Source organism: Ligilactobacillus salitolerans (genome assembly GCF_003864415.1).
Classification (GTDB): Bacteria; Bacillota; Bacilli; order Lactobacillales; family Lactobacillaceae; genus Ligilactobacillus; species Ligilactobacillus salitolerans.
Genome location: NZ_BFFP01000007.1, coordinates 1 through 57671, shown reverse-complemented (window position 1 = coordinate 57671; position 57671 = coordinate 1). Strand labels below are relative to the sequence as shown.

43 protein-coding genes and 2 pseudogenes are annotated in these 57671 nt (G+C 43.3%); 11 read left to right on the top strand and 34 right to left on the bottom strand.

Features of this window, described 5'->3' with window-relative positions; genetic code table 11:
* Positions 1-256: 256 nt before the first annotated feature.
* From LFYK43_RS03315 to LFYK43_RS03305, 3 genes are all read right to left on the bottom strand, one after another.
* On the bottom strand, positions 257-940 hold the full coding sequence (locus LFYK43_RS03315) for a metal-dependent hydrolase (protein ID WP_124975410.1): 684 nt from the start codon (positions 938-940) through the stop codon (positions 257-259).
* A 216-nt stretch (positions 941-1156) separates the two neighbouring features.
* Positions 1157-2368, bottom strand: a complete 1212-nt coding sequence (locus LFYK43_RS03310) for an NAD(P)/FAD-dependent oxidoreductase (protein WP_124975408.1) — start codon at positions 2366-2368, stop codon at positions 1157-1159.
* A gap of 12 nt (positions 2369-2380) precedes the next feature.
* Positions 2381-3289 carry a prenyltransferase gene (locus tag LFYK43_RS03305; protein WP_124975406.1) on the bottom strand — a complete coding sequence of 303 codons (909 nt, stop codon included), beginning with the start codon at positions 3287-3289 and terminating at the stop codon, positions 2381-2383.
* Positions 3290-3941: 652 nt separating this feature from the next.
* Between LFYK43_RS03305 and LFYK43_RS03300 the strand changes: the two genes are divergently transcribed.
* Positions 3942-4922: a polyprenyl synthetase family protein gene (locus LFYK43_RS03300; RefSeq protein ID WP_124975404.1), complete on the top strand. Its 981-nt coding sequence runs from the start codon at positions 3942-3944 to the stop codon at positions 4920-4922.
* Between the two features lie 641 nt (positions 4923-5563).
* Here the strand turns inward: LFYK43_RS03300 and cydC are convergent.
* The 15 genes from cydC to LFYK43_RS03225 all read right to left on the bottom strand — a co-directional run bounded on the left by cydC (position 5564) and on the right by LFYK43_RS03225 (position 23337).
* Complete coding sequence (gene cydC, locus LFYK43_RS03295; RefSeq protein WP_124975402.1) at positions 5564-7330, bottom strand: thiol reductant ABC exporter subunit CydC; 1767 nt, start codon at positions 7328-7330, stop codon at positions 5564-5566.
* Complete coding sequence (gene cydD / locus LFYK43_RS03290) at positions 7331-9043, bottom strand: thiol reductant ABC exporter subunit CydD (protein ID WP_124975400.1); 1713 nt, start codon at positions 9041-9043, stop codon at positions 7331-7333.
* Between the two features lie 45 nt (positions 9044-9088).
* Complete coding sequence (cydB, locus tag LFYK43_RS03285) at positions 9089-10114, bottom strand: cytochrome d ubiquinol oxidase subunit II (RefSeq protein WP_124975398.1); 1026 nt, start codon at positions 10112-10114, stop codon at positions 9089-9091.
* Positions 10114-11529: a cytochrome ubiquinol oxidase subunit I gene (locus tag LFYK43_RS03280; protein ID WP_124975396.1), complete on the bottom strand. Its 1416-nt coding sequence runs from the start codon at positions 11527-11529 to the stop codon at positions 10114-10116. Before LFYK43_RS03280 ends, cydB begins: the two co-directional genes overlap by 1 nt.
* 259 nt (positions 11530-11788) lie before the next feature.
* Entirely contained in the window at positions 11789-12769 is a 981-nt protein-coding gene (locus LFYK43_RS03275) for a linear amide C-N hydrolase (RefSeq protein WP_124975394.1), read from the bottom strand.
* Positions 12770-12804: 35 nt separating this feature from the next.
* Positions 12805-14115: an MFS transporter gene (locus LFYK43_RS03270; protein ID WP_124975393.1), complete on the bottom strand. Its 1311-nt coding sequence runs from the start codon at positions 14113-14115 to the stop codon at positions 12805-12807.
* 1041 nt (positions 14116-15156) lie between these two features.
* On the bottom strand, positions 15157-15654 hold the full coding sequence (locus LFYK43_RS03265) for a DUF1440 domain-containing protein (protein ID WP_124975391.1): 498 nt from the start codon (positions 15652-15654) through the stop codon (positions 15157-15159).
* Positions 15655-15755: 101 nt separating this feature from the next.
* A complete protein-coding gene (locus LFYK43_RS03260; RefSeq protein WP_124975389.1) occupies positions 15756-16469 on the bottom strand; it encodes a deoxynucleoside kinase in 714 nt (237 codons plus the stop codon).
* Between the two features lie 127 nt (positions 16470-16596).
* The gene (locus LFYK43_RS03255; RefSeq protein ID WP_229717918.1) at positions 16597-16971 is read right to left on the bottom strand and encodes a DUF4430 domain-containing protein; all 375 of its coding nucleotides are present in this window, start codon (positions 16969-16971) and stop codon (positions 16597-16599) included.
* A gap of 21 nt (positions 16972-16992) precedes the next feature.
* Positions 16993-18153 (bottom strand): tRNA epoxyqueuosine(34) reductase QueG, encoded by a 1161-nt coding sequence (queG, locus tag LFYK43_RS03250; RefSeq protein WP_124975388.1) that lies wholly within the window; start codon positions 18151-18153, stop codon positions 16993-16995.
* Positions 18154-18512: 359 nt separating this feature from the next.
* A complete protein-coding gene (gene apf, locus LFYK43_RS03245) occupies positions 18513-19145 on the bottom strand; it encodes an aggregation-promoting factor (protein ID WP_124975386.1) in 633 nt (210 codons plus the stop codon).
* A 362-nt stretch (positions 19146-19507) separates the two neighbouring features.
* A complete protein-coding gene (locus tag LFYK43_RS03240; RefSeq protein ID WP_229717916.1) occupies positions 19508-20323 on the bottom strand; it encodes an energy-coupling factor transporter transmembrane component T family protein in 816 nt (271 codons plus the stop codon).
* Positions 20307-22031, bottom strand: coding sequence for an ABC transporter ATP-binding protein (locus LFYK43_RS03235; protein ID WP_124975382.1), 1725 nt, complete (start codon positions 22029-22031; stop codon positions 20307-20309). The genes LFYK43_RS03240 and LFYK43_RS03235 overlap by 17 nt, the downstream gene beginning before the upstream one ends.
* 2 nt (positions 22032-22033) lie before the next feature.
* On the bottom strand, positions 22034-22597 hold the full coding sequence (locus LFYK43_RS03230; RefSeq protein ID WP_124975380.1) for an ECF-type riboflavin transporter substrate-binding protein: 564 nt from the start codon (positions 22595-22597) through the stop codon (positions 22034-22036).
* A gap of 104 nt (positions 22598-22701) precedes the next feature.
* A complete protein-coding gene (locus LFYK43_RS03225) occupies positions 22702-23337 on the bottom strand; it encodes an HAD family hydrolase (protein ID WP_124975378.1) in 636 nt (211 codons plus the stop codon).
* A 163-nt stretch (positions 23338-23500) separates the two neighbouring features.
* Here LFYK43_RS03225 and LFYK43_RS03220 point away from each other — a divergent pair, with 163 nt between their 5' ends.
* From LFYK43_RS03220 to LFYK43_RS03210, 3 genes and pseudogenes are all read left to right on the top strand, one after another.
* A complete protein-coding gene (locus LFYK43_RS03220; RefSeq protein WP_124975376.1) occupies positions 23501-24685 on the top strand; it encodes an iron-containing alcohol dehydrogenase in 1185 nt (394 codons plus the stop codon).
* Positions 24686-25060: 375 nt separating this feature from the next.
* Positions 25061-25426 carry a DUF3021 family protein gene (locus LFYK43_RS03215; protein ID WP_124975374.1) on the top strand — a complete coding sequence of 122 codons (366 nt, stop codon included), beginning with the start codon at positions 25061-25063 and terminating at the stop codon, positions 25424-25426.
* Between the two features lie 317 nt (positions 25427-25743).
* Positions 25744-27086: pseudogene (locus LFYK43_RS03210) on the top strand (MATE family efflux transporter).
* 106 nt (positions 27087-27192) lie between these two features.
* Here LFYK43_RS03210 and LFYK43_RS03205 read toward each other — a convergent pair.
* The 9 genes and pseudogenes from LFYK43_RS03205 to LFYK43_RS03165 all read right to left on the bottom strand — a co-directional run bounded on the left by LFYK43_RS03205 (position 27193) and on the right by LFYK43_RS03165 (position 35683).
* Positions 27193-27498: pseudogene (locus tag LFYK43_RS03205) on the bottom strand (site-specific integrase).
* Between the two features lie 156 nt (positions 27499-27654).
* On the bottom strand, positions 27655-27999 hold the full coding sequence (locus LFYK43_RS03200) for a hypothetical protein (RefSeq protein ID WP_124975372.1): 345 nt from the start codon (positions 27997-27999) through the stop codon (positions 27655-27657).
* A 155-nt stretch (positions 28000-28154) separates the two neighbouring features.
* Entirely contained in the window at positions 28155-29084 is a 930-nt protein-coding gene (locus tag LFYK43_RS03195) for a DUF7916 family protein (protein WP_124975370.1), read from the bottom strand.
* Positions 29085-29111: 27 nt separating this feature from the next.
* Positions 29112-30449 (bottom strand): PTS sugar transporter subunit IIC, encoded by a 1338-nt coding sequence (locus LFYK43_RS03190; RefSeq protein ID WP_124975368.1) that lies wholly within the window; start codon positions 30447-30449, stop codon positions 29112-29114.
* Between the two features lie 251 nt (positions 30450-30700).
* Positions 30701-31111, bottom strand: coding sequence for a hypothetical protein (locus LFYK43_RS03185; protein ID WP_124975366.1), 411 nt, complete (start codon positions 31109-31111; stop codon positions 30701-30703).
* Positions 31112-31232: 121 nt separating this feature from the next.
* Positions 31233-32216: an alpha/beta hydrolase gene (locus tag LFYK43_RS03180; RefSeq protein WP_124975364.1), complete on the bottom strand. Its 984-nt coding sequence runs from the start codon at positions 32214-32216 to the stop codon at positions 31233-31235.
* A 111-nt stretch (positions 32217-32327) separates the two neighbouring features.
* On the bottom strand, positions 32328-33476 hold the full coding sequence (locus tag LFYK43_RS03175; RefSeq protein WP_124975363.1) for an aldose epimerase family protein: 1149 nt from the start codon (positions 33474-33476) through the stop codon (positions 32328-32330).
* A 429-nt stretch (positions 33477-33905) separates the two neighbouring features.
* Positions 33906-34715 carry a deoxyribose-phosphate aldolase gene (gene deoC / locus LFYK43_RS03170; RefSeq protein WP_124975361.1) on the bottom strand — a complete coding sequence of 270 codons (810 nt, stop codon included), beginning with the start codon at positions 34713-34715 and terminating at the stop codon, positions 33906-33908.
* A 110-nt stretch (positions 34716-34825) separates the two neighbouring features.
* Complete coding sequence (locus LFYK43_RS03165; RefSeq protein ID WP_124975359.1) at positions 34826-35683, bottom strand: glycosyltransferase family 8 protein; 858 nt, start codon at positions 35681-35683, stop codon at positions 34826-34828.
* Between the two features lie 197 nt (positions 35684-35880).
* Between LFYK43_RS03165 and LFYK43_RS12475 the strand changes: the two genes are divergently transcribed.
* The 3 genes from LFYK43_RS12475 to LFYK43_RS03155 all read left to right on the top strand — a co-directional run bounded on the left by LFYK43_RS12475 (position 35881) and on the right by LFYK43_RS03155 (position 38647).
* Positions 35881-36042, top strand: coding sequence for a hypothetical protein (locus tag LFYK43_RS12475; RefSeq protein WP_158609177.1), 162 nt, complete (start codon positions 35881-35883; stop codon positions 36040-36042).
* An 87-nt stretch (positions 36043-36129) separates the two neighbouring features.
* Positions 36130-37224, top strand: coding sequence for a glycerol dehydrogenase (locus tag LFYK43_RS03160; RefSeq protein WP_124975357.1), 1095 nt, complete (start codon positions 36130-36132; stop codon positions 37222-37224).
* A 235-nt stretch (positions 37225-37459) separates the two neighbouring features.
* Complete coding sequence (locus tag LFYK43_RS03155) at positions 37460-38647, top strand: iron-containing alcohol dehydrogenase (RefSeq protein WP_124975355.1); 1188 nt, start codon at positions 37460-37462, stop codon at positions 38645-38647.
* Between the two features lie 53 nt (positions 38648-38700).
* On the opposite strand, the gene LFYK43_RS03150 is transcribed toward LFYK43_RS03155, so the two are convergent.
* From LFYK43_RS03150 to LFYK43_RS03120, 7 genes are all read right to left on the bottom strand, one after another.
* Complete coding sequence (locus LFYK43_RS03150) at positions 38701-40932, bottom strand: AAA family ATPase (protein WP_124975353.1); 2232 nt, start codon at positions 40930-40932, stop codon at positions 38701-38703.
* A 21-nt stretch (positions 40933-40953) separates the two neighbouring features.
* A complete protein-coding gene (locus tag LFYK43_RS03145) occupies positions 40954-42018 on the bottom strand; it encodes a MupG family TIM beta-alpha barrel fold protein (RefSeq protein WP_229717914.1) in 1065 nt (354 codons plus the stop codon).
* Positions 42019-42522: 504 nt separating this feature from the next.
* Positions 42523-43812: a DNA cytosine methyltransferase gene (locus LFYK43_RS03140; RefSeq protein ID WP_124975349.1), complete on the bottom strand. Its 1290-nt coding sequence runs from the start codon at positions 43810-43812 to the stop codon at positions 42523-42525.
* 170 nt (positions 43813-43982) lie between these two features.
* Complete coding sequence (gene drmB / locus LFYK43_RS03135; RefSeq protein ID WP_124975347.1) at positions 43983-45869, bottom strand: DUF1998 domain-containing protein; 1887 nt, start codon at positions 45867-45869, stop codon at positions 43983-43985.
* A gap of 22 nt (positions 45870-45891) precedes the next feature.
* Positions 45892-49287: a helicase-related protein gene (locus LFYK43_RS03130; RefSeq protein WP_124975345.1), complete on the bottom strand. Its 3396-nt coding sequence runs from the start codon at positions 49285-49287 to the stop codon at positions 45892-45894.
* Entirely contained in the window at positions 49280-51688 is a 2409-nt protein-coding gene (locus LFYK43_RS03125) for a hypothetical protein (protein WP_124975343.1), read from the bottom strand. Before LFYK43_RS03125 ends, LFYK43_RS03130 begins: the two co-directional genes overlap by 8 nt.
* 548 nt (positions 51689-52236) lie before the next feature.
* Positions 52237-53232, bottom strand: a complete 996-nt coding sequence (locus tag LFYK43_RS03120) for an NAD(P)-dependent oxidoreductase (protein ID WP_369692890.1) — start codon at positions 53230-53232, stop codon at positions 52237-52239.
* A gap of 655 nt (positions 53233-53887) precedes the next feature.
* Between LFYK43_RS03120 and LFYK43_RS03115 the strand changes: the two genes are divergently transcribed.
* The 4 genes from LFYK43_RS03115 (at position 53888) to LFYK43_RS03100 (ending at position 57522) form a co-directional block, all read left to right on the top strand.
* Entirely contained in the window at positions 53888-54334 is a 447-nt protein-coding gene (locus tag LFYK43_RS03115) for a hypothetical protein (protein ID WP_124975341.1), read from the top strand.
* A 90-nt stretch (positions 54335-54424) separates the two neighbouring features.
* Positions 54425-55273, top strand: a complete 849-nt coding sequence (locus LFYK43_RS03110; RefSeq protein ID WP_124975339.1) for a hypothetical protein — start codon at positions 54425-54427, stop codon at positions 55271-55273.
* 609 nt (positions 55274-55882) lie between these two features.
* Positions 55883-56206 (top strand): hypothetical protein, encoded by a 324-nt coding sequence (locus tag LFYK43_RS03105; protein ID WP_124975337.1) that lies wholly within the window; start codon positions 55883-55885, stop codon positions 56204-56206.
* A gap of 590 nt (positions 56207-56796) precedes the next feature.
* Positions 56797-57522: an MBL fold metallo-hydrolase gene (locus tag LFYK43_RS03100; protein ID WP_124975335.1), complete on the top strand. Its 726-nt coding sequence runs from the start codon at positions 56797-56799 to the stop codon at positions 57520-57522.
* Positions 57523-57671 lie beyond the last annotated feature (149 nt).

Genomic DNA, 57671 nt, shown 5'->3' with positions numbered 1-57671 from the left:
TCGACTACAAAAAACAGAGCGGAGTCAAGCGAAAGAAAGCGAGCACGAGCAGACTTTGGCATTATAGTGCGGGGTTTGCACTGTGATGGCGAAGGTAGCTAGGCGCAACTTTCTGCTTGACGCAGCTCGACTACAAAAAACAGAGCGGAGTCAAGCGAAAGAAAGCGAGCACTAGCGGACTTTGGCATTATAGTGCGGGTTTTGCACTGTGATGGCGAAGTTAGCTAGGCGCAACTTTCTGCTTGACGCAGCTCGACTACAAAGTCCAAGCTTGGTCAACTTCGGGCAAATAACCCTTTTGTCCATCCTCTAACAAGTCCAAAAACTCTTGCGGATCCTGCTTGATTGCTGGGAAGGTGTTGTAATGAACAGGGACAACAGTCTTGGCTTGAACTAATTTGGCAGCATAAGCCGCATCGTCAGCACCCATAGTGAAGTGATCTCCAATTGGCAAGAAAGCCAGATCAGCCGGCTGGTGACGAGCTACCAGCTGCATGTCAGAAAACAAGCCAGTATCACCCGCAATATAAATCAGCTTACCCTCACTCTTGATAGCTAATCCTGTCGCAACACCTATCGGCAGCTGGATCCCAGCGACTGGAGCAGCCGCTGTGTGCCATGCCGGAATGACTTTAACTGTACCAAAGTCAAAGTCCTCTGTTCCGCCAATATTGGGACCGGCTGTCTTGAACCCTTTTTGCGCGAAATATTTTGCCAGGTCCGTCATTGCAATGATAGTTGCCCCAGAATTTTGCGCGATCTCTTCGGTGGATCCGACATGATCGGCGTGCGCGTGAGTCAATAAGATATAGTCTGTCTCAGTAAAATCAGCAGCTTTAACTTGGGTAAAAGGATTACCGTCAATAAATGGATCTATTAAAAGCTGTTTGCCTGCAGTTTGGATCTCAATAAACGAATGTCCATGCCATATTACTTTCATTCTAATAGCCTCCAATTTTCAAGGCGTTTCCAGCCCAAAATGACTAGTTACACTTTAAGACACCTTTTTTAATACTTAGAAATACAAATTTCAAGCCACAGTAAATTATATTACACTTTATTCGAATTCTCTGCTATCTTGCTTATTTTATGATATAAGAAAAGCCTCACTCCCTATCAGGAAGCAAGACTTTCAAAGATTTTCTAAACTTTGATCCTAGTGGTAAAGGTCAAACCGGCCTTTAGCCAAGAGTTCTTTTGAACCGCCAGTTTCAAGTAATGACTTGTCCATGATAACTTTCTTCAAAGCAGAAGCAGCATAGCCCTTAACTGGAGTCTTAGTGCCGACAACACCAAAGGCGTGCGTGTTGCCGATCGAAGCAACAGTTCCCAGTGAAGTATATGCAAAGTCACCAGTCTCACGGCCAGACAATTGAGCCAAAATATTCTTAGCGGCTAATTCACCCATCACTAATGAGATCTGAGCAGTAGTTGGATATGGACGGTTGGATTCAGGATCCATCACTGCTGAGCAGTCACCAACAAGGTAAACGTTGCGATAATCTGGATCACGGAGATCGCTATCGACCATCATGCGGCCGCGACGTGCAGAGAAGCCTGATTCGTCAATAACTTTGCTGCCGGAAACACCTGTAGTCCAGATAATGGTGTTAGCTGTCAGTTCAGCTGTTTCGCCGGTCTCAGCATTAGTTTGATAAACAACAGTCTGCGGTTTGATTTCCTTGATCGGTTTGCCAGTTAAGAACTTGATCCCCCAGCTTTCCAGCTTAGCAACGCCATAATCTGCCAAACTTTCTGGGAACATCGGCAATAAGCGGGTCACAGCTTCAACCACGTACAGTTCGATGCGTTCTGGAGCCACACCTGCGATCTCAGCGTATTCGCCGCGAGCATCATTCAAGGCACCAAGCAATTCGACACCAGTGAAGCCAGCACCACAGACAACGATCTTCAAGTCATCTGGATTTTGAGTTTCTTTATAATCTTCTAACTGTTCGATGATATGATCATGAACTGCGATCGAAGTCTTAACATCAACCATTGGCAAAGAGTTTTCTTCAACACCTGGGATGCCAAATGATTCTGAACGGAAGCCTAAGCCGACGATCAAGTAGTCATAAGAAAGGACTTCACCGTTATCCAAGCTGACTTCTTGTTTGTCACGAGCGATTTTTTCAACCGTAGCTTGTACAAATGTTGTAACATCTGGATCGACTACATCTTCGATCGGATAAAGGATCTTTTCGGCAGGCTGTGTTCCTGCAGCAACTTCGTGCAAATCAGTAGCTTCGTAGTGGTAGTCATTGCGATCAACCAAAGTAATATGGAAACCACCCTTGCTCTTTTGCAAGAACTTCAAAGCACGTAAACCAGCGTATCCGCCGCCTAAAATAACGATTTCTTTCATTTGAATCTCTCCTTAAAGTGTAAAAATAATATAGACTAAATAAGATAAAGCTTGTGCAGCTGAACCGATTGCTAAAATTTTGACTGCACAGGAAAAGGTTTCTTTTTTGACCTGCTTTTCCTGAAACTTGCGTACATTTTTATAAATGACCGGTAAAACCAGCAAAGATAACAAAACGGTCCACGGAGCAATTTTGACGACCACAGCTAAGACCAGTGCAAGCACTGCCATAACATTCATTATAACAAATAATCGCACGGAATTCTCTTTTCCAAGGTAATGCGAGAGGGTATACCGCTGATTTTTTTCGTCTTCATCCAAATCGCAGGTATTGTTCGCCAGCATTAGGTTGGAGATCCACAAGGTATCAGGAAGTGAGATCAAGAAAACACCCAACACGGTTGACCAATTCCAAGTAAAATCTTGGTAAGTATTGATGTAGACACAGATCAAAGTGATCATGAAGCCCATGGTTGGACCGGAAAAGAGTTCCCCCAGCGGGAGGCTGGAAAGCGGTCGCGGTCCTGAAGAATAAAAGATCCCAACTAAGTAGCAGAAAACACCCAGTACAAGGACGGGCCAGCCGGCAGCATAACTCAAATAAAGACCGATCAAAGTCGCAAGCAAGATCATAGAGGTCATAAGTCCAAAAACTAATTTTAATGATAAATGTTCTCGACCAATAATGTTAGTATTTTGCTTGTAATTTTTTTCATCGACAGCATGATGGTAGTCATTGTAATTATCAAGGATGTCAACGGACATGTTAAATAAGAACATGGCAATGAAAAAAGCAAGCAGCAATAGCGGATGAAGAGAATGGAAATTGTACCAGCTATAGCAGGCACCTAAGATAAAGGGCAAGACACTGGCAGTTTTGGCTTTAATTTCAACAAGTTCCAAAAATACGGGAATAGGCAAGGTAACACCCCCTTTCAAAGACAGAGCGAAGCGAAACGGTAGAAAGTGAGCATTATCGGACTTTAGGCAATTATTGTGGGCTACGCAATAGTTGTCTGAAGTTAGATAAGTGCAGCTTTCTGTTTCGCGGAGCTCGACTACAATCACAGAGCGGAGCGAGGCGTTCAGAAAATGAGCACTAACGGACTTCAGCCAAGAATGCGTTTTTCAGCATTGTTGGCTGAAGTTGGTTAGGCGCAATCTTCTGCCTCGCGGAGCTCGACTACAAAAACCAGAGCGGAGCGATTCGGGAGATTCTGAGTACTAACGGACTTCAACTGACAATTCATTTTTCAGAATTATTAACTGAGGATAGTTTGACACTGCAATTTGGCTAAACTCCCTTGCTCCACTCTAGTTTTTCTCAATGATAATTTTATTCCAAAAAGCGGAAATTTGCTGAATATTAGGCCTGCGAGTCAACTAATTTAAGCGAACTATGTACCATAATTTATTTTGCACAATCTATTTTACCAGAAATAGCAGTAAACGAGAAGTTTTGCAGCAATTCTTTCCTTTTTCTCTCAATTAAATGTTTTTCACATCTCTCCAAAATATGGTTTAATATAGTGTATGAACTTGTTTCAAAAAGAAACAGGAAGGAAATAAGCACATGTTTACATTATGGAATAAATATCCCCGAATAGGCAAACAATTACACCAAGTTGAACGCTTGATCAATGAACGGCTCCAAACTAATAATCCCAATGTTAAAGAACTGTTGGATTCTATCTCGACTGATCAGGGCAAATTATTGCGCCCTGGAATTTTCTTACTTTTCAGCCAACTGGCAGAAAACCCGACACATCAAGATGAGCAGCTGATCAAAATCGCCGCTTCCCTTGAGATCTTACATAAGGCTACTTTGATCCATGATGATATTATCGATGATTCGCCTTTACGCCGGGGAAATGTTACTGTCCAGGCGCATTATGGCAAAGACGTTGCTGTTTATGCCGGCGATCTGCTGTTCACGGTCTTTTTCAGTCTGCTGGCGGAAGTCATGAACGGCTCTGTTTACATGCAATACAATTCAAAAGCAATGTACGAGCTGCTGCTGGGTGAACTCAGTCAGATGCATCTGCGTTATTCACAAGAGCAGACGATCGATGATTACCTCGCCAACGTTCAAGGAAAAACAGCAGCACTCTTCAAGTTAGCTTGTATGGAAGGTATCCACTTTACGGCTCCTGATGACGAAAATGAACATCTAGCTGGTGAGATCGGTCTAAACATCGGCACGGCTTTTCAAATCTACGATGACATCTTAGATTATTCGGGCACATCCGCTGATTTGAAAAAACCAGTCTTAGAAGATGTCGCCGAAGGAGTTTATACCTCACCGCTCTTATTTGCATATGCCAAAGCCCCAGAAGAGTTCCGCCCGCTATTGGCAAAAAAACAGTCGATCAATACCGAAGGGATCCAGCAAATTGCACAACTCGTGCGCAAACACGAAGGCGTCAATGAAGCACGCAAGCTTGCTCAACACTATACTGACCTGGCTTTAGAACAAATCGACCAGCTTAGCAACAAAAAGGCGGCGCGCCAGATCCGTGCTCTCGCCATCAAGCTCTTAAGTCGCGCATCCTAAAAAACTGCATAAATAAGTGGAAGCGCTGGATAATGACATTTAATTTTAGATAAAATTAGTATAACTTGATCGGGCTGCCTGTTCCTAAATGGGATGGGCAGCTTTTTTGTGAGCTCAGACGTTACTTTGCTAAACTTATGGCCGACCTCACCGGCTCGGGCGTTTCTTTGGCGAACTTATGGCCGACCTCGGCAGCTCGGACGTTACTTTGCTAAACTTGTGGCCGACCTCACTGGCTCGGACATTACTTAGTTAAACTTATGGCCGACCTCACTGGCTCGGACGTTACTTTGCTAAACTTATGGCCGACCTCGGCGGCTCGGACCTTACTTTGCCAAACTTGTGGCCGACCTCACCGGCTCGGACGTTACTTTGCTAAACTTATGGCCGACCTCACTGGCTCGGACGCTACTTTGCTAAACTTATGGCCGACCTCACTGGCTCGGACGTTACTTTGGTGAACTTGTGGCCGACCTCGGCAGCTCGGACGTTACTTTGGCTAACTTATGGCGGAGCTCGAGGTCTCTGGCAAAACTTTGAGAATGTTACATCATAGTCCCCGGTTCTAACCTTACTTTGCCAGTCTAGCCGCGAATTTATCAAACCAAAGTAAAGGGAATGGCAAAAATGCCATTCCCTTTTTAGATAGTTCCGCGATCGATTGCAAGCAACCGGCGGTAGTGTTCGTTTGTTTCGGCCAGTTTAGCTGGAGTGCCGTTGATTTTTAGTTCACCATCCTCAACAAAAATCACGCGATCCATTAAAGATAAGCCCTGCAAATGGTGTGTGACCCAGATCAAGGTTTTGCCGTTTAGTTCATGTACAAAAGTTTCGATCAAGTCCTGTTCAGTCACTGGATCCAAGGCTACAGTCGGTTCGTCCAAGATCACCAGTGGAACATCTTGCAGTAAGATCCGCGCCAAAGCCATCCGGTGTCGTTCACCGCCAGAAAAACGGTGTCCAGCTTCATCGACTTGGGTGTCTAACCGTTCAGGCAAACGCTCGACCATTTTGCTCAGACCGACACGATCCAAAACAGACCAGATCTCATCATCAGTTGCTTCCTCATTCCCAAATTTTAGGTTATTGCGGACGCTCGTTCTAAAGAGATATGGTTCCTGATCGATCACTCCCACCAATTGGCTGATCTGTTCACCGAAATCACTGACCGGGATCCCATTCAAGAGGATCTCACCAGCTGTCGGCTTGAGATTTCCGCGCAAGAGGTGAGTCAGAGTCGTCTTGCCAGAACCGCTGCGTCCTAAGACGGCGAGCTTTTGTCCCGAATTAATATCCAAGTTAAGGTTTTGCAAGACCTCACGCTCTCCATCCGGGTAACGGAAATTGAGGTGTGAAATTTTAAGCTCATATGGACCAGTCACACTCTCCATTAAACGCTGTTCTTTTTCAGTTGAAACAACATTTTCTGGCTCGGAGTCAGCCGATAGATCATTTAACCGCGCCAGCGAATCCTGATAGATATTGGTTTCCTGCGCGGCACCTGGTAAGGCAGTAAAGGCATCACTGAGAGGGAAAACTACTAGAACGAAAGCAGCGATCCAATTGGCAGCTCCCCCATGGTTGCCCGGAAATTGAAAGGCGGACCAGCACAGGATTGCCGCGGTCACGACCGCGATCACTAGTTGAACCAGAAGATTGCGCAAGTTTTCATTGTGCTTGAGCTGGCTGTCAAATGAACGCAGCCGCTCCTCTTCTTGATCATGTTTCTCCACGTATTCTTGACCGCGTTGACTGAAGATCCAGTCTGAAACACCCAAGACATTGTCGGTCAGGCCAGTATAAAGGTTGTTTTTGACTTGCTTTTGCTTTTCCTGGTTGGCACCATTCACAAGAACTGCTGTCAGTGGCATCAAGATCGTTAAGACGCCTAACAAGAGCAGCATGGCCAAGGCGAAAAACACAGAGAAAAAGCCCAAGGCGATTACAATAAAAATGTAAACCAGCCACCCGACGATTGTGGGAAAAACCGTCCGGAGATACAGGTTCTGAATATGGTCGATGTCATCTGACAACACGCCGAGAATGTCGCCGGTCTGGTGTCGTTCTTTGAAGAAAACCGCGTCTTTTTCCAAAATATTGTAGAGTCGCAACCGCAATTCACTAGTTAATTTTAAGACCCAGTTATGGCTGGTCAGTCTTTCCAGATAACGGAATACCGGCCGCCCAATCCCAAAGGCACGTGTCAAAACGATCGGGACATACACGAGTAGGATGTTTTCTGGCAGAGAAGCTGATTTACTGATCAGGTAACCAGAGTTAAACATCAAGGCTCCGGCACAAAAGAAAGTCATGAAGCCTAAAAAGAGCGCCAAGATCATCGTTTTAGCATATTTGCTCAAAAAAGGCTTGATCCAAGTGTCATTTTTTAATAAATGCAAAATTTTCATTTAGATCCTCCCCATCGCTTGTTGCAGTTTAGCTAAAGCCCCCTGCTTGTGCTTTAATTCATCCGGGCTCCCCGCTTCAACCACATGCCCGTGGTCTAAGACCAAGACCTGGTCCATCTGATTTAGCCAGTGCAAACGGTGCGTGGCAAAGATCACCAGGCGCCCTTCCATTAACGGGAGCATTTTTTCCTTCAATTCAACTTCGGTCTCAATATCCAAATGCGCCGTCGGTTCATCAAACAAAATGATCTTGCGCGACTGATCTAGAAACGCACGTGCCAGAGCGATCCGCTGGGCCTGCCCGCCGCTCAATGAACGAGCACCTTCACCGATCACAGTCTCTAGCCCCTCAGGCAGACTAGCAACAAGATCCGTCAACCCTACCACGCTGACTGCCTCATTGACCTGAGCAGTACTTGCGTCACGGGAGTAAAAACAGATATTCTCGCGTAAACTAGCGTGAAAAATATACGGGTCCTGCGGAATATAGATGACCTGTTTTTGCCAGTCAGGCTGCTTAAAAGAGGTCAATTCAACGTCGTCATAGCTGATCTGCGCTTTGTGCGGCTGGATAAATCCACTCAACAAGTTGATCAGAGTCGACTTGCCGGACCCGCTCAGTCCGATCACACCCACCTTTTGAAAGCCGGAAAGTTCAAAGGAAAATTGGTTAGTTTGACTCGAAGTGCTGTAGGAATGTTCCATTTCGTCAACCTTCAGATGACTAGCAGCACTCCAGGCAGGAAGCCTTTTTTCTGCGGGCAAATTTTCATCGAAAGCCAAAATTTCGTTGATCGCGCTAAAAGCCCGCTTACCGTTTAAAGTCGCGTGGTAATCATTGGAAAAATCCCTGATCGGCAGGAAGTATTCCGGGCTGAGCGTCAAGATGATCAAAGAAGGCAGTAAATGCATGCTGCCGGAGATCAGGTGCAAGCCCAAGAAGACCGCGACGACCGCGATCGACAAGGTGGTAAAAAAGTCTAGCGCAAAAGTCGACAGGATCGCAATTTTTAGGGTAGAGATCGTGGCTTTCCTAAAGCGCTCGCTCGTCTTAAAAATGCTGTTGCCGTACTTTTTGCTCAAACCAAAATATTTCAAAGTCGAAATTCCCCGCAAGGAATCAACGAAGTGGTTGGCTAAGACTTGGTAAGAAGCATACTGCTTGTCTGCCTTGTCTTGCGCGGCATAACCCAGGATGATCATAAAAATGACATCAACTGGTAAGATCACCAAGAGAAATGCGGCGGCACGCCAATCGTAGTAAGCGATCGCTGCCAAGATCACAAAGGGGATCAAGGCCATATTGATCATTTTGGAAAGACTCAAGCTCAAATAATCTTCGACTTGGTCGATCCCTTCCAGAGCCATCGTAGTGACGTTCCCCGTCCCCTCTTTTTGCGTAATCTCAGGGCCGACCCGAAAGATCTTGGAGAGGAGTTGGTTGCGCAGTTTTTGTGACTGCGTGCTGGCAAAAACATCCAAACGCTGTTGTTTTATGTATATACACAAATGGCGCAGCCCGTATAGGAGTATAAACCATACGAGCCACGCAATTTGCGCAGACAATGGAGCCCCGTTCCATAAACCGACGATTGCATGCGAGATGGTGATCGTCTGACCAACGATCGCGCCAGCCTGGAGCAGAGTCAACAGCATTAACAAGGACATGATCTTCTTTGCACCGGGGAGTTCCATTATCTTTTTATCTAACATTATTTATTATTTCACCGTCTTTTTAAATTCTATAACTCTTAAAGCTTAATAACCGCTGCCTTCATGCTTGATCTTTTTGCCAGTCACACGTTTTCTGAAGATATAGTAAGTCCAGCCAATATACAGCAGAACTAACGGCAAGAAGGTGCAGACCACGATCGTCATGACCTTCAAAGTATACGGCGATGACGACGAATTAGTGATCAGCAAGTCATTAGCGGCTTTAGTCGATGAGATCATCAAACGCGGGAAGAGCCCTTGGAACAATAAAGCCACCAAACTAACAAGCGTCAAGCCGCTCGCAGCAAAGGCCCAGCCTTCATTGTTCTTGATCACTGAAATGTGGGCACTGACCGACAACAAGACGATCACGACCAAAAGGCTCAACGTTGCGGCAAAATGGCGTTCAAAGAAGTCTGTCTTAAAGTATAAGAGGACCGCAAAAACCACTAAGCCGACGTACAAAACCGGATACAAGATCTCGGCATATTTTTTCACCCGTCCACGCAATGGCCATTCAGTCTTCAGACCAATATAGTTTAAGCCGTGCAGGTAGGCGAGTAAGGTCAAGGCAACACCGCCAACCACAGAAAAGAGGTTGACATAATCGGTGAAGCCGGCCCAGACATTACCATGAGCATCCATTGGGACACCTTGAACCAAGCTGATGAACATGATCCCAAACATGAACGGAACTAAGAAACTGCCGACACCTAAGGTCCAGTTCCAAATATTCTTCTTTTCAGGAGATGTCTTGCCCCGGAATTCAAACGAAACACCCCGGATGATCAAGCCGAACAAAATGATAAACAAAACTAAATAGTAGCCGGAAAATAAAGATGAGTACCAGTATGGGAAAGAAGCAAACATTGCTCCGCCGGCTGTGATCAGCCAAACTTCATTCCCGTCCCACACCGGTCCGATCGTAGCGATCACTTGGTCGCGTTCATCTTCATCTTTAGCCAGGGTCAAAACTGACATTCCGACCCCAAAATCGAAGCCTTCCAAGAAAAAGAAGCCCGCGAATAAAACGCCGATAATAATAAACCAGATCAATTGTAATGTCGACATTATTCAAACGCCTCCTTATTGAAAGGATCTACTTCTTGTTCAGAACTTAAGGTCGACTCTTCATCAGCATCAGGCCCCTTCTTGAGCTCCTTAACGACCAAACTTACCATCACGATCGCCAAGAAGGTGAACAGCAGGAAGTAAATAATGTTAGAGGTCAGCAGTGAACCAACCGAAACGTTTGGCGAGACACTCTGCTTGATCGTAAAGAGCCCATAAACAGTCCACGGATAACGTCCTAATTCAGTGACCAGCCAACCGGTCGTGTTGGTAATAAAAGGTACAAAAGTAAAGAGACCTACGATCCAAAGCATCCATTTTTGCCTAAAAAGCAGTTGGCTCTTTTTGCGGGCAAAGAACAAGCCCAAGACCGCCACACCAAGCATTGCCATACCAAAGAGTGCCATCAAATGGAAACTCAAGAACAGGGTATTGATTGGCGGGTAATAATTGTTTTGATCCCCATACTTAGCTTGCAGCTTTTTATTGACTGAGTCCATGCCTTCGATCGAACCATAAGGTTTATGGAAAGACAGCAGACTGAGCATGTACGGGATCTCGATCGTAAACTTCTCTTCGTGGGTCACTGGGTCGATGACATCGATCAATTTCCACGGAGCCGGGTCTGGGGAGTTTTTAAACTCGCCTTCAGTTGCGGCAAATTTCATCGGCTGGTCTTTGATCAAGGCCGACATCTGGCGGTCGCCAGCGGCAAAGACCGCGATCGAACCGACTAAACCAACAACTAAGCCCAACTTCAAGGAGCGTTTGAAAAAGTCCTTTTCCTTTAATTGCTTGTTAAGTAATTTAAAAGCTGCCATCCCCGCGATCAAGAAACCGCCCATCGCGATCGCACCTGCGATAACGTGAGAGAATTCATACCAGGCCTGGGTATTGGCGATCAGCTTAGGAAAACTGGTCATGACTGCCCGCCCATTTTTGATCGCGTAACCGGTTGGATGCTGCATGAAAGCATTGGCCGTAATGATCCAAAAAGCCGACAGCATCGAAGCAGCAGTCACCAGCCACATAAAGAGGTTATGCAGCCAAGGCTTGACCATCTTCCAAGTAAAGATCCACAACCCCAAGAAAGTCGACTCCATAAAGAAAGCAAGTAAAGCTTCGATGGCCAATGGCGCACCAAAAATATCTCCCATAAAACGTGAATAATCCGACCAGTTCATTCCAAACTGGAACTCTTGAATGATCCCGGTAACAACGCCCACCGCAAAACTAAGCAGGAAAATATTACCCCAGAACTTAGTCATCCGCAGATACAGCCGATCTTTAGTCCGAACCCACATGGTTTCCATAATTGCAACTACTAAACCAGTCCCGATCGAAAACGGAACGAAGAAAAAGTGGAAGATCGTTGTCATTCCAAATTGAAAGCGCGCTAGATCCAGAATGTTCATTCGCAGCCCCTCCTTTGTTAAAAAAATTTTAAAATATCCATATTTACTATACACCGAACAAGGGCAAAAACCAATTGGTTAAGTAATTTAATATTGTGCAAGACGTTTGCCCAACAAAAAAGCCCATTCAACCCGCTATTTTCAAGCAATCTGCTCGAAAAAATTTGTTCAACAGGCACTTTTGCCTGCTAAACAAAATGGTCAAATGGACAGTTAACGGCTTTATGTCACAAACTGGCCCCGCCAAGGAAGGCAGCTGCTAAATAACTCCGGCACGAACGTTTAACCGGTTGTCGCTATCGAAGAACCGCGGCTTCTCCCATTCGAGCATCTCATCGGTCAACTGGTATTTGGTCAGTCCCAAGCGATCGTAGGGTTCAAAGTAACAGGTTCGTGATTCAAGGGCAACAGCAGAGCGATAAACAGAATAGTTCTGCTGAAACTTTCTGAGCTTGGGCACCGTCACACTATTCAATAAATGCCAGCTGCTGATCACGGCTTCTTCTTCATTGAGCGGCTGGTCAGTCCGTTCTTTATAGTAAGCGGCCCGAATAAAACGGCCAGTCGGAGTATAGGCAGAACTAGGGACCTTTTTGCCTGCAAAACTCCCTGTACTGATCTTCGGCTGGATCCCAGCAGCAGATTTATGCACTAATTCCGGTGAAAATTCCAGGTAATCTTTGAGCTGGTTGACTTGGCGCGAAAAATCATAGGCATTGGTGACCACGCCGATCGGATTATCGATCACATTCATCGGCTGGACGGTTGGTTCGATGATCACGATCCGACCGCTGGGATCAGTCGCGGCATAATGCAATTCAGGATAGCCGTAGTGCACTGTGGCGTTTTTACCGCTCATCAGTCTGATCTCGGGCAGATGTTCAATGATCTCCGCTACCGACTTAAAGTTGCCCATCAAATAAAAAGGGATCTCAAACGGCGCCAGCTGTTCTGCTTCAGGCTGCGGGTCGTCATAAAGATTGGTGCCATTGCGGAAGGTCAGTTTCTGCACGCTGAGTCCCCATTCATTGACACCATCGCTCATATCAATACTCTGTTCCTTTTGACGGCCGACACCAATGATCGCGTATTTGTTGACCAGAGTCCGTCCGTCAAAATCTTCTCGCCACGCATAATTACGCGGTGAAAAAACCGGCTCATTTTCCAATTCATGCCAGTCCATCGTGCGCGAAAACAGGTGCGTACCGTCTTGTGCGACCTGTAAAATACTTGTACACATAACCGTGCTCCTTTTCAACCAGTATATGCGAGAGCTTAACTCTGCTGGATCAGGGTCTCATCATACAAACGCAAGACCAGGTACATCACAACGTAGATCACCATTGGGATCCAGACGAAGTTCAAATCGATCATTCGGATCGTAGCGGCATTTTGCGCTTGATTAGCAACATAGCCCGAAGCATTGAACATCATCGCGGTAATCAGACCGCCGAGCCCTAAGCCAAGGTTCACACCCCAATCACTAGTCGAAGCGAGCAGTCCTTCAGCTTGGATCCCCATTGATGTGCCATACGCGATCGTATCGGCGATCATGATCGAAACTAGGCCGATCACGATCCCGTTTCCGATCGAGTTGACCAAGATCCCCGCAAAAGTCAGCGGGAGCAGCTTGGTATAAGCACCCAAACCAATAATCATTTGCCCAACTAATTCGATCTCGATCCCATGAGCCATGGTGGCTTTTTTACTGCGAACTTGCGTGAAACGCAGGATCAACAGCACACCGATCACGGAAGCCAGCGTGAAACTATTCGCGGTCGAAACCAGGTTATCGTTATTGTAAACATATTTGAAATAATAGATGGTAGTCTGGTTTTTGATTGCAGTCGAAAGCCAATATAAGAAGACAACGATCGACAAATAGATCCATGGTTTATTGTGGCGCAGCATGTCCCAGACTTTTTTCAACGGCTGATGGGTCTTGTTTTGATCCGTGTGCCGTTCGCGCACCTGAACGAAAGTATTGACGATCAAAACCAGCGAGATCAAGCCGAAGATGATCACGGTCCCTAGAAAACCTTTTTGCTGGTTGCCTTGACCGATCAATTTGACCAACGGAATAGTAAAGGTCGCAACGATCACTTGCACGAAGCTGCCGAAGAACTGACGGATAACACCCAGGATCGTGATTTCACGGTCGTTTTTAGTCATAGTCGGCAAAATCGAAGTGACGGGCAGATTAACGGCAGTATAGAGAAAACCAAGGCCTAGGTATGTAACGTAAGCCCAGAGCAGTTTGCCCCCGCCGGAAAAATCAGGGGTCACAAAGGTCAAGATGGCAACAAGGACGTAAGGCAAGGCATACCAGAGGAAGAAAGGCCGACTTTTGCCATATTTAGAGTGAGTCCGATCGATCATCAAACCTAAAACGACACTTTCGATGACATCGGCAGCACGAGCGATGGCAAAAAGGATGCCGACATCAACGGCTTTCAAACCATAAACATCAGTATAAAAAAATAACAGGTAAGAACTCATCATTTGGAAGATCAGGTTATCGGCGGCGTCGCTCAAGCCATAACTGATCCGCTCGACCCACCCGGTCTCATATTTAGGATTTTTCATATTAACCTCCAAGAAAAAACAGAGCGAAGCGAAACGGGAGAAAGTGAGCATTATCGGACTTTAGGCAAGTATTGCGGTCTTGGCAATAATTGCCTGAAGTTGGATAAGCGCAGCTTTCTGTTTCGCGGAGCTCGACTACTAAACAGAGCGGAAGCGAGGCGCCCAGAAGACAAGCACTAACGGACTTCAGTCAATGATGCGTTTTCCAGCATTATTGACTGAAGTTGGTTAGGCGCAATCTTCTGCCTCACGAAGCTCGATTACAAAACAGAGCGGAAGCAAGCGGGAGAAAGTGAGCACTAGCAGACTTTGGCACCATAGTGCGAGATTTGTACTATGATGACGAAGTTAGCTAGACGCAGCTTTCTGCTTGCTGGAGCTCGACTACAAAACAGAGCGACGCAGCGCGTTTAAGAGATGAGCACTATCGGACTCCAGACTCATGGTGCGCGCTTTGCACCATGAGCCTGGAGTTGGATAGGCGGAATCTCTTGCGCTGCGGAGCTCAACTACAACACAGAGCGAAGCAAGTGAGCTAAAAAATTAGCTGCTTTTGGATTTTTTAGTGACATTGAGCCTGCTTCTGACTCAAGTTTCCCAAAGTAGCGGCAGAGCCAGCTATCTCGGACATAAGTTTCTCAAAGTAACGGCCGAGCTGGCGAGCTCGGACATAAGTTTCTCAAAGTAACGGCCGAGCTGGCGAGCTCGGACATAAGTTTCTCAAAGTAACGGCCGAGCCGGCGAGCTCGGACATAACTTTCTCAAAGTAACGGCCGACCTGGCGAGCTCGGACATAAGTTTCCCAAAGTAACGGCCGAGCTGGCGAGCTCGGACATAAGTTTCTCAAAGTAACGGCCGAGCTGGCGAGCTCGGACATAACTTTCTTGAAGTAACGGCAGAGCCGTTCACCTCTTTCATACTCTGCCATGCGCAGCTCGACTACAAAACATAGGTTGCCTTTGTCCCGTCCATTTTTTACCCAAAAGATCCGGGAACCAGCTAAAATTCCCGGACCTTACTTTACTGTGGCAAGAACTTTGCCTAATCTTTTTTATTTGTTAATTCAGCATAAATTTTTTTGCCGACCAAATCATTGGTCCACATCCAGACCATATGCCCCAATAATTCTGAAACATGCTCGTCTTTAGGCTGATCTTTGGCAGAAGGCACAACATTCAGCGCAGGCATGACACCTAAGTGGAAAGCTGCCCAGACCCCGATCCCGTACAAGGTCCCGTGATCCTTGGCGATCGCCGGATATTTATGCCGCAGCAATTCATATAAAGCTGCAAATGAAGCTGAGAAGCCAAAATGAATGATAAATCCTGGCCATTCAATTTCGTGCCCTGAAAAATGATATTTCTGGTGGATCAATTTGTCTGGAACACCCAGCAGCTTCATTGTTTTGTACGGCGGGTTTTCCGCGTCACGGTCTGCAGTCCGAGGCGGCAGCACATTCTCCCAACCTAACTTGACTAACCCCGAGATCAACCCGGCAGCGATCCCGGCACCCAAAGCTTTTTTCGCATCCATCGCCATCTAAAAGACCTCCCCTTTTTTATCTGTGATACTATGATCAAATTTCTTTTTGTATTTTGATTTTAATAATTCTAACAAATAGTAAGCCTAAATTCAAATATTTAGTTTGTTAATTCTTCCAGTAAATGTTCGTGTTCTTGGTCAGAGAGCTGGCCTAAACGAGCTAATTTGGTATAAATTTGTCTGAGCACCGCGTCTCGCTGGGCTGGCTGATGGACAAAATCATAACGATCACCATCTAAGACCAGCAAGGGAGAAGTCTGATACCCCTTTTTAAAGCTCCGGTAGCGTTCAAGCAGGTCCTGGTAGTAGCTTTCCAGGCTGGGATCTTGGGCGGGCAGCTCATAATCGCGCCCCCGTAACTTAATACGGTGCAGCATCGTTTCATAAGAAACATCGATATAGATCATCAGATCTGGAGCCTTCTTGTGGGCTGCATTTGGCAGTTCCTCTAACATATTGGCCAGCAATTCCTGGTAGGTTTCCCACTCGACTTTAGTCATGTTGCCCCGCTCATAATTCATCTTGCAAAAGAGCGCGTCGGTATAGATCGAACGATCCAAAACATTGTTAGCTTCAGCAAAAGCCTGCTTGATCATCTTAAATCGGCGGTTCAAAAAGAAAATCTGCAGCAAAAAAGCATACGGGTTCGTCTTCCATTTGCCCGCAGCGACAGCCTTGTTGCCTTGGTAAAAAAGCGGCAGGACCGGATTGTCGGAGACCGGTTCATAAAACGGGGTACTATTTAAACGAGTGCTTAACAGTTCGGTCAAACTTGTTTTACCGGCCGCGATCGGTCCTTCAATCGTAATCACGCTCACGCCACCATCCCTTCCTTATGCTAAAAACTACCTTCATTTAATACTAAAGCCTCATTTTTTTCAAAAAAAAGAACTCAAAAAAATCATGTTAGCAGCAAAAAGGCTAACATGATCGAATGAATTATTGCGAAATATCTTTCAGAGTAAAAACAATTTTATCTTGATCGTAAACCTTTTGCTGGTTAACACCTTTCTTGGCTTCCTTGCCATTAATTTCATAGGTCCAATAACGATCACGGTCAGGGTCTTGCGCGTGCCCATCGATTTGCGTGACCATCCCGTTTTGTAATTTGACCGACCAGGCTTTTTTCAAACCAGTCACTACCTTGGAGCCTTTTTCAACGGTGATCTTCTTTTGTGCAAGTTTCTTATCGCCTGACTTCAGCTGATAAACCACCCGCGCTTGATTAGGATCCTGTTCTTGCCCAGTATTAGCGCAACCCGTCAAAAGCAATGCCATCAACAATCCCATTACTAAAACAATTTTTTTATTCAAGCTCCCCCAGCTCCTTCGATGTTATTGTAATGCATTAATTTTGCGGATCGCCGCCCGATACTCACGCAAATACTCGTCTGCTAACCCAGCATCCTCTTCTTGCTGCAGTTTTTGCTGCAAAAAGCCGCTAATTTCAGGATTGTAGTCACGTACCAAACGACCAAGTGCATAGGCGCCCGTCGCTCTGATCACAGGACGCGGGTCTTGTTCGACCACCTGCAGGATTTCGGGGATCGCGCTGCGGTCGCCGAGGTTCGCTAAGGCGATCAGGGCATTGCGCTGCAAAGGCTTTTTACCCCGCCACGAACCCGCCATCGGGCCGAATTCTGCTTTAAATTGCTTGTTAGAGATCGTCAAGAGCGGCACTAATTCAGGCGAAACTTTGTCTGGATCGGGTTCCATTTCAGGATGAAAATGGAAATTCTTGCCCCGATTGAACGGACAGACCATTTGACAGATATCACACCCGTAGATCACATTGCGGATCAGCGGGCGATACTGTTCATCCATCAAACCCTTGGTTTGCGTCTGGTATGATAAACATTTCTGGGCATCCAAACGGCCATCACCCAGTAAAGCCCCTGGCGGACAGTAATCAATGCAGCGCGTACAGTCACCGCACTGACTTTCTTGCGGCTGATCAGGTTCAAATTCAATGTTGGTAATGATCTCGCCTAAGTATACAAATGAGCCGAATTCTTCGGTGATCAGCAGACCATTTTTGCCGATAAAACCCAGACCCGCGCGCTGAGCAACAGCAACATCGATCAGCTCACCCGTGTCGACCATCGGTTTAAAAGTAACTTGCTCTCCGGCGAGCACCTTGATCTGCTCGATCAAATCAGCCATCTTCTGGCGCAAAATATCGTGATAGTCGTTTCCCCATGAAGCTCGCGCGAAGTGTCCCCGCTTGTACTTAGTCTTTGGCGGTCTTTGCTGTAATTTAGTCGGGTAAGCCAGCGCGATCGCAATGATCGACCGCGGCTGGTCAAAGATCAAGGCAGGATCAAGCCGTTCATCTAAATTCTGGTGTTCAAATCCCGAAGTATGCCCCGCGGCTTTCTGGGCAACTAAACTGGGGCGAAGATGTTCAAAATCGTCGGCAGTTGTAAAGCCGATCTTATCGATGCCGATCTTCTGACTAGCTGCGATGATCTGCTCTTTTAGTGCTGCATTTGCCATCTGCCCACCTCCTCGTATTATGTAGTGCCTTATAGGCTAATTATACAATGGAAATCCACAAAAATTAAAATATTTCTTGCAAAAATTCACTCGCTGTTCAAGCAAAAAGTTATGTCCGGCTAAACTCGCGTTACTTTGACTGACTTACGCGAGTTTAGCTGTTATTCTCCACCTACTCCGTACATCTTGGAGAAGTTTAGCCGTTTTTCTCCGCCTACTTCGCTCATCTTGGAGGAGTTTAGCTGCTTTTCTCCGCCTACTTTTCGCAAACACTGATTTTACCAGAAACAGCTAAACTGAACTCAAAAAAGCACGACCTCATCCGAAGCCGTGCCCTGTAATATCTAATTTAATTAATTTTAGTATGAATGATGCTGGTTCCAGTATTTTTGTGCGTTGACCCATGAACCGTATCTGCTTTGAACATATTGGTTAGCCACACGATCCTGGTTAGCTCTGGAGTAGTCGCCGTTCAACTTATCAGCTGACAACTGGTAAGCACCAATGTACTTGCCCCTGTTGTTGGCATTGTAATTGCCGCCTGATTCACGTGCCATGATAAATTGACGTGCTGCTGTTTCTGAGCCAGACAAGCTAACGCTGCTTTGCGTTGTTGTTTGTGCCTTTTGAGTATAAGCTTTTGTTGCATGATAAGTTGAAGCTGCCTTCTGTTGAACAGGAGCTTGAGTCTGAACCGGTGCTTGTTGCACTGGTGCCTGTGCTTGAACAGATTGAGTTGCTTGAGGTTGTGCTTCAACAGTCACATTGCCTTCTGCATCAATATCTAATTTTTGACCAGGCAAGATAAAGTTCACATCGGCCAATTTGTTAGCTTTTTCGATTGCAGCAACTGTCGTATTATGTGCAGCAGCGATCCCGGAAACTGTATCACCAGGTTTTACGGTAACTGTATCGGCGTTCGCTGCGATGGATCCCGCTGTAAGTAAACCTGCTGCGGCTGTAACAGAAAGCATTGTCTTCTTCATATCCATAATCTATGTCCACTCCTATAATAATTACTTTTTCCTAGTGACAGATCCCCACGCCTGCCACACATTCGTATCGCTCAATGCCACTTAGTATAGCGAAACAATGTAACATTAAAATTCCAAAGTCTTTACTAAATCCAGATATTTTGCAAAGAAAGCATTTTTTTGCAACATTTCGTAATAATTTTCCACCGCCTACCTCTTAGCCGGTTTGGCAAAAAGGCGTTGTTACTAGCTTTCAGGCAAACATTTCATTTATAACAAAAAAGAGCCTTAAAGGCCCTAATATTACAAAAAATATTTTAAAAAAGTAATTTTATGTGATTTTTTTTAAAAAATCAGAGTTTTTCTTGACGCTTTAGGAGTCAAAAAGGATCGTAATAACGTCCTTGATCGACCTGGAATAACCAAATACCGCAGACCACTAAAAGTGCCGTTACCCCTAGCAAAAACCAATCCAATTTGGATAAAGGATGGGCTTTGTACCAAGAACGTTTCTTTTGTGTACCAAAGCGGCGCAAACGCATCGCCCGCGTCGTGACCTCGATCCGGTCTAAAGAAGAGAAAACCAGCGGGATCAAAATCTGCGAGCTTCCTTTGACGCGCTGCCATAAATTAGCTTTTTTGGAAATTTCCAGACCGCGTGCCTGTTGTGCGAAACTAATTTGGCGATATTCACGCAAAAAATCCGGAATATAACGCAATGACAACTCAACGGCATAGCAGACCTTATAAGGGATCTTAATTTTATTCATGCCGGCGGCTAATTCGGACGGATCTGTCGTATAGAGGAAAGCCAAGATCAGCGGCACGATAAAAATATACTTGAGCGTCATATTCAATAGATAGAACAGTTCCTCCGCTGTGACAGCTAAAAAGCCGCTCCCGAACAAAATATGACTGGAACCATAGATCTGGGTACCATACTGGGGGCTAAAAATATAAACTAGCACTAGATTCAGCAAGGTAAAACCAACGATGGCGTAGACCAAAGCCTTGATTTGCCGCCACTTTAAACGCGCCGAGTAGAAAAATATCAGCGCAAAAATCGTCAGCACAACCAGGTAACGCGTATCATAACTCACCATCCCGATCGCGGATAAAGCCAGCAGAAGCACGATTTTAGTCGTACCGGAGAGCCGGCTGATCCAGGGTCCTTGCTTTTCAAGCTCTGCGTGCATTATCCTTGCTCCTTTCATGAATGGTGAATTTTTCGGCAAAACCGATCGCGTCAGTAATGCCGCTTTTGTTAGCGAGCACCTGCAGGCTAAGCTGCGATAAATGGGCTCGTTTAATGAGCTGAGCATCAGTTAAAACTTGTGCTGGCGCGGCCTGAGCCAAGAGCTGTCCTTGATCCAAGACAAGGGCGCGATCAGCATAACTCAGCATCAAATTCATATCGTGCGTGACCATTAAAACTGTCACCCCCAGCTGCTCGTTCATCAACCGTAAAAAGTCCATCATTTTGGCGTAATGTGCCAGGTCCTGACCGGCAGTCGGCTCATCTAAGATCAGAACTTGCGGTTCTAGAACCAAGACCGAAGCAATTGTGACCCTTTTTTTCTGTCCAAAACTCAGCGCAGAAATTGGCCAATGGCGGTAAGGGTAAAGGCCAGTCACACGAAGAATTTTTTCCAAACGAGCGGTTTGTTCTGCTGCCGGGACACCACGCAAAACCAGGCCCAGTGCGATTTCATCTGAAACGTTCGTTTTCGAGATCATCTGATTGGGATCTTGCAAGACATAGCCGATTTTTTCGGCTCGTTCTTTGACAGACAAATCTAAAAGTGGCCGGCCGGCTAAGGTCAAAGAACCGGCTTGCGGTTTTAAGAAACCCGTGATCAAGTTGATCAGGGTCGTTTTGCCGGTCCCATTTTGTCCGACCAAGGCCGCCATTTCGCCTGTTTGGATCTCAAAATCGAAGTCTTGAAAAATCGCGGGTTTGCCAGGATAGCCAAAAGTCAAACCACGCCCGCTCAATAAAGGTGCTCCCTTTTCTTTGGCGCTTGGAGCCGGCAGTTGGGCTTGCCAAGAATGCAGTTTTTTTTGCGCTTTTGTTTCCAGCTGCAAACCTAAAAGATCGTCTAAATCACTTAAAGCAGCGAGATCCACAGCGGCATCTTTTAGTGCTGTCACGTATAGCGGTTCACGCAAACCATTGCGCAGCAAGACATCACTGCGCAGCACTTCATCGGGAGAGTCGTTAGCGACAATTTCTCCTTCAGCCAAAACCACTAATTTGTCAAAATGAATTTGCAAGGCTTCCTCGATGCGATGATCGATCACAAGCACCGTCAAATTGCGCTCCTTTGCCAGGGTATCAAGCAGTTCCAGAGATGCACGTCCGGCGGCCGGATCAAGGTTAGCCAGCGGTTCATCTAAAAGTAGAATTGGCTCATTATCGATCAACACACCAGCCAAGGCGACCCGCTGTTTTTGCCCGCCGGAAAGTTCCTGGGGCTTTTGGTCCAAAAGCTGCGGCATTTTCAAGATCTCCGCCCATTCCTTGACCCGCGCATGGAGCTTGGAAACCGGCTGTGCGTCATTTTCTAGGGCGAATGCCATATCCTCAGCAACAGTTAGAGCGACAAACTGCGCGTCTGGATCTTGCAGAACTGTCCCTACTTCAAAGGAAAGGCTCGTCAGATCAAGCTCTGAAACGGCATGTCCGTTGATCGTGATCTGACCAGTCAGTTCACCAGGAAATTCTTCGGGGATCACACCATTGAGTAAATTACCTAGAGTCGATTTACCTGAACCGGAAGGACCGGTCAACAAAACTTTATGACCGCGGCAAACTTCCAGATCGATGTGCTTTAAAGTCGGTTCAGTTTGATTACGGTACTGAAAACTCACATCCTGCAGTGAGATCATCGTTTCTTGCTTCATAATTATTCCTTTGTTAATTTCTGATTTTGATCCTGTGTTTTAGCGTATGCGATCAACAACAAGGTCGCGATGATCCCGATCGTCAATGCGTTCGTGATCGTCGCCGTGACCCCCTGCAAAAAGACCTTGCCCGCCGGCTGAGAATAGATCCAAATATCGCCTAACGGTGCGATCAAGCCCCAGCAGACAATATTGGCTGCGACCTGCAAAACATTGAATTTGACCAATTTTCCAGTTGTCAGCGGCTCTGTCCTGATCTTAAGAAAGCTTCTAGAATAACCGATCGCCAGTCCAAACAACGCATCGGCGATGATCCAAGACCACCACGGATCACCCCAAGTCATATCGGTAAATAAGTGCGCGAAAAAAGCCGTTAAACCGCCAACCGCCGGACCAAAAAGCGCTCCTAGAAAAGCTAAAAAAGCCTCGCCCAGATCAATTGTCGTATTCGGGACCCCCGTCGGGATCGGCACAAACCGTTTCAAAACAAAAACGATTGCAATACCGATCCCCGTTGCAACGACTGCTTGAACGGAAAGCCCGCCTGTCTTCTTCTTTTCTGCCATCTTCTACTCCCTCTTTCTCTTATAATAAAAATAAGTGCAGAAAACTGCACGCGTCTATCATAGCAGTTTTTTGCACTCGTCAGTTAATAGTATGTCTTCCTAATTTACCTTAATTTTTGATAGAAGTCGCGCATTGCTCCAAAGCCGCGAAATACCCGGTCAGCCTGGTGCTGGTCTAACTGGTAGTATGGATATTTAACTGCCCAAGTTTCCAGACCCGCGCTTTTGGCAGCCTGGATCCCAACAGGACTGTCTTCTACCGCCACACATTCGGCTGGAGAAAAGCCCAGTTTTTGGGCGCTTTGCAGATAAATATCCGGCGCCGGCTTATTGGCCTTGAGATGTTCACCGCTCATGACCGAAGAAAAATAATGATCCAGCTCGCATTGCCGCAGCATCTGCTTGATATTGCTCAAATATCCCGCCGAGGCCAAGGCAATCACCTGACCATCAGCTTTAAGGTCTGCTAAAAATTCCGGCACGTCAGCATTCAAATACTTGGTATAATCAATAAGGTGCTCCTTTTTATATTCTTCATAAAGCGGCCGTAACTTGGAGCGTTTATCATCTTGCGGCACAAACTTGGCCCAGCCGCTGTCTGCCGATAAGCCCACCACTTCTGTCACATTATCAACAGCCGGTCTCTCACCTATTTCATGCAAAAATTGGCGCTTGAGCTGGAAAAAGTAGCGCTCACTATCGACCAGCACCCCGTCCATATCAAAAACAAAAGCTTTCATCCGATCTAACCCCTCACATTTTATTCTCACCTTGATACTACAATAGATACTAATATCTAACAATGTTTGTCTTTGCTTGAATTAAGGCCTGAATTTTTCATATAATAAGGTCGTGTCAAGCTTTAAAGCTTGAATGGAGCTTAATTTAAGGGAGGAAACTTATTTGTTAGATTTTACTTTCCACAATCAGACGGATATTAGATTTGGCCGCGGACACATCGACAACGAACTCTATGATGTCTTACACCAGTACGGCACAAACGTCTTGCTAGTCTATGGCGGTCATTCTCTCAAGCAAACTGGTCTCTACGATCGTGTGCTTGGTTTATTAAAAGACCTAAATGTCACTGAATTACCAGGGATCGAGCCTAACCCGAAGATTTCTTCCATCCGCGAAGGCCAAAAGCTGGCTAAAGACCATCAGATCGACGTGATCCTTGCGGTCGGAGGCGGTTCAGTGATCGATGCAGCTAAAGTGATCGCCTCAGCAGCTTATTACAAAGGCGATCCTTGGGACTTAGTTATCAGCCCGGCTAAACGCCAGGATCTCGCTCAGCTGCCGGTCGTTGATATTTTGACCTTAGCTGCCACTGGTTCCGAGATGAACTTCGGTTCGGTCATCTCCGACCCAACGATCCCGCAGAAAAAAGGCACTCAGGGACCGAATTCACCGGCTGTTTCCTTCTTGGATCCGACTTTGACTTATACGGTCCCAACCAGGCAGACTGCTGCTGGCGCCAGCGACATTTTCAGCCATCTGTGCGAACAATATTTTGACACGGCTGAAAACAATGACGTTTCCAAGAGTATGATCGAAGGGTTAATGCGGACAGTTATCAAATGGGCTCCGATCGCGGTCAAGGAACCAGAAAATTATGACGCGCGGGCTAATCTGATGTGGGCAGCCACGATGGCTTTAAATGGCATCGTTGGTTTAGGAACAGTCAATCACTGGACCGTGCACCCATTGGAGCATGAACTCTCCGCCCAGTATGACATCACCCATGGGATCGGCTTAGCGATCCTGACTCCGCGTTGGATGAAATTCGCGCTAAATGAAGAAAGTAAACCGTTATTTGCCCGTTTTGCCCGGGCTGTCTGGGATCAGTATGGTTACGACGACATGGAACTGGCAGAAAACTCGATCCGCCGGACTCATGACTGGCTCAAGTCTCTCAACTCAGAAATGACGCTGCCGGATGTTGGGATCACTGATGACAGTAAGTTCGCTGACATGGCTAAGGCCGCTGTGGCTGGTGGAAGCTTGGACACTAATGCCTATGTCCCAGTCACTGAACAAGATGCGATCCAGATCTATCGCGATTCCATGCACGACTTTGCAGAATAAATAATACGCAAGCAAAACAGCACTTCACTGACCAGAAAAAGTGAAGTGCTGTTTTTTGCCGTCTAAGTGTTACCAGTGCGGTTTGCTGCCTGGTTGATGCTATAATTCCAGTAAAAGAGAAACCGTTTTCCAGTTGCGGCTCCTATAGTTCAACCACATTGAAAGTCTGCGCCAGATAATCATCTTTCGGTTGGTCTTTTACTTAAAGACCAGCCAATTGCTGCTCTTTCGGTTGGTCTTTGGCTTAAAGACCAGCCAATTGCTGCTCTTTTGGTTGGTCTTTTACTTAGAAACCAACCAATTGCTGCTCTTTCGGTTGGTCTTTTACATAGAAACCAGCCAATTACTGCTCTTTCCAAAAGGAGGCAAAACAAGATGCAATTAATATTTTCAGGTTTACTGCGAGGCGGGATCCCTTTCGTGATCATGAGCGTCATCGCTTTAATATTGAACTTCCAAGGCAAAAGCGCAGACGCTTGGAGCACCTTTTGTACAGCACTCATTATTTTATTCGTTGGCGCCGCAACAGTTATCTATAATATCGAACGTTTCAGCCTCTTCAAGCAAACACTGCTGCACATTATGATCATGCTGGTGACTGTTTACCCCGTCTTATTGCTCAGCGGCTGGTTTCCGCTTCGAAATTTCGGCGACGCGCTCTTTGTCCTGCTCATTTTCTTCGTGGTTGGTGCCGTGCTGTGGGTCGTATTTTTACTGCTGGCAAAAATCTTTGACTGGTAACAACAAAAAAAAGCCGCCCTCTTAAACCTTGGCAAATTGAGGGCGACTATTCGCAGTCTTTGAGACTAACTACAGTCTTTGAAAGAATTTTTGGGGGAGCTCTGTTAACGCATAGTTCCTTTTCTTTACACTTAACATGCTATTAATAACAAATGGACCTAAAACATTAAGCATATCTATTATAAGTTCAAATCGTTACTTTTAACTTGCCGATATTATGATATATTAGTGTTTATTGGGATCGAGCCAAAAGCTCAATAGATTAAAAATCAGCACACGGAAACGTGCGTCTCAAAAAATTATAAGGAACAGTTGCAATGAATAATTTGTTTGAGAAAGCACCGATCCATAAGGCTTACTTTCAGTTAGCCCTGCCAGTTGTCTTTAGTATGGTGGCTAGCATGGCCTATAATCTGGCTGATACCTTTTTTGTTTCACAGACACAAAATGCTGATATGGTAGCCGGCGTTTCTATTTGTACCCCGCTTTTTTCGTTAATGTTAGCTTTTGGTGATATTTTCGGGATCGGCGGCAGCGCGTTAATTTCACGTTTGTTAGGAGAAGGTAATAAGAAGCAAAGCGCGAGAATTAGCAGTTTTTGCTTTTATGCAGCAATTGTTTTCAGTGTCATAGTTGCAGTTATTATGCTTGTATTTGAACGATCAATTTTAGCACTTATGGGAGCTACTAATGCTACTTATCAACATGCTGCGGCATTTTATCGAATTATGGCCATAGGCGGCGGAGCAATTATAGTATCATTAGTTCCCGGCAATCTACTGCGCACAGAAGGATTAGCCGTTCAATCTATGATAGGAACGATCAGCGGTGTCGTTATCACAATCATCTTAGACCCGCTTTTTATTTTTATTTTTGGCTTAGGAGCCGGAGGAGCAGCCTTAGCGACAGTAGTCGGCTATTTAATTAGCACCATTATTTTAACGTTTTATACTATTCGCCAAGGCAAGGTTTTAAAGGTGAAACCTGATTTAGCTAAAGTTAATTTAAAAGCAATTATTCCACTTTTTGCCATTGGAATACCGGCCTCGATCACTAATCTGATGCAAAGTTTTGGGACGGCGCTATTAAACAATTACTTAGCCCCTTATGGAGCTAAGCCAGTGGCAGCGTTAGGTATTTCTCTTAAAATCTACTTAGTAGTGATGTTGTTCATGATCGGTTTTGCTTTCGGGGCCCAACCCTTGATCGGCTATAACTACGGTTCTCAAGACAAAAAAGATTTTATGGGATTATTCGCTTTGATTTACTGATTGAAATAATTGTTGCTGTGTTAGTTGCGGGGGGTTTAATTTTTTTGGCACCGCAAATCACTGGTTTGTTTATGCATGATCCAACGATAATCAAGCAAGGTACTACAATATTGCGTTGCTTACTCATTACAACGCCGCTTATTGGAGTAATTTTAGTCTTTACAACTGTTTTCCAGTCAGCAAATAAAGCAGTTAGTGCTTTTTTAATGTCTATCACAAGACAAGGTGTTTTGCTCTGGTTGGTATTAGCAGTAACTGTTAATGTATGGGGCTATAACGGAATCATTTGGGCGCAGCCATTAGCAGATGTGCTGACTTTTGCTTTGGGTTGGTCTTTATATTTGCATATGAAAAAGAGCAATAATGATAACAAGATAGAAAATAAGTGATATTTAGGGCTGTCTGATCAAGAATAGGTTGATTAGATGGTCCTTTTTGGTATTTAGCCAGAATCATATTAGCTAACATTTCTTCAGTACTGACTTGATCTAAGCCTCAATAAGCCAATGTCAGAGACTCAACTGCTCTGATCAAGAGGTGCATGTCAAAGTAATTGGACTGCATGTAAAGCCGGTGAGCAACCGTTTTGGTGTCGTGGAGATACGTGTTCTTCTGCACGTTTCCTTGCTCGTCAAAAATCCGCCCGTTTGTGCCGGAGAATGTCGCTGACACGTAATAGAGTTGCTTTGTTCACCTGAAAAATGGTGTAGTTACGGCGACGGCTTTAAATTCTTCTAATAAGCATTGTTGGGCCATCGCTAAAATGTTCGAATCTTTGATCGGTAAAACTTTTTGTTCCATGAAAAAATCGCTCCTTTTTAGGGGCGATTTTAATAGTTTTTGGTTCTTTTTGCCTCTCATTTCTTGGTGTCAAATAAAAAGGCTGGTAAATCAACCTTTGGCAAGGTCCATTACTCACTAATGGACCCTCGACTTTGTAGCTCTAAAATACAGACATTACTCCCCTGTGCTTTTTCCTGCGGTGAATAAAGATATTTTTTTGTTAATTAATTCATACGCAGAGTAGTCCAAAGAAAAGTATATTTGATTGGCAAACTCGGCCCCTGCTTTTTCGGTTGTAAATACTTGCATATGATACAGAGGAGAACCAAATTGTTCAAGGATATTATTTATAAGCTGCATTATTCTGAGGGCTTTTTGCATATTGTCAACAGATGTGAATAAGTTCTTTATCGAGATGATAAGTTTCGTTCCATCTTTACTGAAGCGGATATTTTTAAGGACAATATCTAAGGATCTAGCTTGAGTATACACCATTGTTTGAAGATAATCTTTTTTCAATATAACAGCATCCCTTTTTTAAATTTCTTCACTTATCCGATAGAATACTTTAGGGATTCAGAATACTCAAGGCGAAAATTTTGACTATGAAAAAAACGGCTCGCACTTTCTCTTTTGGAGAATCTGAGAGCCGTTTGTTTAAAGTAGAGCCAATTTTAGCGGTTGATCGACCGGGCCATTCTTTGCACCGTGTGTCTCTCGCCCCGAATGGCTTTGCTCAGGGGATAAATATTTTCAAATGGTGATTGGATCCCCCAGGCTGCATCGCCGATATGCTGCATGTCAACTCCGCAGATCTTATTGCGAATCGCAATATTTTCCAAAAAGCTGGCGCCAGAGCCTTCCTGGCTGGTCCCGATCGTACTCATCACCAGTGCATCGTGCTGATGAGCAAGCTCAACGATTTCCGTTAGCTGCTGCTCGTTCAACCCTGGGACCGTACCGACTGCCGGCACTAAGATCACATCAGCACCCGCCGCCAAAAATTCAGTCACTGCATCCACGCTGACGACCGGTTCAGCCACGCCGGCACCGTGCATCTTACCGGCAATCACCAGTCCGCTGAAGTTTTCTTTAGCCACCTTAATGTTTGCGGCGATCTGCTTGTTAGTCACACCAGTCCCCGGATTACCGGTCAAAACGACAAAATTGAAGCCTAATTTTTCAGCCTCCTGCAAGGATGCCGCGCTGGCTTGGCGTCCTTTAGGGATCTCCAGGCGATCTTCCGCCATTTTGGCAGCAGGGTCGACCGGCTCCAAGTTGACACCAATCGGCCGACCGACTAATTTTTGCAAACGGTGAATGCTTTCTCTGTCATGGCGCGGCTGGGCTTGTTCCAAAGTCGCCTCACCTGGGTACAGACCCAAGATCACCGGCTCAAAAACGTCCAAAGCATTTAACAAGATCAAGTCCGCCCCAAAGGCTGCTGCCAATTCCGCAGTCGTCAGACCTTCATAGGCCTCGTGCACAACGACATTTTCACTCACGATCACGCGTCCTTCACTGGCTTTGATGCTTTGCTTTAGTTTTGCGCCGTTCATTGCGAGCACTTCGCTCGTATCCGCGCTGATCAATCTTTTAACCATCTTTGAGTTCCTTTCATCTGTTCTGGATTATTTTTCTTCCAATTCGCCGGCTTCCTCTAACAAGAACTGCTTGTTTAGGGATGAGAGGAATGGGAAGTAAATTGCCACGTCGATCACTAAGTTGACGATCTGTAAGGCCGACCCGGCTAGACTGCTGGTTGCCAAAAAGCCTGAAATGATCGGCGGCATCGTCCACGGGACCACGGCTCCGGTACATAACGGGACCAACTCAAAACGCATTGCAAAATAGGTCACCACAGCGTTGACCATTGGCACAACAATGAATGGGATCAAGAGGTTCATGTTCAAAACGATTGGCAAACCAAACATTGTTGGTTCATTGATGTTGAAGATCCCTGGCGTTAATGTCAGCGGGGTCAAGATCTTGATCTGCTTGCTGGAACGATGTAACAACACCAAGATCCCCATCGAAAGGACTAGTCCTAGCGTAGCGCCCCCGCCGCCCATGAAAATAAAGTTATCAATAAACGGTTGAGTAATGATATGTCCATGATGAGCCAGATCTAAATGACCAGCAGCAGCCAAATCTTTATTGGCACCGGTGTTCATCAGCCAGATCGGCGAAATAATATTGTTGACCACATTAGCACCATGGATCCCAACAAACCAGAAGAGACTGTTTAAACCAACGGCTAAGATCGTTCCTAACAAGGTATCACCTAACAGCCCCAATGGTTTGGATAAGAGATTAAAGACCAAGTCATGCACGCTGCCCCAGCCTGTCCAAGAAAAGAGCGCGTAAATTGCGCCAAATAACGCGATGATCACTGCTCCAGGGATCAAGGCACTAAAACTATCCGCCACGGCCGGAGGAACTGCTTCCGGCATTTTGATCCGAATATCGTGGTTAATGAACCACTGGAAGATCCCGCCAGTCACCAGACCAATAATGATGGCGATAAACAGGCCCTTACTGCCTAAGTAACCATACGGCATCCCCTCCAGCGGCACCTTGTCGCCTGACATGACACTTGGTGTCACGATAAAGTAAGCCGCAATTGCGATCACGCCGGCAGATTTACTGTCGGTCCCATGTTGGTCGGCATAGCTCGCTGCGACCCCATAACAACCCAAAAGGCCCATGATCCCAAAAGATCCATTTGTGATCTTGGCTAAAACAGCGGCAACTGAGACCCCATGAAACGATGTCGCAGCCAGCCATTCTGGCCAGCCCTGGATAGGAAAACTATTGGCGATCATGAAGAACGAGCCGATGATGATCATTGGCATCGCCACGATGATCCCGTCACGAATGGCGATCAGCGGCTTAAACTGACTCAACTTAATAGCGACCGGCATCAAATGTTTCTCAATAAAACCTGAACCTGAATTTTTTTCAGCCATGAAAATTCCCCTTTTCTTGCATAATGACCTAGTTATCAACTAATAAATCGTTGGCTGATGGTTAGCAAAAAAAGCAGACTTGGAAGGCACCTCCCTGTAAATTGGTCTATTTTTTATGTAGCTTAATCGCGTCTGCTTTATTTCTCCAACCAAAAAGCCAATTAACTAACATTTGTATTATATTCTTAGTTGATAATTTTGGCAATCAGTAACAAATAAAGAATTTTGCAAACGGTTAATTTTAAATCGGTCTACCTTTTTTGACCAATGTTGACATTGCGGATCTCTTCCAACAGCAGCTGCAGTGTTTTTTCCGATTCCGCCAATTTTAAGCCGACTTCATTTTCATAGTAGCCGACCACGACCCCGCGAAATTCTTGCGGCACCTGGTCGCCATCGATCTCCTGCATTTGAATGGTGACCGGCCGGCGGCTCTGCCAAGACTGAAACAACCGGCTAGAGATCTCATCTGCGCTTTGCCGCGGTAAAAGCTCGGCGGCCGGCTGATCTTTTTCCTGGTTCAAAGCACTCGTGTGGTCAGACAAAAAGAAGCCCTGCCACTTGAGCATCCCCCGGTCTTGATATTCATAATCAAAGAAATGCTGGATCGCTTCTTCACTAAAATCATCTGGATTATACTTCAACGGTTTTTTATAGACCATGATCCTCACCTCATACCTATTATACGAACAAATGTTCCTGTTGTAAATAATTTAGCATAAAAAAGAGTCAGTTTCCGGTTTACATTCCGAAAAACTGACCCTCGCTAAAAACATTTGCTAACTATTTAGAATCGGCAAATTGCTGGGCGACCCACTGATATCCTTGCGGGAAAGTTTTGTCCCACAAAGCCCAGCCATGATCATAACCAGAATCTTGCAGGTATTTGACGGAGACGTCCTTCTTTTTCAAAGTCTTAACAAAAGCGGAGACATCTTTCACATTGACCACCGTATCATCACGACTGGTTTCGACGTAAAACTTCACTGATTGAGCTTTTTGCTTGAAATGCCGGGTCGGATAATATTTCCTGTAATTTTTGGCCAGACCCTTGCCTTTCTTATTGGCAAAAGCAATCAAGGTATCCTGATCTTGATCGCTGACCTTCCGATAGATCGCCGGCGAATAAGCCATGACCGAAGAAAATTCATTCGGGTACTTCAACGCCAACCTGGCAGCGCCATATCCTCCCATGGACAAGCCGCCAACAGCGGTCTGAGAAGCTTTTTTGGAAACTCGATAATTTTTTTCTACATCCGGCATCAAATCATTGATGATCGCCGTTTGCATCTGCATTCCGCCTGGATCAGGCGAGTTAATATACCAGCTATTGAACCCATCGACAAACACGGCGATCATGGGTTGACCCGTGCGTTGCTGGACTTGATTTAACATTTTTTGCGTATTCATCTTGTTCCACATATCGCCGTGATTGTTTAAAAAGCCGTGCAGCAAGTATATGACCGGGTATTTTTTAGCAGCTTTAGGATCATAGCCGGCAGGTAAATAGACATCATAATTCCAATCCAATTTAAGGACCTTAGAATGGAAAGCATAATTGGTCACAATTGCGCTTCTTTTTTGGACCTGGCTAGAAGAAATCTTGGGTTCGTAAGAAATAATATGATTTTCTTTGGGCACTGCTTGACTGCCCATAATATTTTCCAAAGTATCCGCTTTGATTACCCCATTTCCTAGAACCATAGTTATGGCCAAAATTAAGACCGAAAAAATCATTTTAGCTAAACTGGTGCTTTTATTTTTCATTGGGAATTCCCCCTAAAGTGCAAAGACAGCAAGTAAATTCAACTGCAGCCGCATGATACCATGCAAAAACCGCCGAACCATTTGATCCAGCGGTCCGTTTGCCTCAATTGTTTAATAGTCGATCTTGTAGGTGATCTCCTTGGTCTTGGTTTGCCCAGCTTTTAGCGAGACATCGCCGAAGCTTGGGTGATTGACCGCGTCAGGCAGCATTTGCGGTTCGAGCGCAATTGCAGCATGCTGGCGGCCGGCCCCAGATTCAAACGGCACTTTCTTGGTGATCGAATTGCCGGAATAAACCACCATGCCATTACGTTTCGACAGGAAGGTCACTGAACGATCGGTCTTCGGATCGGATAATTTGGCGATCTGATCATTCTTGTCCGGTTTGACCTTGAACATTGTGTCAAAGCCCTGTTCCTTAGTGGTGATCAGGTGATCCAAGTGGGACCCAAGCGCTTTTGGCTGGGTAAAGTCATAGGTCCCTTTATTTTCGAGCAGATTGCCGGTTGGAACCTTCTCTTTATTAAGCTCTAAGCGCTGGGTCGAGTTCATCGTCAACTCTTGATCACGGATCGTCTTTTCCTGCCCTAGGTTAAAGTAGGCATGGATCGTTGGATCAAAGACGGTGTCCTTGGTGCTTTTGGCACTCATCAAGACTTTGACCTGATTATCATCGGTCACGACATACCTGGTCGTTGCTTTAACTTTGCCGGGGAAACCGGTGTACTTCGAACTAAAGGTATGGCGCAAAGTGATCGCCGGGTTTCCATGATAAGTTCCGACCTTGCCCTTCCAGCGCACAGAATTGTAGCCATGCTTGCCGCTGTGCAGGGTATTGCCGTTTTCGTTGGTCGGGACAGAAACCGTCTTGCCGTCTAGCTTAAATTTCCCGTCGCGGATCCGGTTGCCGACTGGCCCGATCTGCTGGCCAACATAAAGCGACTTAGCCGCCTTGCTGTAGTACTGCTTGGTATGTTTGAAGGACATGATAATGTTGCGCTTGTCCTTGGCGCCTTTTGGCACGTAGATTCCATGCAGGGTCCCGCCTTGACTGAGAACTGAGACTTTCAGCCCGGATTTATTCTGGACGGTATATTCGTAAACCTGGTGGCCCTTGTATTTGTCAAATTTCTCAACCTTGCCGTTGTCCGTCTTCTTGGCAAAAACTGTCTCGCTCTGCCCAAGCTGGCCGAGCCCCATGACGCCCAAGCACACTGCCAAACTTGCCACGAGAGTTTTTGTCAATTCACTATGCTTCACTATAAGCACATCCTTTCATTAAAATATTTATCAATTTCAGATTAACACTTATAGTAAACGTTTCCAAACAAAATACCCCAACAAAAAAATCGCCCAAAATCTAAATAAAATTTGAACTAGTTGAAAAAAATTGCTTTGATCACCTATGAACGTTCTGCTGCTTTTGGTTCAGAAACGAGCAGCTCGAGCAAACGGATCTCTTTTCTCTCTGAGCTAAACAGGTGTAGTTTAGCTCTTAATCTCACCATCTTCTGAGCAAACAGGTGTAGTTTAGCTCCTAATCTCACCATCTTCTGGGCAAATCTATTCTCGCGTGACTCTGCTCGACTTACGCGAGTTTATTTGGCAATCCAGCCTGACCCCTACACAGTTAAACAATTTCAGCTCAAAAAAAGTGCCTCTCATCGTCAAAATGAAAGACACCGCTTCTTATTCGTAAAGGTCTGACCAAAGATCATACTCGCCAACTGTGTCGTGATCATCCGGCGTACCAGCACCGACTTTGGGGGCTTTTTTGTCAGCTTCACCAGTGCGCAGCTCGATCGCACTAACTTGATCTTGCTCAAATCTGTGTTTCAAAGCCTCGATGATCGCAATGCCAGAACTAGTCCCGATCCGGTCAGCGCCGGCTTCGATCAGCGCCAAAAAGTCATCGCTGTTGCGGATCCCACCGGCCGCTTTGACGCGCACCGTATCCCCGACGGTCTCTTTCATTAATTTGACATCAGCGACAGTTGCCCCGCCTGAACCAAAACCGGTCGAAGTCTTGATAAAGTCCGGCTGGACCTGCTTGGCGATCTGCGCCAGCTTTTTGATCTCGTCCTTGGTCAAATAACAGTTTTCAAAGATAACTTTACATAAAACGTTCCGGTCATGACATAGCGAAACTAGCGTCTGCATCTCCGTTTTGACATGGTCGAAGTCGCCGTTCTTCACCGCAGTCAAGTTGACAACGTAGTCGATCTCATCAGCACCCTTTTCGATCGCGTCGTGGACCTCGAAAGATTTCGCCCGCAGCGTTGTCTGGCCCAGCGGAAAGCTGATCGCCGCGCCGGTATGGACCGGGCTGTCCTTGAGCAGCCTGGCGCAAGTTGCCGTTTGGGTCTGGTTGATCGCGACCATTTTAAAGTGATACTGCTTAGCTTCGTCACATAATTTGACCATGTTGTCAAACGAAGCATCCGCGTGCAAATTAGTATGGTCGATCATTTGACTGAAGTCATTGAGTGTATATCTCACTGCACATCCCTCCATTTCACATTTATGATAACCCTTTCACGTCGAAATATCAGCTTTTTTCTCAAAATAAAACGACCACTTCGCCTGAGCAAAATGCTCGTTTTTTAACTTTATGCTTTTGCCAAATTTTCCGTATATTCCCGCAGCCGTTGGGTCGCAATGAACTTATATTGGTAATATTCATCCCGCCAAGGGTGCATCCACTTGCCATAACGGACCCAAGGCTTGCTCCAGCCGGTAAAATGGATCAGCAGCGGATCGCGGCGGGCTTTGATTGCTAACTTCTCGCCTGCTGGATCAGGGTTGATATAGTCATGACGGGCTAGCTTGGACTGCACATTATAGCGCGGGTCAAGTACCTGCCATTTGCCGACCAAAACGGCGTTTAAAGCGTCTTGATCCTGGTAGATCAGGTTGTCTGAATGCTCAACGATATACTGGCGGACTTTTTCGGTCACATTTTCTTCCCGCCACTTCTTGGTATCAAACAGCAGCAGCCCGCCATTAAAGTACAGGTTCTTGTCATGTGGGACGTGCATTTCTGTCAAGCGGTCAACATAGCCCTGGTCTTCAACGCCACCGATCACATTGCCATTGAGGTCTTCATGCCACAAGTCGACCAGACTCCCGGTACAGATCATGTCACTGTCCAGGTATAAGATCCGGTCACAATCAACTAACTCCGGCAATTCCAGTCGGTAGTAGGTATTTTCCTTGATCGCTGAATCCGGCGAATCAGTGTTGGCTTCTTTATAGTATTCAAAATCACTTTCCAGAAAAGTGATCTCACGGCAATTGCCGTAAATATGTTCCAGCTGCCTGATATAGGCGCGGTCTGCTTTACTTAATTTGTCGTCGATAATAAAAAAATGAAAGTCCTCATCGAGGTTATGCTCCAGGATCGAAACATAAAAAGTCATTAAATTATCGGCAAAATCACTATCAGTGGTTGATGCAATATTGATCATGTATATAAATTCCTCCTTAGAGTTACAGTCACAACTTGCGAGTCCATTAGTTATATATAATGGTCTGTAACACTTATAATAGCACTATTTTAAATAAATAAGTATTGATAAGGCTTGAATTCATCATAAGAACGGTGTAAAACACGTTATAGAAGGACTGAAGTCAAGGTTAAAATTTTAACTAAGGAGGCAAATTCATGAAAAACGAAAAAGAACGCGAACAATCGATCCATGTTAGTGCATCCCAAGAGAACCGCAAGTTATTGCTGAAGTTATCCCGGCGCTTGGACCTCTCCCAGGCTGAAGTGATCGAAAAGGCGCTGGAACTGCTCGATCAGCAAAGTGCCGCTGCTAAATGATCCGACCGTAGTCGAATTATTTGCGACAGCTAAAATAAAAGCGGTATCATTAGTTTGTGAATTAAATTTCAAATTGGAGGTATGATCATGATCAAAGAATTTGCCAGTCCTGCCCATTACATTCAGGGCAGCGGAGTTTTCGATGAACCGCAGGAGTATCTGGCCGCGCTCGGGTCTAAGCCGCTTTTACTGTGCGACGCAACTGTCTGGAAGATCATCGGTGAAAAGTTGAACGCGACTCTGGAAAGGGAAGGCTTTACCGCGGCTTATGTCGAATTTGGCGGGGAAGCCTCGGATGAAGAATGCCAGCGGATCGCGGAAGCAGCACAAAAAGCCGGCAACGACTTTATCATTGGTTTAGGCGGCGGCAAGACCTTAGATACCGCCAAAAACGTGGCCGCGCGCACCAAGCTGCCGGTAGCTATCTTGCCAACCGTTGCCTCGACTGACGCGCCGTGCTCGGCTCTTTCAGTCCTGTATACACCAGACGGTAAATTTGAAAAATACGCCTTCTATGCCAAAAACCCGGACCTTGTTTTAGTCGACACGCGCGTTGTTGCCCACGCGCCGGTCAGAAACCTGATCGCGGGGATTGGCGACGCGATGGCAACCAACATCGAAGCCAAAGACGTAGCGCGGGCCTATGAGGAATCAATGCTTGGCGCCGGCCCGACCCTAGCCTCGCTGGCAATCGCGCAGACTTGCGCCGATAACTTATTTGCCCATGCTAAACAAGCCGTTGCCTCCGCCAAAGGGCAAGTCGTCACGCCGGCATTGGAATCCGTGGTGGAAGCCAACACCCTCTTAAGCGGGCTGGGCTTTGAAAGTTCCGGTTTAGCCGCTGCCCACGCGATCTACGATGGTTTCACTGCCTTGACGGGACCCAGCGAGACCATGATGCACGGCGAAAAAGTCGCCTACGGTTATCTGTGCGAACTAATGCTGGACCAGGTCTCGACTGACGAGCTCAACAAGTATATTGCCTTTAATAAATCACTGGGACTGCCAACTACTCTGGCTGACCTCAAGCTTTCCGACGTTAGCTATGCTGACCTGCTCAAAGTCGGCCAGCAAGCCACCCTGCCGACCGAAACGATGCACCGGATGCCGTTTACGGTCACGGCTGAAGACGTGGCAGATGTTTTGGTCGCCGTGGATCAATATGTCACTGCTAATTTCTAGAAATTAGAAAAGAGTTTTTTTAGGGCTTTACTTGTGAATAAAAGTGCTATATCATGGAGTTGGTTAAACAAACAGCTCGATCAAGGCAGAAAAACGCGCTTTTTGAAGTTATTATTTAAGGTAAATAATTCACTATCTTCTTTAAATTTCGCGTTAAGCAGTCTTTTGACCCAGCTGATCGATTAGCCGTCCGCATTCAAACAAAATTAAATATCAATTAGGGGGAGCTTTCGTAATGACAGAACGCAGTTATGATTTTCTGATGCCAAGTGTGAATTTCTTTGGACCAAATGTGATCGGCAAGATCGGTGAAAGAGCTAAGATGCTCGGGATGAAAAAACCGGTCTTAGTCACCGATAAGTTTTTGGAGGGTCTCAAGGGCGGCGCGGTTGAACAAACTATCGCTTCGCTCAACGAAGCCGGGGTCGACTATGTGATCTACAACGGTGTTGAACCTAACCCGAAAATCCATAACATCCAAGAGGTCAAAGACTTATATGAAAAAGAGCATGCCGATTCATTGATCACGATCGGCGGCGGTTCCGCCCACGATACCGGTAAGGGCGCGGGGATCATCTTGACTAACGGCTCAGACATTACCAAATTGGCAGGGATCGAAACACTCGACCATGCCTTACCGCCGATGATCGCGGTCAACACCACGGCCGGGACAGGCTCAGAACTAACACGGCACGCGGTGATCACCAATGAAAAAACACACTTGAAGTTCGTGGTCGTTTCCTGGCGCAATATCCCGTTGGTTTCCTTCAATGACCCAACACTCATGCTTGACGTGCCTAAAGCTCTGACGGCAGCAACCGGGATGGATGCTTTTGTCCAGTCGATCGAACCTTATGTTTCAGTTGATCATAACCCGATCACAGATTCGCAATGTATCGAAGCGATCCAGCTGATCGAAGGCTCCTTGAGAGAAGCAGTGGCTAACGGCCATAACTTAAAAGCACGCACGGAAATGGTCGAAGCCGAGATGTTAGCCGGAATGGCCTTCAACAATGCCAACTTGGGTTATGTCCACGCGATGGCCCACCAATTAGGCGGTCAGTACGATGCCCCGCACGGTGTCTGCTGTGCATTATTGCTGCCTTACGTGGAAAGATACAATTTGATCGCCGATCCGCAAAGATTCGCCGAACTGGCAGAGTTCATGGGCGAAAACACAGACGGCTTGTCAACTCGCGATGCTGCAGAATTAGCGATCAAAGGCATGAAGCAGCTCTCCGATGATGTCGGGATCCCGCAGACCATCAAAGACATTGGTGCTAAGCCGGAAGACTTCGAGCTGATGGCAGAAAATGCCTTAAAGGACGGCAACGCAGCCTCTAACCCACGCGTTGGGACTAAAGAAGACATCGTGAAAATTTTCCAAGCCGCTTATGACGGAAACTTGGACTTCTCATTCTAGAACTCCTCTAATACACAAGGACGCGCTCTGATCCAACCAGAGCGCGTCCTTTTTTATCCATAAATATTTTTCTTGACGACATCCGGGTTAGCCAAGCTCTCTGCCAACTGGATCTCGTTCATATTAACGAAACTTAACTGCCCTTTGGAGCGAGAGACCGCCGTATAGGCCAAGCCATAGCTGCCGGTCTCGACCACATAGACTTTATCCGCCCCGCTGCCTTGCGCCTTATGGATCGTGATCGCATAGGCTAGCAGCAAGTCCCGCTTCGCCTTGGACAACGGCAGCTTGTACTCATTCAAATCTGTCTTGACCGTGATCTCAGCCTTGCCGCCGGTGTGTTTAGGCAAAGAAACACCGGTCACAACGCCAAATTCACTGTTGGTGTAGTTCTTACCGGCCCAGCCGTTTTCGTAAAAGACGACCTGCGCGCCGACAAAAAAGCCGCCCCGTCCCTTGTTGTTTTCAATTTCAAATGGCACGACATTTTGCTTATCTTGGGACAAGACGCGGTAAAAAGCCTGGTTGATCTGAGCCACGTTGAAGTTGCGGTAAGCCAAGATCATGCACTCAGAAATATCGATGTGCTCTTTTTTATAGCGCAGCATTTCCTTTAAACTTTCGTGAAAATAATGTGGGTCACCCCGGCTGCCGTCAAAGGTTCTTGCACGGCAAGAAGCGATAAACTCCCGGGTCTGCGGATCCTGACAGCGAATATTGTCGGTAAAATAGAAGGCATGCCCCTTGTTCTTTAACAGCGCCATCACGTTGCCAGCCACTGACAAGGCTTCAGTATCGTTAGTCACAGGCGGCAGCTGGCAGTCGTCGCCCAGCAGCAAGTAGCGCACGCCGTGACCAAAGGTTTGCATTAATTTGACCAGCATCTCCTGGGTGACCATCGAGATTTCGTCAATAATGACCGTTTCGAAGTCGCCCAATTCGTGGTAGAGTTCGGCATCATCCATGCCCTGGTCGATGTCAAAACCGATCTTCTGGATCGTCTGCGCGTTGGTAAAGCCGTTTAAAATCAGGTTGATCCGCGCCTTATGGGTGGGCGCCAATGCCAAAACCTTGTTGGTTTGAAAAATTTTGCCTAGAGTATAGGTTTTGCCGGAGCCGCCGACCCCGAGCAAAGCATCGACCCGCCTGTCGGAATGTTTCAACCAAGCGATGAATTTCTTCTGTTCTGCCGTCGGCTTAAAAGAGCCAAAGCTGCCCTTAAGTTTGTAGGGCCGGCAATGATCTTCGGCCAGCAGCTTGAGCAAGTAGCGCTCGCCTTCGCATTTCTCCCGCAAATGCAGAGTCCCGCCGCAATTCTCCTGGCAAATATAGCCGAACTCTCGCAGTAATTCCAGGTTAGAAATTAGCCTGCTTTCCGATAACGGCAAGACTTCCCCGCGTTCTTTGAGCATGATCAGATCATCGCAGCTTTGCAAGTGCTCGCGGGCTTTTGCATCGAGCAAGTCATATTCCAGCAAGAGGCTTTCGATCTCATCTTTATCGAAGAGCGGCAAGAGTAGGAGCGAAAAGACACGCGACTTCTCCCAGCGCTGCACGAAAAACGGGTCGTCTTCCATCCAGTCGTTGATCGCCGAACGATACCGCAGCTCCTTGAGTTGAGGAATAACATCCTTGTAGTAGGTCCGCAGGTCGGTTAAGGATACACTCCAGTAGCCCGGAAAATCGGCTGGTTTCGGCACGGTCACATCCAAGTCATGCCATTCGCCGTCTTTAAAATTATGCAATTTTTTGACGGTCATGCCATTGATGAAAAAATAACTATGCCGATACTTATCACTGTCGTTTTCAGCGATTGGCGTCCCGTTTTTAGCCAATTTAACGAAACGAAAACGCAGTTCTTCATAGCCGCGCTCATGTAATTTCTTTTTCCTGGCGGCCTTTTGTGCCAGCTGCTTTTCTAACTGTTCGGTTGCTTGGGTGACCGCGGCAAGCTTGGCAGCCGGCATCCCGGCTTTCTGAGCGTCTGCAAGCGCCTCTTTGGCCTGTTCTGGGTCTTTGATGCCTAAAGCAACGCGCGCCAGCAAACGGTAGGCCTGGGCGCGATTAGTCTTCTTTTTGAGTCGTAAAAAAAGATGCAGGTACTTCGCTGCATCCGAGTATTGCTCAAGCCGGTAGCAAGCCTTGCCTAGGTAGTAGGCAGTTGACTTAAAATCTTCCTTCTGGTGGAAGATCCGCGTCAAGAGCGGTTTGGCTTCTTTGGCTTGTTTGTCCTTCAATAATTTTACGGCTTGTCGATAGGTCTCAGCCATTTCCGTTGCTTTCACTGCCTACTCTCCTTTCTCAAATTAAAAGACTAACTGAATTGCTTGACCTGGACCACAATGTTCCAGCAGATCCAGTTCATTTGCCTGGATATAACCTAGCACATTGACTGTCGGATCAGCCGGCAGATCACGCTTGACGATCTCCAGCTCGCCTTGATAACGCAAAGCCAGCTTGTTGTCCAAAGTCACCGCACCCCGTTTGCGCGGCAAAATATTGGCCGGTTCGATCGTCTCCTGATTCAAAGCACGCCCCTCTACCAAGCGCACCACATCACGGGCAACGTCTGGGCGCTGGTGGAGGTAGAGGTTGCCGTCTTGCATATACTTAGGTAGTGTGCTGTTGGTCAACAGATGTAATAATAAAACACTATGATCGAAATAAGCATCAAATTGGGCCAAAGTATCTTGTAACAGATTTTGATCACCGATATCAATCTGATCCACGTCAAGTTGCTGCAGATCCAATGCAGCAGCTAAAGGATGCTGGTAACGCGCACTTTCCAGGCTTGGCAAACCAGCATAAACTGGTCCGCGCAAGCCGCGGTCACCAGGAACAAAAGCTGTTACTTGAATGCCGTGTTCATGCAGCCAGATGTTGCGTTCTTGAAACCACTCTTCACCTAGACCAGTATTTTTACGGGGATAGTAGTTATGCCAGGCTTCGATGTTGGCAAAGTTCGCCTGATCAGCTTGTAGTGTCTGCACATCTTCATCACTTAAAGTGCTGGCATTCAAGGCAATACCAATGCTTTGCGACAAATCAGCAATTTCTTTCATCGAAATTCCTTCATCCATGCGCAGTCTAGCAACTCCTAACTCAGCTATCTTTTCAGGCTGAGTTAAATTCAAACCCGTCCGTTTCTGGGCTCGTGTCGAAATGTCGACAGTTAATTCCAGATTCAATGATTGGCATTGCTGACCTAAAGCTGCTAAACGATCCAGCAAAACCGCTGGATCATCCTCCGGCAGATTAAGCGAAGTGAAAACACCTGTAAAACCTGATTTGGCAAATCGTTCAATTCTTGCCTGAACCTTTTCTGTGATTGGACTGCTTAAGTATACTGAAAAACCTAACAAAATACTCACCCCTATTGACTTTGATTTAAAAATTAACTTCCTCTTCCAAGAGATTTATCGTTCTAAATTTGGAAGTCTACCAGCAAACATCTCAGGATTCTAACAGTGCGAATAGAGCTCAATTTAGCTATATCGAAGGCTTTTATAACTGTCGGCAGATTAATAGCGCCAATAAGTATTTAACACCAGAAGAAAAGAAACAGTTGGTAAACTGAAAATTATACATAATCGTATCTAATAATTTGACTCAAATCTAGGCTGTTGAAGAACATTTCTGTATTTTACAAGCGGTTTGTCCACAATTTTAAAAAAAATGCAGAAAATAAAATTCCGATTGCTTAACCCAGAAAAGAGGTGCAAAGTTCATTACGAACTTTACGCCTCTTTTTCAGCGGATATTATCTTTGAATCCAATCCAACAGAGCGAACTTAGAGAATTGGATGTCATTGCGCACTACTTACCACTTTTCCGCCATTACTTAAAGTCAGTTCAATTGCAAACCAAAGATTTAACTATAAAACAGCTCTTTTACATGTTTGTATGATAGCCTTTGCAATTTTTTTACTGAGAATTGGAGGTACTGCATTCCCTATTTGCATAAAAGCATTAGTTCTAGAATTTTCAAAGAAAAAATCATCAGGAAAACTTTGAATTCTAGCTGCTTCTCTGACAGTTATCGACCGATTTTGAGATAAATCTGGGTGAATATAATAATGCCCATCTTTTGCAATATGGGCTACTACTGTATGCGAAGGAGCACTCCAAGACAAGGCTTTATACCTGTCTAAAAACATATTCATATTTTTGTGAGTTTTTAATTCTTCTGACAACTCATTATACTTCAGGTTATGTTTATTTTGTTTCGCCATAACTACTTCTCTATAGATAGCAAGATCTCGCGCATTATTTGGCCGAGATGTATTCTGGGTTAATGGGACATCAATTTCTTTTCTATAGTATTTTTTTATATACTGATTTGGCTCATTAGAATAAACATTTTTTGTCTCGCCAGCATTCATTTTCGGTAGATCAAAGAATGCCTCTTTCAAATTTACAGTTCTATCTTTTAGCCCAGCCAACTCTTGAAAAAACGTAGAAATTGCATTCAAGTTCCCGGCTTTGACACCAAAAAGTACAATTCTCTCCCTTTTCTGAGGTATACCATAGTCCTGAGTATTTATGATACGAAAATCTAACTCATACCCACATGCTTTAAACTCCTCATACATAATTCCTCCAAGTACATTGTTTTTTTTATTCAACAAGTATTTACCATCAAAATCTTTAAAACTTAACAAGCCTTTGACATTTTCAAAAATAAAAAATTCCGGTTTGTATTTTTTTAAAAACTCAATGTAGTATCTGTATAAATAAATACGGAGGTCATCTTTCTTTTTTGCACTATTTCGCCCTCTACCAATAGTTGAATATGCTTGGCAAGGCGGTCCGCCAATGATTGCAAATATTTTAGTCTGTTTTTTTATGCTTGTATCAAGCTTTTCAAATATCCCATTTAAAGTATTATTATTTATTTCAATATTAATTGTCTTCGATAAAATTTCATCTGGAACCATGGAATACATTTTTTCCTTTGAAATTCGTCCTGCTAAAAAATCATAGTAAATATTTTGATGCTTGTTTTCCTTCAAGTAATAAAAGCAATCACGAAGACGAAGAGTTGCACAAGCGGCTTTATCTTTTTCAACATGTGCAATAATATCAAATATTGGTGATCTGAATCCTTCTGTAAGCCCACCTGCCCCCGAAAAAAGATCAATAATTTTAAGATTATTTATAGACATGTGTGTTCCTTCCACTTTATTGTTTTCACAGCCTTTTAAAAACAAGTTTAACGTATATCTCATCAGAAATATACTAAACAATTTTAAATAAAATAACATTTTCTAACAAAACTAAGGGTTTGTGCCTATTCATATCTAAGATTTAGATATGAAATTTCTTTCGAAAGAAATTAATTAAAATATCCCAAACTTAATTCTTCAGGGCTCCCAATCAATACAGTCCTGTCCAAGAATGAATTCATCTTATCACAGCTTGTTTCGGAAATTAAGGTACATGCATGACAAGCTGCAGAATTAAGAGAATCTCTCCCTTGCGAATCCGTTCCGATACAGACTGGGTCATAACTGCACCATCTTGCTTTTTCAATAGCTGAATTAAGAATTTTAAAGAATCTCTCAGGAAGACATTGTTTTACAAGTCCTCCCAATGTTCCTTCCGAATCGGAACTAGAAGTATAAATAAGTAGACCATACATCTCTTTGCCCTTTTTTTCTGAAAAATATATTCGTTCTTTAAGAGCGGAAGAAGAATAGCCGCAGTATGCATTAAGTTCTCTTATTAATAAATGGGACAAAGTGTGAATGAGATAAAATACAGGAGTAATGTACTTCAACTCATCTTCATGTATATTATTTTTTATTTTCCTATTAATTTTTGATTCAATTTTACTATTTAAGAGTCGCTTTTTCCACAAATTTACCATCTTTTTATCTAAACTGACAAAGATGCCTTCTCCAAGATTTTTAATGCCTACATATGATCTATCGATATTATTAATCAAGGAAACCTCCGAAACTCTATGATATGAACTTGGATTCTCCTCTTGTTGTAATTCAACCATACGTTCTGAATCGGTGGGTTCAATCCGACTATAACTTTTCAAGACATTCACGACTTCTAGCTGGTTTACTAAAGTTAATTTTCCAATTTTTTCTTCGAGCCCATGAAAGCTTTGATTTTTAAAATTACATTCTGTTATATTCAGTCTGCCAGAATTCTTGTCAAAATCCTTCACCCCCATCAACACTTGATACTCATCATATCTGTAGTCCTCAACTGTAACATCTTCATCACTCTTAATTTCCAATTGATCTTCAACAATAGCATCTCTAACTTGTTCTTCTGTCAAAAAGGTGTCACTTGCCAAAAGAGAAATAAGATTTGCAGCATTCGTTGTTTTCAAATATTCTTCGGGCATAGATTGTTGCGACAATAATTTTTCTAGTGTTATAAATACTGGATTACTTTTTATTTTTTCAATATTCTTGTTTTCACTAAATGGGATATTTACTGAACTCACTATATTAGGAAAATAAAAGTTATTCGCATTCCTAAGAACCGTTTGTAAAGGCTGATCACAATCTTTAATATCCTCTTCCACATCTTTTTCAAGATCCCAAATAAATTTTCCGTGACATTTAACCTGTATTTTCTCCAAGTTCTTTGCAAATCCACCATCTGTATCGAAAATCCCTCTTAGTGAATTTTCACAACCACAAGTACATTTTACAATTATACTTGAAATACTATCTGACACACTTGAAGAAAATAGACTTAATTCATGTTTCATCCTTAGCTGATCTTCTCCATCTTTCTTATTCAAATGAGCCCATTCAAACCAAGGAAAATCTTGAACGTGACCATTGCGACACGTACACATAAATCTAACTGGGACTAAGTAAATTTTTTCTGATTTAAAAAACTCATATGGTTTTTTATCAAACGATGGTGATGCAAATTTTAAGGCACTTTTCCACTCCTCGAAGGTTTTTAATTTCTTTGTTTTGGGAGAAAACAACCAATTGGGGAATCTGGTAACTTTAACACTTCCTGTATCTTTGGTTGGTGGTTCTATGAAGTAGTTTGCCCCCATCACCCTTTCAAGCCTTATATCATGAAATTGTTCTTTGTCATTATTATTCCACTTCCAATATTTAGATCCCATGATCATTACGGATTGGTTGTTAATGTCAGTGAGTGCCCCTATTCCATAGGGTGTAATGAGCTGTGCTCTTCTAACTGCCATTGATGGGTCTGTCCCATTAAAATTTGTCAATCTAACATACCTCCCAAATTAATCAAAATATAAATCTTGATTGCTTATCAACATTTCTCATTGACCCCATGACTGGAATAGCAAGTCCATTAGCACGCTGATCAAAAGAAGTTAACAACGTTTGAGCATATTCATCACTACCCTTGTAGTAGAAGAGCTCCTCATTTTCTTCTGCCATATCTATCCACTGTTGCAAGAAATTATTTATTTCTTTTCTTGCATCATTGAAATACAAGTGATTTTCCGAATCTACTTCTTTAATTCTATCGAACAAAAAATCACAGATTTGACTTAATTCTTGCTGGTGTTGCAATATTAGGCCCGCCTGATTTTCATTTCTCATTTCTGGAACCGTATTTCTCACCATTGAAACAATTACAGCCGCGATTGCTTTTTTCATAGCTGGAACAGAGAAAGGGGTTACACTCGTTGGTTCTACATAGCGGTATAGGCTCTCATGATATGATGTAAACGTTTCATAATGTGACCTATCCCTGCTTCTCATAGAATTGTAAAGAGTGAAAACCATACCTAGATTCTCTCTGCCAACTCTACTTGTTGCTTGAATATATTCTGAAGTAAGCTTCGGTTGACCAACAACAAGCATGTTATTCAACCTACCAACATCAACACCAACGGAAAACATGTTTGTTGCGATAAGAGTATCAACAGCATGATCTTCCCTCTCAGCATGCGATATAGAGAGTTTATCGAGTGTATTTGGGATCTCCCCACTTTTAACTCTAGAAGTTAATTCAACTGCGTTGTTTTGAAGCAAAACTCTTGGATTGTTCATTTCACGCTTACTTATTTTTTCAATTTGATCATGGACATCATCTCTCAACAAACTTGATGCTTTTCCCAATTCTCTCATACTATTGAAGTAAGATACAACAGTCCAATATAGTTCTTCCTCATCTTGGGAAAGCCTTAAAGTCTTAATGCTTTGTAACATGGCAGATAAAAGCCTAACTTCAGCCGTGACCTGAGTTTTGCCATTTGCCATCACTCCAACATACTTTCTTCCCCTTGTATTTTGATTTTCTCTAACAAAAAAATTGTCTTCCTGTGAAATTCCGTCTGGCGGAAACTGAAAAACTCTACGATCAAATAGATTCTTAATCTGTTCAGCAGAATTTTTGATGGTTGCTGTGGATGCAATATATTTAGGATTACTTTCAGAACTCTGCAAAATATAGTCAAATCCAGATTCATATAATCCAACAATACTCCCCAAAGGTCCAGAAATTAAATGAAGCTCATCCTGAATGACTAATTCAGGACGTGTGATATCCTCCATAAAAGACCCAAACAAATTACCAGCTTCTGCCCTCAAAGGAACTTGAGCAAATTTATCAACAGTAGAAAATAATAATGTGGGTTTATTTTTGTAAATCGTTTCGTCAACTACATAAACAGGTAACCCTTTTGAGAATGGACAATCATTGGTTAAGCACCTCATATCAAATTGCCCTTTTTTGGAGCGTAATGCCTTATACCCCCAACCATTTGTCCCAAATCTATTATTTTCTGGAATTATACTATATTTTTCATGACACCAAGGGCATTCCAATAATTGAAATTGATTTTTTGCTAAAGCACTTTCCAGATTATCCTCATTCCCCATTTCAGTAAGAATCTTTATTGCTTCCTTTCTTGAACTAGGGGTACTTTTATTTCCAATCCACAATCCCAAGCTTATAACTTCTTCACCCAAGTCTTGCCGATTTTTTCTAATATACTCCAAAGCACAAATCATTGCTGCTGCTCGAGAAAATTGTTGTGTTGTTAATAACCGTAAAGTATAACGCATGATTACCGTTGTTCCAAACTTAGACGCTTTGCTGGAAAGGCGCCCATAAATAATTGTAGCAGCTATTGCAAAAAGATATGCTTCCGTCTTTCCTCCGCCGGTACTTACCCAAAGTAGATCCACGACGTCCCTCTCTGCACTATTTTTATTGATAAGTGATTCAAATGTCAATAAAATAAACGCCAACTGGAATGGACGCCAAGCAAAATCTACTTGTTTATAATCATGGGTATCAAAACACTGTTCCTTGGTCAATCGACTCTTTACTCTTTGCAATAAAATAGTTTCGTTTGCCAGCCTGAAGGTCTTTAATGCTTTATCATCAGTGTCAATAAGATCAATGGTTTTCTTTATTCTTCCACTGCACTCATGACATATTCTCAAATTTTCAGATGCGCACTCTTTGAAAATTTGATCCAATTCACAAATTTTTTGTTTAGTTTTTAAAATCCAACTATCATATTCGGCAACAAAACTCTTCAAATATTCAATTTGTTTAACCTTATTATTATTTATATAGCTTTGTGGTCTCAGAACATTTGAATCCAAGTTTGAAATTGAAAAAGACATGGGCATCATTTCGTAGGTAGGTATACACTCTGTTTCAATTTTAAATGGTTTATCAAGATTTGTATCCCAAACCGCAGCTACACCTCTTCCAAAAGCAAAAGTTTTTTTATTTCTGTACATAAGATGTTCTTTTATTTCTTCTGAGTTATTGTTCTGTCTAAATTTCCGCTTTTGTACCTCCTCGGCTGAAAAAAAACTAACCTTTTTATTAGCATTTACACTTATCTTCGATTGGAAAAGATTTTTATCGGAAAGGTTTTCTAAAACCAGAGTAACAGATTTAATCCTAGAATTTTCAAGGACATTCTCTACAATGATATTCAATTTGATGTTTATATTTTCTTCCAAGGAGATTATAACTTGTTGACTTCCTAAATTATCAACACTGATTTCAAGCTGCTTTTTAAATCCATGTCTTTTAAAGCAATTTCCATTTTTACTTTTCGGATAATTAACAAACCTGAGCTTCTTTATATATTCCTTCGCATCCTTATCCTGAACTTGATCAATTAAAGTTTTTATTGATTCATCTCGACTATTAAGATCATCTACGTTTTTTAAACCAACTCTATAGTTTTCATTGTCAAACTCTAAAACAGAGACATCCAATTTTTCTAGGGCTCTTAACAAGAATTTATATCTTTCTTCCGGTAAAGATAAAGCGACATCTTTAATGGGACTATAATAAGCTGTATCTATAACGACAGGTACCATGCCCGAATCGGAGGTACAGTAAAAGGAAATGCCAATAGTTGAAGGCTTGAAACTATTATCGATAAATGTTGGTTGTTCTTCTGGATCGTTTTCTTGATTCAATTCCTCATTCTCTTTATCCAAATCTTTGTTTTCTACAACGCTATCCTTTTTTGAATAGAGGATTCCTGTCAAGTATCTAAGTGTTGGAGCTTCTGATATTATTTCACTTTCTAAATTAGTCGTAATATTCTCTGACCCAGGGCCAATAAGAAGCCTCCTAATTTCCTGCAGATATCTTTCTCTTACTTCACTTGCTCTATTATTATCAATTTCAACCATTAAATTCACCCCAAATAAGCTTATTTGTCTTATCTCTTGAAAAATTACTAATCTTTTGCCTGCTGCTCAGAATTACTTTTTCTTTCCTAGCTTCATTATCCATACTTTCCTCAATAGCAGCCACTAAACTGTTGTCCAATGAATTGAGATATTCATCTCGCTTAGAACTAAAAGCTTCCTTTACTCTCTTGCTGGATTGATAATACTTGTTTGGATTTTCCTCAATATCTGGATCCTTTACAATTTTTCCAACTGTAGAAATAAATTCTATATCATGTGGTAACATGGGCATTCTTTTTATCTTTGACCAACTCTGAAAAAAGCCAATAGATTTTTTATATTTCTGTTCTGCAAATAGTTCTTTCATTTTATATACTGATATATCATTTTTAGCCAAGTATTTAATCAAGCTACTCTTCCAATAAAAATCCAACTGTTCATCCTTATTTTCAGGTTTATCAGCGTCATAATAGCATTCAGAAAAGTGCTTTCTATAAGCAACGTCAGAATATGGCATCCTTGATTCAAAAACCACATCACCTGGATTTAATTTTTTTATGCGTTTTTTACGCAAAGTGTCATTTTTTATTATTAGAACTTCACCAAACTCGGTTCCATAGATAATGCCATTATTTGATAGTTTGATGACCACAACTACATCAACTGTGCCATTATCTATTTTATTTTGTACAAGTTGATCAACTTTTAACCCGATTTCTTCAGCCATTAGATCGTCTATTTCATTGATTTGGTCTACATTTTTCTTATCATCTATTAACGATAAATTATTTTGTTTAGCTAACTTCAAATGCTTTGTTACATAAGGAAGCTGCCAAATTTCAGAAACCCCCTCAAAACCTTTTATCTTTCCTAAAATTCTCACATCATTTTTCAAAGAAATATTTTGGAATTTTTCGTTGGGTGAAAACGAAAGAACAACTCCTTTTTTATAAATACTCGTATAAAGCCACTTTCTTCTTTGCTTTTTGTTCGGAGACACCAACAACATAGTTGTTGCTTCAGAATAAGACTCAGATACTTTTTGACCATAAGAAGCAAAATGTATGAATGCCAGATTTTTAAATTTTTGCCTAAAAGTCGCCAAATTATCTTTATGAACCACAATTAAGATATTTTGAAAGCCATTCACATAACTATGTATACGATCACAAATCAATTCAAATCCGTTAAACTTTACAAGTTTTTCAAATGTTTCTGACAATTGCGTTTCAACTAACAAAGAAGAACGATTTAATTTTTCAAAAATAAGTTCAGATAATCTTTCTAATCTCTCACTGGTTGCCCCACTAAAGAGCAATTGTTTAAATTTCAATAGCATTCCTTGCAAGAGTTTCTGTCCATTATCTTCGAATACGATAAGAAAATTATTAAGTTCAGCTACATTACTCTGTATTTCAGTAGGAACGTTAATTTTCTCAAAAATAATATCTTGTTCGCACTCTCCCGGCTTCTTAACGTTGTAAATAATATTATCAAATGAACGAATCTTATTAATGAAATTTTCATTTAAAAACGAATGGAAATCTCCAAAGAAATTAAATCCGACCTTCTTTTCTTTACATAATTCAAGTAATACAGAAAAGTCACCAATATTACCATCACTTACAAATAAATTACCAAAAACATATACCGCTTTAAATTTCATCGTCGAGTTATTCATAAGATATTCATTGGCAGTAAATAAGTCAGATGAAAAAACAATATAACTAGATTCTGCGTGTCCTAGACCTGACATTGTTTCAATTTCACCAGAGCCATTTAAATAACCTCCACTAAAAATGGTACCAATTCCAATTCCCTGGTCAATTTTTATTTTTCTTTTTAATAAATCGAGAGCCTGATTCTTATTTATTAATATTAATATTTTATGTTTATTATTCATACTGGGATTTTCAACGTTTAATTTTTTAGCTATTTTTTGTCTATAATTTTTTAAAGAGCGTTGTTTATTAATATCGGCAATCATAATATTTTTAAAATTTGCTTTACCAATTTCTGTTGTTACCTTATTCTTTTTTCTGTTACTTTCTTCAAGCACAAAAAAATCATCAAATTTCTCAGATTTACCCTTGTATATATAATATTTATTATTATATATAACTCTTGCTCCAACTTTTAGGTCTTCTACCGCAACATTCTTGTCATGATCCCTCAAGTTCGAATATAAAGTTAGTAAGCAAATATATGCAATAATATATGAATAGCTTTTATCGCTGATACCTAAATATGCCAATTTATCGTTCTTTTCTCCTTTTTGGGCAACTTCATTCAGCAGGTCATAATCAATAATTCGCCTTTCTTCAGAACTTGTAAAAAGTCTTATTAGCTTTTTCTGTCTCTCCTCAGGAAAATCATCTGCATTTATTTTTTTTTCTTTCAAAAAGTCACTCCCCCAATGCAAAACCGATACATTCCTATATCATTTCTTCATGCAATTTACTTGTCTCAGCAACAAGAGTACAGTTTGTATTATTTTATATATTTCTACCCACTCATTATTTAACTCTGGAATTTTCAGACTAATATTATTCAGCCATGATTTAATTATACTATCTGGCTAACCAGATTCACCTATTTTAAATAAATGCTATCAAAGTTATATACCTTTATTATTAATTAAAAAATTAAGCATAAACTTTAATATAGTACATTTAGTTTAAAATTAAAAATAGAATAACCTATATTACGTGTGAAATGCTCAAATGTTGTTTCCAAAATCAAAAAAGATGCCCAACATCTTCAAAACTGGTGTCCAATTATTTATATTCGTTGAAATAGTTATTCTACATTCGTATATTTATGTCTAGTACTTGGCAATTATACTCCTGAGAACCTTCAGCAACAATAGCGAAAGTTTGAAAGATATTGTTGACTTTACCGGATTTTAAAACAAGTTGTCGTCAAAATTTCATGACAACTGCCTCTTTTCTATTTAACCAGCTTGAAAACTAAGTCGGTTTCCCCTTTCAGGTAATGGACAATGTTTTGGCAGGAGATCTCCTGTAGTTTTTTGAGTGAAGTCTGCGAGTAAAAAGCTGCATGCGGAGTAACGAGGACATTTTCCCGCCCCAGCAAAGGATGACCGGCTAGTCGCGGTTGTTCGTCTGCTAGCACATCCAGTGCCGCACCCTTCAGCTGTCCGGAATCAAGCGCATGGACCAAATCTCTTTCTACAACGCAGCCGCCTCTCGCCATGTTTAAAAAATAGGGCTGGCGTGCCATTTGCCCAAATTTAGCCGCATCAAAAAAGTCGACATTGGTTTCATTCAAATTCATATGATTAGTGATAACATCTGATTTTGTCAAAACCTCGCTGGCAGTCGCACAGAGCTTGACGCCGCTCTGTCTGGCAGCTTCAGCCTGAATCGTATATGGATCATAAGCCAACACGCGCATGCCAAGTGCTCGCGCTTTTTGTGCCACGCACAACCCAATTTTGCCCAGACCAAAAATTCCTAAGGTCAGCTCAGACAAACGCGGCCTTGGTGCTGCATAAGCATAGTTCCAATTCTGACGTTCTTCGACATCTTGAACATAGGCCTGCACGTTTTTAACTAACGCTAACATCTGTGTCAACGTAAACTCAGCCACATCTTCCGTGCAGTACTCGCCTATACAAGCCACTCCAACTCCGCTTACTCGGGCAGCGTCCAGATCAACGTTATCATATCCGGTCGCGTTAACAGATACCACTTTGAGTTGAGCTGCGTGTGCTAGTAGTTCAGCATCCACATGAATAAAACCAGTCAAAAGCGCGTCCACATCAGCCATTATTTGGTAAAATTCATCCTTCATTTCATCATGATACTCATAAACCACGACTTGCGCGTCTGGCAGTCCAGCTTGCAAGACTGCTTGTTCCAGCTTGTGGGTCGGCATCATGGAGCCTTGATAGTCAGCAATTACGATCTTGATGGTAACCACTCCTTTTTGTTCTTATTATAGGAGTTGAATAAGGTAAATTCTACTTCTCACAGAAGAACAAAACTTTCAACTATGTTTTATTTGATCAGAAATACCAACAGCTGCTCGATTGAATCAAAGCAACCGTTTCCCTTGAACCAAGTTTGCCGAGACAATCGCCTTCTCTTTAAATTTCAATTTACAAACCATTTCTTTAGAGGTACTATAAAGCTAACAATTAAATTCTGTGTTATATCAAGAACTAGCGAGTGGTTACACACGATGACCTAGTAGCAACCTGCCCTTGGGTAAGGTGCTTCCCTGTAAACGGATATACGTCACTTAACCGTGTTCGTATACCGAGCACGGTTTTTATTTGTCATTAAGTCCAAGTGACGTAAAACATGGAGGAACTTGTGAAGAACATATTTGCTGATGAATTACGGACGGTTTGATTGCAAGATCAAATATTTCTTACAAAGATCTGTCATTGCTAAAAAAGACTACAGATAATGCACAACTAAAGTAACGTAGAAGCTGCCATTCTCAAGCAAAATTACGCAGATACTCGATTGGCGGCCTTGCCAAAACAAGGGGCAGCAAATTTAGTAACAAATAAACAATAGCAATTTCCCTATTTGATCGTTTCAAATAATTTATAGAAAGAAGTTTTGTCATGAATAATTTACAAACTGGTTATGGAAACTGTCCCTTACCTGCACCTGTCTATCGTTTGAAAAATAATAATCAAATATACCAAGTTGAGTTAGAATTGACGAGAAACGAAGAGAAATTAACAGAACTCAAAAGTCTCGCCCCAAATTCACAAAAAAACATTATTATTGAAGAAATAGACGGTTTACAAACTGATGCTTTTGCTCTATATGGGTCTTTTTATTATCAAAAAAGCCAAAATGACCCAGCATTACGAGAAACATACTTAGCCCAAGAACTAAATCAGGACTATTATATTGGTGGACCTGCTGTTCATCCTGAAGAAATGGACTTTTCCATCTTGATGACCACTCCGTATTATCCTGAAGGACATGACTTTTACAGCTATTTTGAGGAAATAGATTATCAAAAATATTTACAAGACTATCAAGCCAGCACACAACAATAATATCTGTTTAGGTATCGAATGCTCTAATTTCTGCCCGTGATGCTTTTTAACGGGTTACATATCAAATCTAAGATTTAGGGGGAAAACATTGTGAAGCGCACTTTAAAATTTTGGTTGTCATTTTTAGTATTATTGACTAGCTGGTACATTTTGCCGCAAATAGTCAAAGCACAAGCCCCGCCAACACACGGCAACGTTTCACCTCATATCTATCAGGACCGTGAATTTTTTAGCCAAGATCAAATTGATAGGTTAGAAAAACAAAATGACGAGCTAGCTGACAGTAAACAGCACCAAATTACAAAAATTTTTATCTTAAGTCCTAAAAAAATGGGGGCTGACTTTGAATTTCCTCCAAAATATATGGACTTTAAAGATTTTAATGATCCTGAAAATCCTGCTGGATATATCCAAAAAACAATTGTAGACAAAAAAAGCACTGACAGCACTGGATATTATAAGGGACTTGGAGCAGCACAAGCTGTACGTAAATATGAGAATGTTTTAGTTTTTATCCCTGAAAAAAATTCACTGACCTTTGCTGCCAGCAGCTTCACCAGCGGAAAATATAATAAGTGGAACTGGCAAAAGCTGAATTTTGGGCACAAACACCAACTAAATAACTCAAGCTCTAGCCAAGCCAAGGGTGTATTTAAGATTGCAACTAGGATCAATAAGCAACAGCTGAAACTAAGTCAGCGAGATAAGCCTGTTGAAAGCCAGCGCCCTTGGGTCACATTTCTCGAAAAATTTGCTATTGCTTTGCTAGCAACTTCACCCTTAATGATCATTTGGTTAGTTCTCCGGTTTGGTGAAAGATCGACTGACATTCCAGATTTTGGCAGCGACATGGGCTGGTATGGCGGTTGGTCAGAACGGGGGTATTATGATGACATGTATGGTGATTACCATGATGACTGGCACGATGATTCTTATTAAAAGGAGGAAAATATCATCTTATTAGCTAAGATTATTTTAGTAGTCGCATTTTTAAGCTGGGTCATAGTTGCTATTTCATTTCGTGGTGAAGCAAGAAATTTACAATTTGAAGAAGATTATCGTGCCAAAAATAGGAAAGAAATGTCCGACCAGAAGTTTAATGCACTCCGTCGTGCTGTGAATGATAAAAGCAAGCTAATGTGGCTTTTGATTATTATCATTGCCCTTGCGCTGACCTTTGCATATGATTACTAGACTTCAGTACATTCAAAAACGATCGCATCCAGTTATCAAAACTACAAGCAGCCGCTCAACTGAATCAGAGTACTTTTCTCCCTTGTATCAAGTTTGTCGAAAAAGTTGCGATCTTCTTTTAAAAATTTCAATTTACACACTCTTTCTTTTGAGGTATTATAGAGTCAACAATTAAATTCTGTGTTATATCAAGAACTAGCGAGTGGTTACACACGATGACCTAGTAGCAACCTGCCTTTTGGTAAGGTGCTTCCCTGTAAACGGATATACGTCACTACTTAACCGTGTTCGTATACCGAGCACGGTTTTTATTTGACATTAAGTCCAAGTGACGTAAAACATGGAGGCATTATTATGGAAAACGAATTACGGCTTTTGTTGTTGGAACAGTACGGCTTTAAGAAGGCAGTGCAAAGACCAGATATCTCGAATAAAGACTTGGAACTGATCAAGCAAGCCGCACAGGATCCAGCGCTGTTAGAACAAATCGAGGCTATCCAGGCAAAGCGCCAGCACGAAGAGATTCTTTCTGCACTGAAGACTTACCAGAACTTGAAACATCCTAACTGCTGGGCAGCAGCAATGGGCAAGCATGCTGCTCAATCAACATTAGAAGGTGCCTGGCTGACAGCGAGTGCCGCTGATAAAGAGAAGATCGAGCAGATCCTCGAAGTTTAAATCTTCATACGTATCAGCAAAAAAACATTTGATTTGTTGGCTTCACATGATTTCAAAAAATCTTAGTTAACAAAGAAGAGCATCCGCTAATGGGGGCTCTTTTTTTAAGCAAAGAAAGCAAGAATAAACCTCGATCGTTAATTCCAACCTTTCCTTTTAACTAGTTCTTTCTAGTACGAAATGTTATCGCTTTCATAAAAAGAATGCTATATTTGAACTGATCAAAGCCATAGAGGGGGCCGTTATTTGCAAGAATATCAAGCAATTGTGTCCGTCACATGTCAGCTGAAAGGAAGCGGATAAATCATGCAAACTTTACCTACGAAAAGATCCAGTCCAAGTAAAATTCTGCTAGTTATTTTTTCGACGATCATTTTCTGCTCGCTCATGTTTCTCTTTTCAAGTAATGCCAGTCAAGCACAGGTGATCACCCATGCTCCGAAATTTTCCGGCAAGGTAAAGATTCCAAAAAAGACAGTGAAACCAAAGTCGAGGGTTATTATTCAGTTGATAAATTACGTGATAATATTTACCATCTCAACGATTATTCCAATTCGCCGGGTGGTAAAAAAGACATTAACCCAGCAAGCATGTATTTGATCAAGGGCAGTAACAGGGCACTCCTGATCGACGGCGGCAACAAGAATATCAAGGCGCGCAAAGAATTAGCAGCGATCGTCAACAAACTGCGTGGGACCACCCCGTTAGAAATCGCGGTGACCCATAACCATGAGGACCATACTGGCCAGCTAGCTTTGTTCAAAGCCAATACGATCTACTATCCTGCAAAAGATAAGATCAAAGGTCAGCACTACTCCAATAACTACTCCTGGGTCAAAGAAGGAGATGTGCTTGATCTGGGGAATTTCAAGTTCACAGTCTTGGAAACTCCAGCCCACACCCCTGGCAGTGTGACCTATGTCGATCAGCAGCATAGTTTGATTGCGAGCGGTGATTCGATCGGTTCGACCTTCGTCTGGTTATTTGATAAGAAAAACCTCAACACCTACCAAAAAACTTTGAATCACCTCTATGCTCAAGTCAAGGATCAAAAAGACCCGCTTTTCATGCCTGGTCATAAGTGGCAAGCTGATCCTGCCAACAAGAAACGCGGTCCCAAGTACACGCCTGACAACAAGCCAATGACTATGCAGTACTTGAAAGACATGATCACACTGACCAAGCAGATCAAGGCTGGTACCGCTAAATCTCACAAGTATTATGTTGACGGCAAGAAACGCGGCACAGCATATGTTTACCACCATGCAATGATCTGTATGATCGTAAGCAGTGCCCAGCGGGACGTATTTAAATAAAAAACCAGATTTAATATAATTGCCTTATCAAATGAGATGAGGTGATTTTTTGGATAACAAGCATGATTTTGTCCAAGTTAAAATTGATGGTCCTAGATCAACGAATGAGGTTAAGTCTCAAAAGGCGATGCAGTTTCGCATTGATCAAA

Excerpts from the sequence above, each read along its gene's own strand:
- LFYK43_RS03315 (WP_124975410.1), bottom strand. The coding sequence starts at position 940 with ATGAAAGTAATATGGCATGGACATTCGTTTATTGAGATCCAAACTGCA.
- LFYK43_RS03310 (WP_124975408.1), bottom strand. The coding sequence starts at position 2,368 with ATGAAAGAAATCGTTATTTTAGGCGGCGGATACGCTGGTTTACGTGCT.
- LFYK43_RS03300 (WP_124975404.1), top strand. The coding sequence starts at position 3,942 with ATGTTTACATTATGGAATAAATATCCCCGAATAGGCAAACAATTACAC.
- cydC (WP_124975402.1), bottom strand. The coding sequence starts at position 7,330 with ATGAAAATTTTGCATTTATTAAAAAATGACACTTGGATCAAGCCTTTT.
- cydD (WP_124975400.1), bottom strand. The coding sequence starts at position 9,043 with ATGTTAGATAAAAAGATAATGGAACTCCCCGGTGCAAAGAAGATCATG.
- cydB (WP_124975398.1), bottom strand. The coding sequence starts at position 10,114 with ATGTCGACATTACAATTGATCTGGTTTATTATTATCGGCGTTTTATTC.
- LFYK43_RS03280 (WP_124975396.1), bottom strand. The coding sequence starts at position 11,529 with ATGAACATTCTGGATCTAGCGCGCTTTCAATTTGGAATGACAACGATC.
- LFYK43_RS03275 (WP_124975394.1), bottom strand. The coding sequence starts at position 12,769 with ATGTGTACAAGTATTTTACAGGTCGCACAAGACGGTACGCACCTGTTT.
- LFYK43_RS03270 (WP_124975393.1), bottom strand. The coding sequence starts at position 14,115 with ATGAAAAATCCTAAATATGAGACCGGGTGGGTCGAGCGGATCAGTTAT.
- LFYK43_RS03265 (WP_124975391.1), bottom strand. The coding sequence starts at position 15,654 with ATGGCGATGGATGCGAAAAAAGCTTTGGGTGCCGGGATCGCTGCCGGG.
- queG (WP_124975388.1), bottom strand. The coding sequence starts at position 18,153 with ATGGCAAATGCAGCACTAAAAGAGCAGATCATCGCAGCTAGTCAGAAG.
- apf (WP_124975386.1), bottom strand. The coding sequence starts at position 19,145 with ATGGATATGAAGAAGACAATGCTTTCTGTTACAGCCGCAGCAGGTTTA.
- LFYK43_RS03240 (WP_229717916.1), bottom strand. The coding sequence starts at position 20,323 with ATGCACGCAGAGCTTGAAAAGCAAGGACCCTGGATCAGCCGGCTCTCC.
- LFYK43_RS03235 (WP_124975382.1), bottom strand. The coding sequence starts at position 22,031 with ATGAAGCAAGAAACGATGATCTCACTGCAGGATGTGAGTTTTCAGTAC.
- LFYK43_RS03230 (WP_124975380.1), bottom strand. The coding sequence starts at position 22,597 with ATGGCAGAAAAGAAGAAGACAGGCGGGCTTTCCGTTCAAGCAGTCGTT.
- LFYK43_RS03225 (WP_124975378.1), bottom strand. The coding sequence starts at position 23,337 with ATGAAAGCTTTTGTTTTTGATATGGACGGGGTGCTGGTCGATAGTGAG.
- LFYK43_RS03215 (WP_124975374.1), top strand. The coding sequence starts at position 25,061 with ATGCAATTAATATTTTCAGGTTTACTGCGAGGCGGGATCCCTTTCGTG.
- LFYK43_RS03195 (WP_124975370.1), bottom strand. The coding sequence starts at position 29,084 with ATGGTTAAAAGATTGATCAGCGCGGATACGAGCGAAGTGCTCGCAATG.
- LFYK43_RS03190 (WP_124975368.1), bottom strand. The coding sequence starts at position 30,449 with ATGGCTGAAAAAAATTCAGGTTCAGGTTTTATTGAGAAACATTTGATG.
- LFYK43_RS03185 (WP_124975366.1), bottom strand. The coding sequence starts at position 31,111 with ATGGTCTATAAAAAACCGTTGAAGTATAATCCAGATGATTTTAGTGAA.
- LFYK43_RS03180 (WP_124975364.1), bottom strand. The coding sequence starts at position 32,216 with ATGAAAAATAAAAGCACCAGTTTAGCTAAAATGATTTTTTCGGTCTTA.
- LFYK43_RS03165 (WP_124975359.1), bottom strand. The coding sequence starts at position 35,683 with ATGATCAATATTGCATCAACCACTGATAGTGATTTTGCCGATAATTTA.
- LFYK43_RS12475 (WP_158609177.1), top strand. The coding sequence starts at position 35,881 with ATGAAAAACGAAAAAGAACGCGAACAATCGATCCATGTTAGTGCATCC.
- LFYK43_RS03160 (WP_124975357.1), top strand. The coding sequence starts at position 36,130 with ATGATCAAAGAATTTGCCAGTCCTGCCCATTACATTCAGGGCAGCGGA.
- LFYK43_RS03155 (WP_124975355.1), top strand. The coding sequence starts at position 37,460 with ATGACAGAACGCAGTTATGATTTTCTGATGCCAAGTGTGAATTTCTTT.
- LFYK43_RS03140 (WP_124975349.1), bottom strand. The coding sequence starts at position 43,812 with ATGTCTATAAATAATCTTAAAATTATTGATCTTTTTTCGGGGGCAGGT.
- LFYK43_RS03130 (WP_124975345.1), bottom strand. The coding sequence starts at position 49,287 with ATGGTTGAAATTGATAATAATAGAGCAAGTGAAGTAAGAGAAAGATAT.
- LFYK43_RS03115 (WP_124975341.1), top strand. The coding sequence starts at position 53,888 with ATGAATAATTTACAAACTGGTTATGGAAACTGTCCCTTACCTGCACCT.
- LFYK43_RS03105 (WP_124975337.1), top strand. The coding sequence starts at position 55,883 with ATGGAAAACGAATTACGGCTTTTGTTGTTGGAACAGTACGGCTTTAAG.
- LFYK43_RS03100 (WP_124975335.1), top strand. The coding sequence starts at position 56,797 with ATGTATTTGATCAAGGGCAGTAACAGGGCACTCCTGATCGACGGCGGC.